The organism is Acinetobacter sp. SA01, assembly GCF_011319235.1.
Lineage (GTDB): Bacteria > Pseudomonadota > Gammaproteobacteria > Pseudomonadales > Moraxellaceae > Acinetobacter.
This window is the reverse complement of record NZ_WXXM01000012.1, coordinates 1-57671: the sequence shown is the minus strand read 5'-3', so window position 1 is coordinate 57671 and position 57671 is coordinate 1. Positions and strand designations below refer to the sequence as shown.

Here is a 57671-nt window from a genome sequence, read left to right as displayed (position 1 = left end):
GTTTCAGTTTCTGCTGCTCAGAAGTTACTGAGCTATGATTACCTTATTGATCTAAATAAATATGCAAGATTTTTTTCTATTGATGAGCTTATTTCTTATTTCAATGCTCATCAAACAAAAAAGCAAACCCAAAAAGCTTTAGTTTCAGATCAGCCTGCGCCAGCAGCGTTGTCTATTCCAGATGATGCCTGTCATTATCATCATGACGAATTGAGGACTTTAACAGTTCGTGAAATGGCACGTATTCAGTCTTTCCCAGATCATTTTGTTTTCCGTTCTAAAGTTACGACAGGGGGGCAAATGAGACAATTTGAAGTACCACAATATACACAGGTTGGAAATGCAGTTCCGCCTTTGTTGGGTCAAGCTTTAGGATACGTAATAATGGAAATGCTTGAAAAATATAGATTGTAATAAAAAAATAATGAACCGAAGGTATCTAGAAAGTATGGGCTAAGTTAGCACTTGACGAATAGTGGACTTAAATGTACGCTGCGTTTTTTATAGTTCATTAAAATCAGATGATAGGAATTGACCTGTTTGCCGGAGCCGGGGGGCTTTCTTTAGGAGCACTTAGAGCTGGAGTAGATGTTAAGTATGCAGTTGAAGTAGACCCTCATGCTTGTTTGACGTATAGAAAAAATCATCCAGATACTATTTTAATTGAAAAAGATATCTCTTTAGTTAGCGCTGATTGTTTTAAAGATATTCAAAGTAAAAAAGATGATTTAGTAATTTTTGGTGGTCCTCCTTGCCAAGGCTTTTCTACATCAAATCAACGTAATCGCTCAGCTGAAAATATAAAAAACTGGCTTTTTCTTGAATATATGAGATTGGTAGAAGAACTTGATCCTAAATACGTAGTATTTGAAAATGTTAAAGGTATTTTTGAGACAGAGCAGAAAGTATTCTTTAATCTAATTATTGAAAATTTTAAAAAGCTAGGCTTCAATGTTAATTACTTTATATTAAATGCAGCTAATTATGGCGTTCCGCAGAATCGTAATAGGTTATTTATTATTGGGGCTAAAACACAAACGGTGATGACAAAACCTCCTCAAAGTAGGGGCTTAGTTAGCGTTGGTGATGCGATAAGAGATTTGCCAATAGTTGATAATGGTAATCGTATTTGTGAGCTTCCATATGCAACTCGTGCAAATTCTAAATATGCAGAAATTATGAGAAATAATAATAATGAGCTATGTTCTAATAATTTGGTGTCTAGAAACTCAACAGAAATAATTGAAAGATATTCTTATATCCCTCAAGGTGGTAATTGGGAGAATATCCCTAAAGAATTAATGAAAAATTATAAAGATGTATCTAGATGTCATACAGCGATTTACCGACGATTAACAGAGTTAGAGCCTTCTGTTACAATAGGTAACTATAGAAAAAGTATGTTGATACACCCTTGGAAGAATCGAGGCTTATCAGTAAGGGAAGCCGCTAGACTACAATCTTTTCCTGATGAGTTTCATTTTTATGGCTCTATTGGTTTTCAACAACAACAAGTCGGTAATGCTGTACCTCCGTTCTTAGCTGAGGCGGTTTTTTTAAATTTAAGGAATTTGGTATGACAGAAAAAGGTTTGTTGCCTTTGGAAATATACTTTAAAGAACAAGCAAAAAGAGTAAGTGAATTTCCAAATAAATCTACTGACTATTTTGCCAAGTACCAAAATATTTGTGATTACTTAAGAGAGCATATTTATCCTAATATTAATGTTGGATTAACAATAAATTCAGATGATACAGTTGGCAATGAAGTTGTTAAAGGACTTTATACGTCACATGGCCAAGATCATTTTGATGAAGTTGTAAATTATGCTGGTCAATTACTCGGTTTAAATACAAGCAGCATTGATATAGGGCTAAAGCCTTTTGAGCTTTATGCACTTTTAGTTGCTATACGTATACATGATGCAGGGAACATATTAGGTAGAGAAGGGCATAATGAGCGTTGTTTTGAAATTCTTAGTGATATAAATTCAAAAGTGAATCTAAGTACTAATGAAATACAAAGAATTGCAAAAATTGCAGCGGCGCACGGTGGTAAAACTAAGAATGGTTCAAAGGATACAATCTCAACTTTAAAAATAAATCATGGAATTGCTTCAAGTCCATTAAGAGAAAGACTGATTGCTGCCGTAGTTCGATTTGCAGATGAGATTTGTGAAAATAGAAATAGAAGCAGTAACTATTTAATAGAAAAGGGTAAAATTCCAGAACATAGCTTGATTTACCATAAATATGGGGCTGCGATTAATAATAATAGTGTGAATAACGGTGTTTATACAATTGATTTTATTTTAAACGTTGATGATCTCAGAAATAAGTATATGTTTAATGAAATCGTAGAAAAAGGAGAGATATTTTTAATAGATTATATATACACACGTTTAGAAAAAATGAATTTGGAAAGGGTGTATTGTAATAAATTTATGGGAGTATTGTGCCCAATTAATTCAATTAAAGCATCTATTAGTGTTCATGATGACATTGGTGATGACCTCATTGATCCAATTGCAATAGAGTTAAATGATATAGGCTATCCAAGTATTGATGAAGCGCACCCTAATCTACAAAGATGTAAAGATGTATTAAATGGCGAAGCAGTTCTGAAGCAAATAGAAGGCGAAATTAATGGATAATAATAAACTTTTAGATAATCCTTTTGCTGTTTACACACCTGAAAATTTGACAGCAGGTCAGATAGTCAGCCTTTTCGTTGCTTATCCAGAGTTTTCTAAATTTGAAATTAATGGCCATCAATTTATTGATGGGCATAGGGGAAGTGGAAAAAGCATGATGCTCAGGATGATGTGTCCTGACTGTCAGTCTATTGAGAAAGGTAGTTTCTTAGATATTAAATATTTTGGTGTTTATATACCGATAAAAACGACAATTATTAATAATCCAGAGTTTTTGAGAATTGAAAATGAATTAGGGGGAAGTGTTTTATCTGAAAGTTTATTAACCATTACTATACTTAGTTTTTTGTTTCAGAATTTAAAAGAGCATGCATCAAATTTTATTTCTATGCATACTGAGAGTAGTAAAGTTGAAAGTTTTATCCATAATGAAATTTATTATTCATTTAAATATTCAGGTGTTAAACCCGAAAATTTAGAATTTTTAAAAAAAGAAATTAATAATATAGAAGAAGCATTCGCTGATATAATAAAAATGCTTGATGAAATATATTCTGAAACAGTAATTTATATTAGAAGAAGAGCATTAACGAAAGATAGTGTTGATTATAATGGTCCATTGTTGGGTTTTCAGGATACTGTAATGAATATTATTGATGGAATACAGAAAAATAATATTCTGCCTAATATTCCGATTTACTTTTTATTAGATGATGCAGACAATTTAAGTGAATTACAGACTAAAGTTCTTAATACATGGGTCTCTTACCGTTTTATTGATAAGGCTTCTTTGAAAATTTCTACACAGTTAAATTACAAAACTTATGAGACTATTTCTGGTGTCAGAATTCAAGCGCCTCATGATTTTTCTAGAATAGAGTTCACTACAAATAGAACGGGATCAAAAAAAGAGGGTTATTTAAGCTTTTTAAAAGAAATTGTTGAAAAAAGATTAGAGCTATATGGTATTAATAAGACAGCTGAAGAATTCTTTCCATCTGATAGAAATCAAGAGATTGAAATTAAAAAAATAGAGGAAATTATAAAAAATAAATATGAAAAAGAAGGGCGTGGGTATAGGCAGAATGATGACGTTTATAGATATGCTCGTCCTGAATATATTAGGCTTTTAACCCAGAAAAAATCTTCAAGTAATTATAGTTATTCTGGCTTTAAGCAGTTGGTGAATATTTCTACTGGAATTGTAAGGTATTTTTTGGATCCTGCTGCTTCTATGTATAGCGAACAGCAAAAAGTAAATAAAAATGTGAATGAAATTGATCCAACTATCCAAGATAGGGTTGTGAGAGAGGAAGCTGGTAAGTTATTAAATGATTTCTATAATATTTCCACTCAGAATGATAGAGCTAAGGCTGAGCAGTATGGGCTATCAAATATTGATAAGCTACAAAATCTTATTAATGGATTGGGCGAGATATTTAAAGCGCATATTCTTGATGAGCTAGAATCACAACGTCGATTGGACTCATTCACCATTAGTGGAAATCAGACTCAGGAGCTAAAAGATATTTTAAATCTTGGATTAATTCATGGGTATTTATATAAAGATATCAGAGGGTCGAGAGATGGATTAGGACGTGAAACAAGATATGTCCTTACAAGAAGATTAGCCCCAATGTTTAGCCTTGACCCCAATGGGTATTCAGGTGATAAATCATTGCCAGCAGACTTATTGCAACTTTTGATGAATAATCCGAAAGCTTATACAAGTAGCTTGAGAACTAAGGGTACAGCAGCACTTAATCAGGGTGATTTGCCTTTATTTACTGAGGTGGAAAATGATCGATAAAATGAAGATTAGTGATTTTTGTGAAAAATATTCATTAGAAGATAATATATTTATACAGGGTATAGGCTTTGATCAAAGATGCTTAAGTATTTTAAGAGCTATAGATTTCTCAAAATCTGAATTATTAATTGGTGTTGTTAATCTAAAAGGAAAGCATTATTCAAAAAAAAATTCAGATTTATTTAAAGATATTACAAAAGATAAAGGTGTTTTAGTTGGTGAGAGTAATAAGTCGATATTATCAATTTTAGATGAGACTTTTGAAATAGTAATTGATAAGTATCATAAAAATAATGAAATAAAAATTTTTATTGATATATCATCACTTTCAAGAGAGATGTTATTATCAATGTTAACCTTTTTATCAAATTTAGATTTATTAAATAATATTTATTTTTTAAATGTTATATCTAAATCTTATGGGGGGTGGTTGTCTCGTGGAGTTGTTGAAATAAGATCTATTATAGGTTTTTCTGGTTTTATTTTGCCTTCAAAAAAAATGCATCTTATAGTTTTTGCAGGTTTTGAGGCGGATAGAATTAAACATATTATAGATGCTTGTGAACCACATAAAATATCAATAGGTGTTGGGGGCAGAAACCAATCAATATCTGAGTCTTTTTCGGTTGTAAACTCTGAAAATGTAGAAAAAATTTATAGAGATTTAATTGAAATAAATACAGAAGTTGATTTTTTTGATTTCTCATGCTTTGATCCATTGGAGATGGTTAGTCAACTTGATAAAATTTATCAGAATGTTGATACCTTAAATTATAATATTGTAATGGCTCCATTAAATACGAAATTATCTACAATTGGTGTTGGACTTTTTTCTCTTAAGCATGAAAATATTCAAATATGTTATGCTGAAGCTGAGGAATATAATTATAATGCTTATAGTGATGCAACAGATGAAATGTTTGTTTTTAATGTAAAATAGATTGATTTTAATAAATTGTGAACTTTCATCAATATTTTAAATTGATGAAAGTTCACAGTATTTTTTAATGCTATTTATTTAAATTTTAATAATAATTTTTTGTTGAAAAATTTATAAAGTTTTCAAATCTGAACTGTGGCCTTTATAATATATAAATTATTTAAGTTAATTATTTTGATTTTTTATATTATTTTTATTTCAATATTCAGTTTTATTTCTCAATCCATCAATAAAATTAGCCCATTCCTGCATCATCTTTGTTCTGTATTCGAGGTGTTGTGCATGGTTATACGCCTGAGAGACGGCATTACCAACGGTGTGTGCTAACTGTATTTCAATGGCATCATGCATATAGCCTTGCTCATGTAATGTTGTAGATGCAAGTCCACGAAAACCATGCCCCGTCATTTTACCTGTATAGCCCATAGTGCGAATGGCACTTAATAGAGCGTTATTGCTTAGCGGTTTTGCAGTACTGTGATTATAGAAAACAAATTGCTTATTACCTGTGAGTGGCTGTAGAGCTTGGATGAGTTCAATAGCTTGTCTTGATAAAGGAACAATATGAGGTAAAGCCATTTTCATTTTATACGCAGGAATCCTCCATAAATGATTCTCAAAATCAATCTCATTCCACTCCATGTTAATGAGCTCAGCAGTTCTTACAAAAGTTAAAGTCATTACTTGTAAGGCAGTTTTAACTAAAATGTTACCGTGATAACGATCCATTCGCTCTAGGAAAGGAGGAAACTCAGAAATATCTAAACGGGCCATATGTTTCACTTTACGAGGCTTGAGAGCTTCTTGAAGATGAGGGGTTGGATTATTCTCAATGAGTCCTTTACGAATTGCATAACGAAAAATACGCCCAGCTAAAGGAATAGAGCGTTTAGCCATCTCTTGAGCACCGCGTGCTTCAATTTGCTTAGCACAAGCAAGGACATCTTTCCCTTTAATCTGATCAATAGGCATATTACCTAACGCAGGGAAAAGATCTTTTTCAAATACAGATAAGTCACGTAAGTAAGTCCCTTCTTTAATAACAGCCTTACGATCTTCCATCCATTCCATAGCAAGTGATTTGAAAAGAATGCTTTCATCGACTTGTTGTTTCTTTTGCTTTTTCTCTTCATTGGGATTAATCCCATCTTTAAGCTTTAATCGTGCTTCATCTCTGGCACGGCGAGCCTGTGCAAGCGTAGTTTCAGGGTATGTACCAATACTGAAGATATTCTCTTTTCCCTTCAATCGATACTTCATTCGCCAATGCATTCCTCCAGAAGGAGTGACCTCTAGATACATGCCTTTTTCATCAGAGTATTTAGTTTTCTTTTCTAAAGGTTTTATTTTTCTGACTTGAGCATCTGTAAGCATGGCAATAATTCCACAGAATTGGGGGTATAATTTTAGGGGTAAAATATTATACCCCCAGTTATACCCCCAACTACATCAAGCTTGCAATAGATCAAGTAGATTGTATGAGACGTAAAAAAAGCTTAAACCCTTTAGATTTAAGCTTTTTTAGACCTTATGAGATTCCATAAGAATTGAATTTGGCGGTGAAAGAGGGATTCGAACCCTCGATACGCTATTAACGTATACACACTTTCCAGGCGTGCTCCTTCAGCCACTCGGACACTTCACCATTGCGCCGCGATGATAGCGAAAAAAAGCCCTTCTGCCAAGTTGAAACAATTGATTTAGAGCAAAAGTTTTTGCTCAATGATATGATTGCGAAAAAATAGTGTTCAAAACGAAGACGAAATATGCAAAGTACTGCACAAAAAGCCGCATTGCCCGCGATTACTCTGGCAGCATTAGGGGTTGTGTTTGGAGATATTGGAACCAGTCCACTCTATGCGCTGAAAGAATCATTCCATACAGTACATGGCTTGGGGATTAACCCTGAAAATGTATTGGGTATTTTGTCGATTATTTTTTGGACCATGACACTGGTCATTACCATTAAATATGTCGCCATTGTTATGCGTGCAGATAACAATGGTGAAGGCGGAATTATGGCGCTGTTGGCCCTAAATTTGCGTAATACAAATTTTAGTGATCAAAAAAAGTTACTGTTAATTGCGATTGGCTTTATTGGTGCTTCCCTGTTTTTTGGGGATGGCATCATTACCCCCGCAATTTCAGTGTTATCTGCAGTTGAAGGGCTGTCTATCGCTACAAATGTTTTAGACCCTTATATTATACCAATCGCCATGACGATTGTGACCATATTGTTCATCATGCAAAAGTATGGAACAGCCTTTGTGGGGAAGTTTTTTGGTCCAATAACTTTATTATGGTTTTTAGCACTGGGATTCTTGGGAATCTCTAGCATTATTCAGACTCCTGTAGTTTTGGGGATGTTTAGTCCACATTGGGCTTTCCAGTTTATTGTCACTCATCCCTTAATGACCTTCTTTATTATGGGCGCGGTCGTACTGACCGTGACAGGCGGGGAAGCCTTGTATGCCGATATGGGCCATTTTGGTCCTGTTCCTATTCGTTTGGCCTGGTTTTTTGTGGTGTTACCTTGTTTGTTAATTAACTATGCAGGTCAGGGGGCATTATTACTTCGCGATCCAAGTGCGATTCAAAATCCATTCTATTTATTGGTGCCTGAATGGGCTCTATACCCCATGATTTTCTTGGCAACGATGGCCGCAGTCATTGCCTCTCAAGCTGTTATTTCAGGGGTGTTCTCTTTAGCACGTCAAGCCATTCAATTGGGTTATTTACCACGACTGACCATTAAACACACCTCAGACTCAGAACAGGGACAAATCTATGTGCCTTTACTGAACTGGGTTTTACTGGCCTCTATTATTGTACTGATCTTGATTTTCCAAACCAGTTCACGCTTATCTCATGCTTATGGTCTGGCTGTGACCATGACCATGTTATGTGACACCTTACTGATTGCTGTGTTTATTCGTTACACATGGAAATGGAATCTACCGAAACTGGTGCTGCTGATTACTCCATTCTTGGTATTGGACTTGGTATTGGTAAGCGCAACCTCACTCAAAGTATTCTCTGGGGGATGGGTTCCACTGTTGATTGGTGGAATTGCTTTCCTTCTATTAATGACATGGAAAGAAGGGCGTGAACTGACCTTCGCCAAGCTCCAGCAAGATACCTTACCTCTAGATATATTCGTGCAAAGTATCGATGAGCAAGCCAATTGGGTAGAAGGGGAAGCTATATTTCTCACGGGTACTCCCACAGTGGTACCGCACGCCATGTTGCATAATATGAAGCACAATAAGGTCTTGCATCAGAAAAATATTATTTTGACGGTTAAAATTCAAGATGTCCCTTACGTCGCTGATCAGGATCGCTTCCAAGTAGAAATGATGAATCGGCATTTTTATCGGGTTGAACTGTTTTACGGTTTTAAAGATGAGATGAATATTCCGCAGGCACTCGAAGCAGTCTACCAATCGATTGAACTCGAATATAATTTGATGCAAATCAGCTTCTTTGTTTCGCGTGAACGAATTATTAGTACAGTGGGTGACGGTATGGCCTCTTGGCGTGAAAAGCTGTTTATTTCGATGCAGCGCAATACCAGTCCGGTGAGTGACTTTTATCGGATTCCTCCCAATCGTGTGGTTGAATTAGGTAGTCAAATCGAAATCTAAGTTTCAGATCGTGCAGACAATAAAAAACCAAGGTGGAAAATCCTTGGTTTTTTATTTGGAGGATGAAAGCCTGAAAAAGAGCGTGATTAGTTCTCTGTTGCCTCTGTCATTGGTACTTCAGGAGAGACCTTTACCGGAGCATCGCTTACAGCAGCTTCTGGTGCTGCTTGTACTGCATCATCTGGCTGTGTTGCTTCAGGGGTGGCTGCAAAGGCTTCCTGGGTTGCAGTGGTCGCAACATGATTTGCTGGTGCGGCAGCCGCAGATTCATTGCTTAGTTCTGCTTGAGGCATATTTGCTGGATTGACTTGTGCATCAGCAGCAGATTGATTGACCGGCGCAGTTGCAATCTGTTGATCTGAACCTTGTTTCGCCTGTTGCGCAGCTAATTCGCTATTCGGTTGTATCTGATCTACATGGTCAGATACAGCCTGAGCTGTTTGCTCAATAGCAGATTCATTTGCTTGTGTGCTAGATGAATCAACTTGTGCTGCTGTATTTAGCTCTGAGCTTTGTGCCGCAGTTGCATCTGAAGCTGAGCTGGTTTGTACTGCGGTTTCAGAACCCGCTGCATTCGACTTGGTGGCAACTTGACCTGCATCCACAATGCGGATTTGACCACTAGCCACTAATTCTTCAATCGAACCTGCCTGACCATTTACTGCAGTGCTTACTTTGACTTTAGATAGACTTTCTAAGGTATCGCCCGGTTGAATGGCTGGTTCTGCGAATGCCGTTGCACTCATCATTCCTGTAACCAGACTTAAACCTAAAAGCTTAAAATGCATAAAATACTCCGTAGCAATCATTATTCAGATTTTTTGCGTATTTTTACCTTGTCATAAGCAGCATCGGTTTTTCAATCAAACATACGTAAAGCTCTTAAGACTGGTTAGAAAAGCTTTAGAAAATGAGACAGACTGTTACAACAACTGTGCTTTTGTTGAACAGTTTTAGGCTAATTGTTAAGCAAATAAAATTTGCTACATATACTTCATTTTCACTGCTTGTTAAGCTCGTGAAAAATGAGGGTTGGTCTCAAAATGGCAGTCAAGAAAGGTAAAACGGGTCAATCTGTAATGCAAATTTTAAAGCGGAATAGTTTAAAAATTATCTTGGGAGTAGTTGCAACCAGTAGTTTTGCAATTGCCTTTGGACAAGAAAGAATTCAACAGCTGATTTCATTGCCATCAGCCTCCAACTCGGCCTGTCTGGATCAGTTTTACCGCGATATTCCGCCGTATCTGGCCAAAAAAAGCCTGACTAAAAATGTCTTTCCTCTGTGCTTTAATGGCTTTAACGTGATGTATTCGGGGGTGTCGAAAACACCTTTATGGGTGGCAGAAGCCCTGACGCCACAACGCTTGAGCCATAAAATTCCACGTGAAGACAACTTCCATGAAGAAACACGTCTAAAGACAGAATATCGAGCGACCTTGGCAGACTATAAAGCTTCGGGCTATGACCGCGGACACATGGCACCCAATGCCGATATGCCGAATAAAGATGCGCAGTTTGACAGCTTCTCATTGGCCAATATGGTGCCGCAAGCTCCGAAGAATAATCAGCAGGTTTGGCGAGAGCTGGAAGAAGCGACTCGCGCGATCGTGACCAAGCAGAAGCAGGATGTCTATATTGTAACGGGACCGGTGTATTCAGCTAAAAAACTGAAGACAATTGGTAATGGGGTGATTGTTCCAACAGCGACCTATAAAGCCATCTATATCCCAAAAACAGGGGCAGCAGGGGTGTACTATGCCGACAATACCCTGAAAAATACTGCACCGAAAGTGCAGGTGATCAGTATCTGTGCTCTGGAAGATCTGACAGGAATTAATATTTTTCCCCAGTTAACCGAAGACCAGAAGCGCAATACTTACAATTTGCCACTAAAAGCAAGTGCAGTGAAAGCAACTCAGAAAATTGCCTATTCACATTGGGATGCAGAAAGCCAATGTGCCGAAGAAGTCAGTGCAGATGAGCTTAACGCTTTGCAGAAAAAGTTTAAATCTTCCTCTGCAAGTTCAGCAAATTTAACCCCTGCACAAGAGAATAACGGTAGTGCAGTAACGAACGGTCCAAATACTCAAGATGCGATTATTAAACAGTTGATAGAAGGGCTTTTGCAGTACATTTTACAGTTGTTGAAATAAGTCTTTTTTAGGTAGGATGAAAGTCGTCATCCTACTTTTTTAATAACAACAAAGATCAGTGAGAATACAATGTTCAAGCCTTTTGAAAATGGTACCGAATCGCATGCCATTCATGACCTCACCTTAGAAAATCAAGAAGACTGTGTCAGTATTTATGGCAATTTACAGCTGACCAAAGATCAGGCCGGGCTTCAGGCAGCGAAAGCCTTGCAGGCTTTTGTTAATGCTGTGGTCAGTGCTTTGGAAAATGAAGCTCATCTTCCGGAAAAAATTGACCGTCAGAATGAACAGGAAATTGAAAATCCATTTTTATAAGCAGTGCTTATGTTTCACATGGAACATAAAAAAAGCTCACCGACGTGAGCTTTTTTATTCTTCAGGATATTTGATATTAATCGGGAAATTGCTGGTTGATTAATCATAACATACTGAATAGATATGACATTCCCCTGATGATTTGAAGGTAAATTTATGCATATTGTTGTTGTCGCCATTGCTGCGGTGTCATGCCTGTCCACTTTTTAAAAGCACGCTGGAAGGCACTTTGTTCGGAATAACTCAGCAATAAGGCAATTTCTTGCAGGCTGAGATGCCGATCTTTTAAATATTGCTCCGCCAATAAATGTCGTACTTCCTGCATACGCTGCTGATAGGTGGTGCCTTGTTGTTGTAAATGGCGTTGCAATTGCCGTACCGACATACTGAGCTGCTTGGCAATCGGTTCGATTTGATACAGGTTTTTTTGCAGTCCGGTGAGAATAGCTTGTTGCAGACGTTCATCTAATTGGGTGGAATTCGGAAGTTTATCCAGGAGTGCCTGAGCTTGCTGCATCAGCAAATGTTGCAGGGTTTGGTCTCCTTGACGAAAAGGCTTGGCGAGCTCGGCAACTGGTAAAATAATTTGCGCCACAGGCTGAGAAAAACGGACTTTGCAATGGAAATACTGTTCGTATAACGCGACATTCTTGGGTGCCGGATGGGTAAAGTGAACCTCATGAATATGAATATCTTCAAATTCCATAGAATGTTTCAGGAACTGAAACATCACGGCAATTGCGATTTCATTGCTGACTTGAGTGGTCAGATGAAAAGGAACACTTCCCCAGCCAATGGCCAAATAATCCCCCAGCATGTCGGCTTGTAAGGGGCTGCCATCATAGATCAAACGATGCAGGTCATGATAACGATACAAAGCTTCACCTAAGGTATTACAGGACAGGGCAATATAGGCAATGATGCCGAGATGTTTGGGTTGTACATATTCGGCAATCTCTAAGCCGAGTGCAGGAATTTTTAAATGCTGATCTACATCGGTCAGTAATTCGCGCCAAAGACAAAAGTCAAAGCGTTCCAAGTTCTGAACTTGTTCAAGTTTTTCAGAAATGGCTAAGCCTTTGGCCTGACTATAGGCATAAAGTAAATGCCCAAGTCCGCCATATACAGAGCCTGTGTAATCTTTAAACTGATGCATATTGATCTTTTTATTGTCGTAATTTGTCAATGAAGTTTTATTTTAAGGTCAATATTTAGCACATTTCATTGCCTATATTCAATACAGAATAGGGAGAAAGCGATAATGTGGAAAGGTTTCTTGTTGGGTTTGGTGGTGGCCAATGGCTTTGAATGGATCGCACACAAATATATTTTGCATGGCACACATCGCAGTGGAAAGCCGCGTTATAGTCCGGTGCCAGACAGCATGAAATCACATTGGGAGCATCATCGTGAAGTCAGAAAAACGGCATTTCATGACCATGGCTATGTCGAAGGTCTTGCCAATTGGCGCACTAAAAATGAAATTATTTCACTGACTGTGGTTGCGGGCGTTTTTGGCACGCTATTTTATCCGGTCTCCAAAGGCATGGCACTGTCTACGGTATATAGTGCCTGTAATTATTATTATATTCACCGCCGCGCCCATTTAGAGCCAGAGTGGGCCATGAAAAAAATTCCTTGGCATTATGATCATCATATGAATTCCAATCAGGATGCCAACTGGTGCGTGACCAAACCCTGGTTTGATTACATTTTGGGAACTCGGGTGATTTCAGCCCCAGAATTGCAGGAGGAAAATCCCTTAGGAATTTTGCTGCCCGACATAGTTTCAAATCTGTTGAACGGTATAACCGAGCGTTATTTTCCGGCGAAATGGGTGGAAAAACAGGGTAATTAGTTATTTTTTTAGAATGAAGTGTAAGTTTTATCGATCAGGAAGATATTGCGCGATAAAATAGCTAGAAGTCACGACTGCCGAGATCTTGTCGTAATTTGTCAATATTTTCGGTATTAATAGTCAATGTTTTTATTATTATTTTTTATATATTTGTTTTCGCAATCAGGCTGGCCCAGTTAAGTTGACGAGTCACTGTATATGTCATTTTACTGTTTTTCTTTTCAAGAAACCGCGCTGTAGTTTTCTTGGTTTATAGGGAGTCTTCAAGACTCCCTTTTTTTATCTGCACTTTTTATGCGGGTCTGATTTCAGAGCTGGTCTATAAATAAAAAAGAGTGGAAAGGACCACTCTTTTTAGATTAACTTGTGTCACTTCTTAGAGACGCATTTCAATCCCTTGTGCAGCCAGATACTGTTTGGCTTCCTGAATGGTGTATTGACCAAAGTGGAAAATAGAAGCTGCAAGTACTGCATCTGCACCACCCTTGAGAATACCATCAGCCAAATGCTGCAAGTTACCCACGCCACCAGAAGCAATAGTTGGAATGGTGACACGGTCATTGATGTTACGCATTAAGGCCAAGTCATAACCGACTTTGGTACCATCGGCATCCATAGAGGTAATTAACAGTTCACCTGCGCCATAATCAGCCATTTTGACTGCCCATTCAATGGCATCAATGCCGGTCGGTTTACGGCCACCATGGGTGAAAATTTCCCATTTATTGTCGCCGGTTTTTTTGGCATCAATCGCCACTACAATACATTGGGCACCAAAGCGTTGCGACGCTTCCTGAACAAATTCCGGGTTAAATACCGCAGCCGAGTTAATGCTGACTTTATCGGCACCGGCATTCAGCAACAGGCGGATATCTTCCACCTTACGCACACCGCCACCTACAGTTAAGGGAACAAAGACGCTTTCTGCCATGCGTTCAACGGTACGGTAAGTGGTATCGCGACCGCTTGAGGTTGCAGTAATGTCCAGGAAGGTAATTTCATCGGCACCTTGTTCATTATAACGGCGTGCTACTTCGACCGGATCGCCTGCATCACGAATATCAAGGAACTGTACGCCTTTCACCACTCGACCATTATCTACGTCAAGGCAAGGAATAATACGTTTAGCAAGCATAATTTTTTCCAAAAATAACAGCCGATTATGAAACTTCGCCACGAAGGTGCTACACCTTGGTAGTTGTAGCAGGTATTCTATCAAAATTATGTAAGTTTTTTTGCAGGTTTTCTATGTCGGTTTATACCCCTTTGACTTTACAGGAAGTTCAGGCGTTTGCAGCACCTTATGGATTAGAGGTGCTGGAGCTGATTCCGATTCAAGGCGGGATTCAGAATACCAACTATTTTTTAGTCTGTGAAAATGCAAAGCAGTATGTGCTGACCGTATTTGAAGAGATGGATGAGCAGGGTGCAGCAGAACTGGTTCCGGTACTGGAGCATTTAGGTCAGCAAGGTTTAGCCGTGCCTGTACCGTTAAATTATGCAGGGCAGGCTATTCATCCTTTAAAAAGTAAGCCTGCGCAGATTGCACCACGCATGATGGGCAAGCATCCCATGCCAGCAACTTTGGAACAGGCACAGGCCATTGCTGTGGCTCAGGCGAAAATCCATGTGGCTCTACAGGATTTTCCGCTGGAACGAGCTGCATATCGTAACCACAATTACTGGCTGCAAGTGGCGAAAGAATTAAAACCGACTCTAAATCCTGCCGATTCTATTCTGCTCAGTGAAGTGCTGGGGCTTTATGACGCACTCACTGCCGTCTATCCAAACCGTCCCAAAGGCTTTATTCATTCCGATTTGTTCCGTGACAATACCTTGTTTGAAGGCAACGAATTGAAAGGAATCCTGGATTTTTACGAATTGAACAAAGATGAATTTCTGTTTGATATTGCCATTACCTTAAATGACTTCTGCACCGAATATCCCGAGGTGCATTTAAATGAAGCGAAAGCCCACGCTTTTTTAGAAGCTTATGAAACGGTGCGTCCTCTGACTCAGGATGAAAAATCCTGTCTGGAAATTTATCTGGCCATGGCGGCAGCACGGTTTTGGCTGATGCGTTTACAAGTCGCACAAAAAAATGCACAACAAGGACGTACAGGAGATGATATTCTTCAGAAAAATCCTTTGGAAATGCGTAATATGCTGGTAGAACGACTAAAATTTGTGACGGCTTGATATAGGATATAAAAATGCGTGATCAGGGGCGATTGGTCGAATGGTTTGATGAAAAAGGCTATGGTTTTATTCAGCCCAATGATGCCTCGAAAGATCGCGTGTTTCTACACATTAAGGATTTTGCCCGTCAAGGGCCCCGTCCGATTGTGGGTTGTGCGCTTGAATATACGGTCTTGCTGGATGGAGATGGACGTTATCGTGCCCAGCAGGTGACTTATCTTAAAGCGTCACAAACCAAAAAAAATGTGAGCAAGCCAAAGCTCTCCAAGCAACCGGCACAAAAATTAAAACCGATGCAAATTGCCTGTATCGGTTATATTTTGGCTCTGGCCGTGTTTACCATAGCGGGTTTATTAAGTGGCATGGTGCTGTTATTTATTAGCATCATTAATGCCATCACTTACTGGATGTACGCTCAAGATAAAGAAGCTGCCTTGCAAGGTAATCGCCGCGTACCCGAGCAAACCCTGCATCTGCTATCTTTTCTGGGCGGCTGGCCTACGGCATGGCTGGCTCAGGAAAAGCTGCGTCATAAAACACAAAAACAACCCTTTAGAAAGATTTATTTTTGTACTATAGCCTTAAACATACTTTTGATTTTATGGCTGATTTCTCCTTTTAATGTGCTGAAATTTTAAAAGGGGGAACGATTACTTAAAAGGTATAATAATGAATTATTCTATCGATCAAGATCCCAACCGTACCCTGACTTTAATTCTTTATATCCTGTACATTATTGCCATTTTTACGGGAGGCTTATTGGCCGTTGTTGCCCTGATCATTAACTATATAAAGCGCAATGATGTACGGGGTTCCATTTTTGAAAGCCATTTTAGCTGGCAAATCCGGACCTTCTGGTGGTATCTGTTTTGGAACCTGATTGCCTTTATTCCTTTTATTTTCCTGTTTTTTACCGGTGAAAACATGGATGTATTTACTGGGGTTGCCTTAGGCGCAAGTGTATTTTGTTTGCTGGTGATTGGCATTTCCTGGATCTGGATTGTCTATCGTGCTATTCGCGGTATTATTTGTTTGAATGACAATCAGCCTATGTATCAATAACAACAGATCTAAAAAATGAAGGTGGCAATAGCCACCTTTTTTATGCGCTATAATGAATCATCTGTTTAAACAGATGCATTAATTTAATTCTTTTGTAAAAAATCAGTTTACCTTTTTAACTTTTATAGCATACTTTTTTAGTTAATTTACTTTACTTTTTTAATATTTAAAATTTACTTTTTTATTTTAATAGTTTTACTTTTTTAATATTTATAGTTTACATTTTTAATAAAATAACTTTACATTAATGTACATTTATTTATATAAATTTAATTTCTTTTTTTATTTTAATTTAGACGGGTTTTAGGCTTAAGAATAAAATCGACCGCGACGGCGGCGTAGTCCTAAAACATGAATTGCGCGCACCAAAACCGCATACGAAACTGCGTAGCCAAAACGTTGCTCAAATAATATTACAAGGTCGCTAATATTCTTAAATTTTGTATTTTTTACAAATACTTGAAATTCATCCCAGTCTTTAATATGACTCGGTGCACCGCGGTTTTTTGCCGGTTTTGGCACTAAGTCTCCGGTTTCTTCTTCCAGCTTGATCCATGCATCCAGTGTCACACGAGAAATGTTGAATTCTTTGCATACTGCAACTTTGTAATCAGTTTTTTTATACATTTGAATGGCTGCTTTTCGAGTTTCTAAACTGTACTTTGGCATTTACTCGTACCAGGATTAAATATTTATTTTTTATTATATGGCATAGTCGTTGCAAATGAACAAATAACTCAAATAAATAATGTTCAGGTGACAGCTATGGAGAAAACACAAGTCTCTTTCAAAAAAATGTCGTTATGGCAAGTCGTCATCCTTGGTGTGGCCTATATGACCCCAATGGTGGTGTTTGATACTTTTGGTATTGTGTCCGGAATCACCGATGGCCGGGTACCCTTGGCTTATATTTTTGCTTTGGTGGCGATGCTGCTGACTGCATTTAGCTATGCACGCTTTAGCCGGAAAACTGAAAAACCCGGTTCTGCCTATACCTACACCGCAGAATCTTGTGGAGCCAAAGCTGGCTTCTTTGTGGGCTGGTGTTCCTTGCTCGACTACATCTTGCTGCCTTTAGTGAATGCCTTGTTGGCCGGGATTTATCTGGAAGCGGTTATTCCCAGCGTACCTTACTGGATGTGGGTCACGCTGTTTGCAGGCCTGGTCACACTCATTAACTGTTTCCGCATTAATTTCCTTGCCAATCTCAGTCTAGTCTTTGTGATCGCACCTTTATTACTGATGGTGCTATTCATCTATCTGGTGATTCGCGGTGTAGGTGAGGGACAAGGTTATGAGCATGTGTTGACTCTTGCGCCGTTATTTAATGGTGACAGCTCCATCCTACCCTTGATTGCAGGGGCATCCATCCTGTGCTTTTCATTTCTGGGCTTTGATGCGGTGACCACCATGTCGCATGAAACTCAAGATCCGAAACGAACCATTCCACGTGCGGTGATGCTCACTACACTGTCAGGCGGTATCATTTTCCTGACGGCATCCTGGTTTATTCAACTCTATTTTCCAAGCAATGTCCGTTTTAACAACCCGGATGAAGCCTTGCCTGAAATTGTGCTGTATGTCGGTGGAGCATTGTTCCAGTCGGTATTTTTGTGTGCACAAATTATGAATACCTTTGCTTCAGGTCTGGCAACCCATGCCAGTGCATCCCGTCTGATTCATATTATGGGTAAAGATGGTATTTTTCATAAAGAAACTTTTGGGCAAGTTCACAGCAAATTAGGTACACCGCTTTATGCAGTACTGTTGGTTGGTTTGATTTCTCTGACGGCCATCGCCCTTGACCTGGCAACTGTGGTGAGCATGATTAGTTTCGGGGCCTTGATTGCCTTTACCGCAGTCAATTTTTCAGTTTTCGTCAAATTCTATGTCCGTGAGCAGCAACGCCACGGGATGAAAAATATCTTTTTAAACCTGATTTTACCGTTTATTTCGGTCGGCGTGATCATGTGTTTATGGTTCAACCTGGAGCGTTCCGCACTGTTGTTTGGTTGTGGCTGGCTGTCTGTCGGGATTGTGATCTTCCTGTACAAAAAACTGAAAAAGCAAAACATTGTGATTGGCAATGCCTACTAAAAGATTGCCGCAAATTTTGAAATGAATTGAAGATGGGAAGAGTGAACATGAATATACAAAAGCCAGTATTTTTAAATGACGTAGAATTTAAAGCCAGCATAAACCAGCAAAGTGGCAAGGAATGGAACTGGATTAATCCAAAGCATGGTGCATTTGGGCATCCTGCGAATTACTATGAAAGTTCACTGGAACAATGGCACCAGTTTGATGCCTTGAGTGCCGATATTGAATGTGATGTGGTGGTGATTGGTGGCGGCTTGCTGGGTGCTTCGACGGCCTTACATCTGTCTGAGCAGGGGGTGGAGACGGTTCTGGTCGAGAAAAACCGGATTGGCAGTGCGGCTTCTGGAAGAAATGGCGGGCAATTGACCCCAGGCTTGGCACGTTGGGAAGCGGCAGAAATGATTGAACATTTCAGTTATGCAGATGCCAAAAAACTCTGGCACTTTACCTCAACCGAAGCGATGTCCTTAATTGATTCGATTGCAGACCAATACAATCTGGACTTGCAGCGTAAACGTGGCCATATCACCGCTGCCGTACATGAAGGGCATCTGGTTGGTTTAACTCAAGGTGCCGATGCACGCAAGTTTTTGGGTGAGGCCCATACTCAAGTAGTGGGCAAGCATGAGCTGAAAGAACACATTGCCTCTGACAATTATTGTGGTGGTTTGCTGGATGCTCTGGGTGGACATATTCATCCCCTGGCTTTAAACCGCGGTCTCATTTATGGTTTCTGTAAAAATGGCGGCAAAGTCTATGAGCAAACTGAAGTCACTGTAGTAGAAGAACGGGAAGATGGTATTTATGTGACCACCACCAGTGGCGTGATCAAAGCCCGTAAAAGTGTGGTGATGGGGGTGCATCATGCCTCCTTTAAGTTGCTGCAAAAGAATAATCAGACCACGATTCCGTTCTATACCTATGTCTGTACCACAGCTCCATTAGAATTTGATTTAAAAGAATTATTACCAACAGATGCACCTGTCTATGATACGCAATTCCAGATCGACTATTATCGTGGTGTATCGCAAAACCGCTTGCTGTTTGGTGGGGAGGGGACAGGTTCATGCTGGAATCCTGAAAAAACCCATCAGTATTTATTGGGCCGGATTCAACATGTATTTCCGCAGTTAAAAAGTGTCGAGCTGGATTTTGTCTGGAGTGGAACCACTGACCTGACCATGAATGGCGCGGCAGATAGCCGTAAGTTTGGTAACAAATTCCCCATCTATGCCGTACAGGGCTGGAGCGGTCATGGCGTGGCGCAAACGGTACGTATCGGTAAGGCGATTGCTGATGATTTCTGTGGCAAAGCGGATGACTTTAATATGCTGACCCGTATTCATCATCAGGATATTCTGTTTGGTCGTGCACTGGCACCCGTGGTCATTCCGGTAGCAAAAAGCGCCTATGGATTGGGTGCGTTGATTAATCCGGGGAAGATGGTGTCGTTTTAAATATCTCTTTCCTTCCACAAAAACCGATAATGATTCTTCCTCTCCCTGTGGGAGAGGATTGGGGAGAGGGCAATATTTTCAGTGAAAAATTCGAATTTCTCGTGCTCTTGAAATTAACCTTTCCTAACCGCTCCTGGAAGATGAGGAATTTTCTTTAGAGAAATATTCAGGAGAAAGAGATCTTTTAAGGATTCACTTCTTTATTTTTCTTCAAAAACTTCGGTTTCCATTCACTGACAATGACCCCTAAAACCACCAACACCCCACCAAGGATGGCCAGTAAGGGCAAACGCTCCCCCGCAATACGACCAATTAAAGCTGCCCAAACTGGCTCACCGGAATAGATGATGGCAGCTTGCGCAGGGTCGACTGCACGTTGTGCCCAGTTCATCACCAGTTGAATGGCGGCACTAGCAAAACCTAAGCCAGTTAAAATGATCACCAGAGGCCAGGAAAAAACTGGATTCCAGCTTTCACCAGCCAAAGGCATCATGCAAAAAGCAAAAATCGAGGCAAAGCCGAGTTGAATCACGGTGACACGGCGGACATTGACTTTACCGGCAAAAAATCCGATCAGAATAATTTCCATCGCAATAGCGACTGAACCCAAGAGGGTAATGATCTGACCAAAGCTCAGCTGGATTGCACCAAACCCATTTCCGGTTAAAAAGACCAGACCTAAAAAGGCCAGCACTGTGCCACACCAGGTCATGAATTGCGGGGTTTTACGGAACAATAGCCATAAAAGAATCGGCACCAGAGGTACATACAGCGCGGTTAAAAAAGCCGATTCACTGCTGCTGATGCTTTGTAGTCCAATGGTTTGCGTGCCATAACCCAGCGCAATCACCAGACCAATGACAGCTCCTGCGGCAATTTCTTTCAGTTGGATTGCGGTTAAATCCTTCCAGGAAAACAGGCTGACAAACAACATGGCAGCAGCAAAACGGCAACCGACGAAAAACATCGGGCTGGCAAAGTTTAAGCCATATTGCACGGTGATAAACGAGCCACCCCAAACCAGGGTAATTAAAATTAAGGCAAGTTGCGGTGCTTTGGCTTTCAGGCAAGAGGGAAAATAGGACATGCTTACACAGGAAGTGATTTTTAAAAATATCAGAAATAAAAAAGAGGTCCGAAGACCTCTTGGAGATACATCACGGAATTAAAGTGATTGTTCATCTAACAGTAATTGCGCTTCACGAAGGTTCAGTGTGCCTTCGTAAATGGCGCGACCGGTAATGGCACCTAAAATGCCCGGCTGGCCTTTCAAGTTACGGACATCATCCAGATTGGTCACACCACCAGAGGCAATCACAGGAAGACCTGAATAAGTCGCCAAGTTAACAGTTTGCTCGATGTTTACACCCTGCATCATACCGTCACGTGCAATGTCGGTATAGACAATGCTTGATACGCCAGCATCAGCAAAACGTTTTGCAAGGTCAGTCGCTTTTACATCTGTGACATTGGCCCAGCCATCGGTTGCCACCATGCCATTCATGGCATCGATACCGACAATGATGTGGCCGGCAAATTTCTTGCATGCTTCTTCCACAAACTCAGGATTTTGAACTGCTTTGGTCCCGATAATCACAAAAGACACACCGGCATCCAGATAATGTTCAATGGTTTCCAGTGAACGGATACCACCACCAATTTGAATTGGCAGCTCTGGTTGTGCTTTGGCAATGGCTTCAACCACAGGTTTATGAATCGGTGTACCTGCGAAAGCGCCGTTTAAATCCACCAAATGCAAGCGACGTGCGCCTTCATTGACCCAATGCTGTGCAGTTGCAACCGGATCGTCAGAGAATACGGTATCGTCTTCCATACGGCCTTGTTTTAAACGGACACATTTGCCATCTTTCAGGTCAATTGCAGGGATGATCAGCATGCTTTCGCTCCTTGCCCAATCTTATTGAATTCATTGTGTTCCATCTTAGCAAAGTATTGGCAAATCTCTAAGCATGAGTTGCAGCTTTTATTTTGTTGGGGCGAATGCGTAACTTTAATGTGGTATTGGGAATATGTTTGGGCAGCAAGCCTAAGCGCAGTAATTCTTCAAACACTAAAACCGGGGCATAGGCATCGGCAGCCGCATAGTCAATCTGCTGAGGAGTCAGCGTTTTACGTGCCCAGTTCGAGGTGCTGGTTTTTTTACTTTTGGGAAAGTTCACCTGAAATAGAAGTGCCATGGCATTTTTCAGTCCCATTGGATTGGTAAAGCCAAAAGCAGAAAAGCATTTCGACAGTTCAATCACACTGTTTAGTTCAATACCTTTTTTACGGAATAGATGGGCATCATTTTTTAAGCCAAAGCCAACTTTAATCTGGTCACGGCTGGCAAAAATCGGCTTTAAAAATTCCCAAATCTCATCATTCATTTGGAACAGATAGGCTTTGTCTAAGGTCGCCAATTGAATCAGATGTGGCCCCGTGGAAACTTCACCGACTCTAAATGTGGGCTTGGATTCAGAATCGAAACCAAGTACTGCGCAGTGTGTTAATTCTGCTTCCAAAGCATGACATTGTTCCAGGTTGTTAATCACCTGAATCTGTTGCATCGGAAGGTTTTTAAATGGAGGGAAGGCCTGAATCTGTTCTTTGCTGGGCAGGGTTTGAAGTAGCGGCTCTTCCATAATCATCAATAGCTAACTGGTCTGAAATCAGCTTAATGGTTTTTCCGAGTTTAGGCAAAATAAAAGCCCACCGAAGTGAGCTTTTTAAAATAAGTTGGAAGAGCCTTAGATATCCCATTCCACAAAGTTTTTCAGTAACTGCAAACCGGCAGTATGACTCTTTTCCGGATGGAACTGGGTAGCGAACAGGTTTTCTTTATGCAGCGCCGTACAGAACTCTAAACCATAGTCACAGGTGGCTGCCACAATGCTCTTGTCTTCAGGTTCAACATAGAAACTATGCACGAAATAGAAACGCGCATCCTGTTCAATGTCTTTCCACATTGGATGGCTTGGGTCTGCCTGATGCACCTGGTTCCAGCCCATGTGTGGCACTTTTAAACCGGCCATATCCGGGAAACGCTTTACTTCACCGGCAAAAATACCTAGCGCATCTGAACCGCCATTTTCTTCCGAGTGTTGCATTAAGGCTTGCATGCCGACACAGATCGCCAGCACAGGCTTATTGAATACGGCATGGCGTACCACTTCATCAATACCTGCTTCATGCATGCCTTGCATACAGTCACGCATGGCACCGACACCCGGAAAGACGATTTTATCGGCTTGGGCAATCAGTTTGGGATCATTGGTAACATCTACAGTTGCGCCGACATGTTCCAGGGCTTTGGCTGCGGAGTGTAAATTTCCCATACCATAGTCAAGAAGGGCAATACGGGTCATTACAAAGTACCTTTGGTTGAAGCAACAGTATTTTCTGCACGTGGATCGACTTCACAGGCCATACGGAGTGCGCGGGCAAATGCTTTAAATACGCTTTCGATCTGGTGATGGCTGTTTTTGCCTTTCAGGTTATCAATGTGCAGGGTCATTAAGGCGTGATTCACAAAACCTTGAAAAAATTCAGAGAATAGATCAACATCAAAGCTGCCAATACGTGCGCGAGTGAATGGAATATCCATCCACAAGCCCGGACGACCAGATAAATCAACCACAACACGGCTTAAAGATTCATCCAGTGGGGCATAGAAGTGACCATAACGACGTAGGCCTTTTTTATCACCCAGGGCTTGGGCAAATGCCTGACCTAGAGTGATACCACAGTCTTCTACGGTGTGATGGTCATCAATTTCCAGGTCACCATCACAATGAATATCAATGTCAAATAAGCCGTGTCGCTTGATTTGATCAATCATATGATCTAAAAATGGAACACCTGTATTGAGAGTGCCTTGACCTGTACCATCAAGATTCACACGAACTCGGATTTTGGTTTCGTTAGTGTTTCTTACCACTTCACTGATACGTTGCGTCATAGACACGTTCCTCAAAAACGATGATGTAAAATGTTTTTTTCGCGATGACGAAATTATCGCATATTAGATTGCTCAGGAGGGTTAATCAATGCCTATTACCGTACATGCTTATACTTCACTAGAAAATGACGAAGTGCGCAGCCAGCTTGAGCGACTGTATGACACCAGCCCGGAATTTGGGGATGGGCAGGATGCCATTGAACAACTAGAGCAAAACTTGGCTCAGTATACCTTAGTTTACACAGCAGAATTTAATACTAAACTGATTGGGGCAATTTGGTGTACCGGGCAGGGGGAAAGCCGGACGCTGGAAAATATTGTGGTCCATCCAGCTAACCGTGGACGTGGAGTCGCAGAACGACTGGTCAGTGAAGTGTGCCGAATGGAAGAAGAAAAAGGCGTGAAGAGGTTTGAACCGGGCTGTGGAGCCATTCATCGCTGTCTGGCACATCTGGAAAAAATTTAAGCCTGATAAAAATAAAAAAGCAGCCATGGTGCTGTTTTTTTATGCCTGAAAATAATGCTGGCTTAGATGATCCATTGAATTTTAAATAAAAAATAAGCAAATAAACATCAATTTGCCTTAAAAGTAAGCACTTGCTTGAAAAAGCTAAAAACCTGCTTGACTGAAAAACACTTAAACTGTTTAATACGCGACATTGGCGTGATAGCTCAGTAGGTAGAGCAACGGATTGAAAATCCGTGTGTCCCCAGTTCGATCCTGGGTCTCGCCACCATATTTAAAATCTATTTCAAGATTTCAATCCCTGATCCCATCAGGGATTTTTTTTGGGTAAAAAATATTCGATTAAATAAAAATGTCATGAATTATATTGACTATTGAGAACAGATACGGCTTAATACACCGCATCGGCGTGATAGCTCAGTAGGTAGAGCAACGGATTGAAAATCCGTGTGTCCCCAGTTCGATCCTGGGTCTCGCCACCATATTCAAAAAAACCTCAAACACTGTTTGAGGTTTTTTTTTCGCCTCTAGGTTGGTCATAGAGAATTATAATTACATGCAAAGCGCATTAAAATTCCAAGAAAAATTGCATACCCATAATAGATTTAAGAAAGTGAAAAAGACCGTTTATCCGAGTCAAGGTGAGCCAAAATTGATTTTCAGGTAGGCTATAAAACGTATACGGTTGCAGTGAAAAATTTTTTTCTTGCATGGTGTAAAACTGCATTGTCCTGAAATTACGTTGCGAGGCAAGTTTATGAAATTTATAAAAATATATCCTTTGCTGCTGATATTGGGCTGTCCATGGAGCATGATGGTCCACGCGGATGACGCGGTGACCTTACCCACCCTGCACGTACTGGCCGAGCCAGAGTTACGTACAGAAACCGGGATTGTGCCGTATCAGAATGATGAAAAAAATCTCCGTGCTTTACAGCATCAAGTTATTCGTAATTCACGTGAAGCACAAAACTTTATGATCGACAGCCATGTGGTTGCCAATCTGGAAATTCAGCCCTTACAAGCACAACCCGACCTAAATTCGTTATCGCCCTTTCTACAACAGTATGTATTGAGTATTGCTCAGGGTTTACAGTCGAGTGATCCTACACAAGGCTTGTATATTATGTTGCAACCCTTTGGTATAAACCGTAGCAACAGTATGCAGCATATTGATCGTAGCAATAGCAACAGTATGCAGCCCATCGATCGTGATATGCATATACAGCTCGACCTGAAAAATGTCAGCATTGGTACGATTGAACATTCTATAAATAATTTTTCTGTACCTGAGCTACCGACACCGAAAAAGTAATCATTTTTCTTTTGAAAAAATCCTTAGCTTTGCCAGCGAAGCCTATATTTGCCGCCGCGAGAAAGTGGCAAATGCCTGCGCAGTTGAAAATTGGGGCTGTTTTCAGCCTGTGAGCTAGTCATGTTCTTCAGAGATCATTACTCCGTTACATGCTCAGCCAGTCGGGAATCGCCGTGTCAGTTTTAATCCTGCCCAGAGCTGGAAATTGGTTCCATACGATGTTAAATATTATCAATTGAATAATCAGCGGGTGCTCATTGCCCAGACCAGTTTTAGGATTGATCAGGTCATTGATTAAATTTATAAATATTATGAGCATCGTTAAATGAAAGATCTGTTTTCTGATGACAGCTTGCGCTATAAACAGGCCCGTCCGGCTTATTCTGCAGAAATTGTCCAGGAAATTTTAAAGCATGTACCTGAACGAACTTTTGCCTGGGATTGTGGTGCCGGTTCGGGGCAGTTTACCCAGCTTCTGGCACCGTATTTCGAGCATGTGGTGGCGACTGATATTAGCGCAGCGCAATTACAGCAGGCCCCTTATTTTGAAAATGTCAGCTATCAGCTACAGGTGGCAGAGCAGACCACGATTCCGGAGCACTCCGTCGATTTGGTGACGGTGGCACAAGCGATTCACTGGTTTGATTTCGATGCATTCTATAAAGAAGTCAAACGGGTGCTTAAACCTCAAGGGGTGCTGGCGGTTATTGGCTATGGTCTCATTCAGGTTCAGGATGCGGCAATCAATGCCTTGGTTCAGCAGCTGTATGCTGAAACCTTAAAAGAGTATTGGGATCGTGAACGCCGTTATATTGATGAGCTGTATCAAACCATTCCGTTTCCTTTTTATGAGCAGGCAGTTCCAGAGCTGCGCCTGGAATATCGATGGACTCCGCAGCAGCTGATCAGTTATTTAAACACCTGGTCGGCGCTCAAGCATTATCACGACCACAACACGGATGACCCGCTGCAGCCGATTTCAGAGGTTTTGCAAGCAGGACCAGAATACTTAGATGTAACATTTCCTGTACTTTTGCGCGTCGGAATGCGAGAAAAATAAAGATTATGACGGAATTTTTATGTCAGCAGGGCAGCCTAAGCAGGAGAAGATAAAAATCTGATTTATAGAAACATGGTTCAGCACAGCACTTTTTTATAGACGCAGATTTGATGTTTTTTCAGTAGGTGAAATGAACCGGTTTTTTAACGAAAGTTAGAATGTCTTGCAAGACCACTGGTCCGGGGCAAGTGGCTGAAAGGCGCATAAACTATACAATTATAGCTGTCGACGGTTGTTTATTTACTTCAATTCATTGTTGAGTAGAACTGCCATGAAGCTGCTAAAAAATTTATCCTGCGCAATTGTCATGATTACCGCAAGCTTTTCTATTTCCTCTGCTTTTGCCGATATAACGGATACTACCGGATTAATCCCCTTAACAGACTCCAAGTTAAGCGCTGAAACCACGCGAGTTATTGAATATCGTGAAGATCCTCAAAGAGAGCGAGTTTTGCAACATAGAATTATGCAGATCCAGCTAGATACACAAAATTTTGTGGTTGACCCCACTATGTTGATGACCATCGATCTAGTTCCTGAAGCACCTATGCCAGACATCAACAGCTTGCCATGGGTATTGCAGCAATATGTTCTGGCGATTGCCCGCGGTTTGCAGTCACCTGATCCACGAGAAGGTCTGTATATTATTCTTGCACCTTTTGGGATAGACCGTAGAGCAGTCAATGTACAAATCGCTAGAGAGCAACTTTCCTTGGGTATTCTGGAAAATACCTCACAAAATGACATCATCAGACAGTTGCAACAACAGCGAACCAATACACCGAATAATGCTATTCGCTAGTTGGGCAGTATGTGGATCACCATCTTTTTCACGCTAACTAAAAAAGGATGCTCATGAATGGCATCCTTTTTACGGTTAAAATGCGCGATGCAGATTAAGCCGCAGATTTTTTAAACCAAGAGAAGAAGCCTTTTTTCTCAGCTTTGACTTCAGTTTTAGCAGCATCTGCTTTTTCAGCAACGCTTTCTTTTACTTCAGCTGTTTTGGCTACAGTTGCATCTTTTGCAGCGACAGTTTTAGCAGCAGTGGCATCTGTTACTTGAACAGTTTTAGCAACAGTTGCGTCTTTCGCTTCCACCGCTTTTGCTACAGCTGCGTCTTTAGTTGCTACAGTTTTAGCTACAGCGGCATCTTTAGCGGCTTCTGTTTTGTGAGCGGCAGTTTGAGTGGCAACGACAGCTTTTTCTTTTGCTACTACGGTTTTAGCAACAGTGGCATCTTTTAGCTTAGCTGTTTTGGCTACAGTTGCATTTTTGGCAGCGACAGTTTTATGTGCAGCAGTTTTGCTTTTAAGCTCAACATTTTCTTTTGTTGTAGCAGCTGCTGCTTTAACAGTGCTTGCGGTTTGAATGGTGTCTGCTTTTACTTGTGCTTTTAATGCGGCAACCTTGGCAGCTGGCGTGGTTTCTACAGCAGTAGCAGCCATAGCAGAGGTTGTACCTGCAACTACAGCGATAGTGATAGCAGTTTTAATCATATTCATGGGAATTACTCAATCGTGAGAATTAAGAGGTTTTTTGTACTGGTTATATTAACGCTAGGGCGATTCATTTTTTAAAAGGGAACACGTTAGTTGGGCCTAATTGTGTGAATATTCAACTAAAATTACAGATGGATAACATGATGTTGCAGGTGAGTTACATTGCTTTTAAGTTTTTAGTTGGGTCCGGGTTAAATTAAAGAGAAATGGATATTTTTGATGAGCACATGATTTGTTTTTCTTGCGTTTTTCCCGGCAAAGCGATCATGCCGTTGAATATCTGCGTTTCATCTTTTTAAACATGACAGTTTTGCAATAAGACTGTCATTTGTTATTCAAATTCGGTTGCTAGATTAAAACCGTTGCAAAGGTCACATTATAAAATCTAGGCAGGTGAGTCATGAAAACCCTACACGTTTTTGATGATATTCAGCATGTATACAGTGAATTTGTTGAAAATAAAAAATACCCAAAACTGGAAAGCCTGAACAATTGGGGTAAAAACCGTTTTTTCTTTAATCAATACTTTAAAATGATTGAAGATTGGCATCATACCGAGCAGATTGTGATTCAGTTCAATCAGCAGTATTACAGTCTGGATACCGGTAGCGCCCCTGACTTTATGGACCAAGAAAAATATATGGAATGGTTGCGCGAACAACTGCTGCATTAAAAAATATTTATCTCGCTTTTAAAGTTTCCCCAAAAACTGTCCGTATCGGGCAGTTTTTGTTTTTCTATAGGGTTTTTAGTTTGCCTGAATGGCATCTCATTGGCTTATTTCATTCTGCTGTGGAACGGGCTATGCTAAAACATAGATCATCAACTGATTGAGTCAGCCCGACCACCGACCGATGCTTTGGAGTACAGCCTTTTATGCAACAGCTTATTTGTTATAAAGAACTCCCTGTCTGGACACAGCAGAGTATCCCGCAAGGGTTTAAAAACCAGCACAATACCAAAGCCGGTACCTGGGCAAAATTAACCGTATTCAAGGGTGAGCTGCATTTTGCCATGCTGGAGGAATCGGGAGCCGTAAAGTCTGAGCATGTTTTTAGCCTAGAGCAGCAACCTCCGTTTATTGAACCGCAAGCATGGCATAAAATTGTTTCTGCCAGTGATGACATTGAATGTCAGCTACAGTTTTACTGTCTGCCACAGGATTATTTTTATAAAAAATATCAGCTTTCACCCACGCACTCTGAAATTCTGGCTGCTACGCCATATTTGCAAGGTGGCCGTGCCCTCGATGTTGGCTGCGGGCAGGGGCGTAATACGCTGTATTTAAGTCAGCATGGTTTTGAGGTGGATGCCTGGGATGTCAATGAAAACAGCCTGCAAAAGTTGAGGCAGATTATTCAGAGTGAGCAGATTGATAATATTCAGGTGCAACAGCGTGATTTAAATGCAGACCCAAGTATTACCGGCCGTTATGATTTTATTTGCTGTACTGTGGTGATGATGTTCTTGCAAGCCCAAACGGTGAAACCTCTGATTAAGCAGATGCAACAAGCGACTGTTCCGGGAGGCTATAACCTGATTGTCTGTGCGATGAATACGGACGACCTTCCGGCACAGCCTGACTTTCCTTTTGCCTTTAAAGCAGGGGAGTTAAGTGCGCTTTATGAGGGCTGGAACATTGTGAAATATAATGAAAATGTCGGTGAGTTGCATCGGGTAGATGCACAGGGAAATAGGATTAAACAGCATTTTGCGACATTGTTGGCGCAGAAAGTTGCTGAGGATATTTAAGAGGCTTTAAGGTTCTTGAATTTAGAGCAGTAAGGAAAATAGTACCTAATTTTTTAAACACTCCAAAATCAAAAAAAGATGTCACCAGGACATCTTTTTTAGCTTATGTCAAATATCGTTAAAAGGTAATTTTTCTTAAAAATTTAAGTATTCAAAAGTTTTACTTCTTAAATCAGCTGTATATTTTTGTCTCTTTATTTCATCAGAAGTTGGAATAGGTAATGATTCAATAATAGCTAAGCATTCATTTAGCGCATTTTCAAACTTTTCTTTATCAGTTAAGGTTTCAATAATTTTTTTCACATTTTGATTTGATTTTTTACTATTACGTGTCCAATTTTTATTAGATTTTGTGGCCACATATTTCATAATGAATAAGACATGCCATTTTAAATTTGAGTATTTAAGTTTTTTACTGTTAATAGCTACATGAATTTTATACAGAGCTAATGAACAGATATAGTATAAGCTTTCTTCATCATCATCTTTAAATAACTCATTAGATTCAAATATTTTTTTCACGTAACGAGATGAGTTAAATGGTTCTTCAAGTATCATTGCATTATATGCCTGTACTACAGTTCTTAGATCAAATATACGTGATTTTTGATAATCTGATTGAGAGTATTCATTCTGCCTTCTTTCAAAATATACTCTGTTTTCATCACCTACCGTATTGTTCATGGTTTCAAAATATCTTTGAACCATACGAGTTTTTTCTTTTAGACCAAGAAATGCATTGTTGTCGATATTAGACTGATTATTAGTAGATGATATAATTTTTGTAATAGTTTCTTCATGAGTAGTCGAGATAAACTTAACGATAATTTTTGTATCATCATTAATAATGTCCCGATTTTCAAATAATACATTACTAGTTTGACATCCATTGATAATTTGTTAGGTCAATAGTTTTATCACTTGGGGAAAATGCTAAATCAGGCGAAATAATGGTAATTCCATTATTTAATACAGAAAATATTTTTTGTGACTTTTCTTCTTCAAGTGATTTTTTTATATTTGAGTTTACATAAACTTCTTCACCTAAATAAGCACGTATATTTTCTTCAAAAATATTATTTTTTATATTTTTGTCTTCATCGAATAATATTGAATCAATGAAATCTTTAGCATTAACTAAAGCTAAATATGACTGAGGAATATTTGGCATTGATGGGATAGCAAAAAACTCTTGAAATTTTAATTTAGCTTGAATATCTTTGTTCGTATCATCATATAAACTAATTAATTTAGCTCTATCTAGTGGTTCAGCTTTCACCTGATGGAAAAAAGTTTTTTGTTCAATTTCATATTTTATTTGTTTGAAAATTGCTTCATGTTCATCTGATTTTTGATAAATGCCACTTGTTGCAAAGTAAACAGCTATATCGGGTAAGCCATTACGTATATTTTTTACGTTTTTTAAAATTTGAAAAAGAATTTCATGCCTAATTTGGTTAAATGTACCTTGTGGGTAAAAGTTATCTTGAGTAAGAAAATTCAATATACCGGATAGAAAATTAGCAATATCATCCTTTTCAAAGCTTTCACCACTTTTTACTTGCGTTAAAATAATTTTTGCATCTACTTTTCTTTTTTTATCAGACAGTATTTCTTCTGCCATTTCTAATGAAGTGATTAGATTACCATCTAGAAATATAGCGATCCCATCAAGCGATGCATCATCTTCAGATGTTGTTAATTCATTGGGCTGTACTATGTGGCCTAATTCTTTATGAGCTAACAGGTAATTAACAAAATATTCAAAATTCTTACTAATATCACTTGAATCCAAATCGAAGCTTTTTGCATAGTCTTCAACTATTCCTTTCAACACAATATGCACTTTATTACCCTGTTAATCAGTTATTACTGTTATTTATTAATTTCAAGTGATTGAATTATATTTAAATATTCAAAAAAAAACCCCGCAATAAGCGGGGTTTTTTATATCTCAGTATTTAATTAAGCATTAAACACGTTCGATAATAGTCGCGATACCTTGACCAAGGCCAATACACATGGTCGCAAGACCGATTTGTGTATCTTGCTGTTCCATCACGTTCAGCAACGTGGTTGTGATACGCGCACCAGAACAACCCAATGGGTGACCCAGTGCAATCGCACCACCGTTCAAGTTCACACGGTCTTGCTGGTCATAAATGCCTAAGCCTTTAAGAACTGACAAACCTTGAGCAGCAAACGCTTCGTTTAATTCAATAGTTTGAATGTCAGCAATCGACAAGCCCGCACGTTTTAGCGCTTTCTGAGTTGCTGGAACTGGACCATAACCCATGATCGCAGCGTCACAACCTGCAACCGCCATAGAGCGAATCACAGCACGTGGCTTAAGACCAAGCGCTTGCGCACGTTCAGCAGACATCAACAACATTGCAGATGCACCGTCAGACAATGCTGAAGATGTTGCAGCAGTCACTGTACCGCCTTTCGGGTCAAATGCTGGACGTAAAGCCTGGAATGCTTCAAGGTTGGCATCTGGACGAATCACTTCGTCGATGTCGCACAGGATTTTGAAACCGTTCTGGTCGTGACCTTCAACACCAATAATTTCGTTTTTGAAACGACCTTCTTGCGTTGCAGCCCAAGCGCGGCGGTGAGATTCAACACCAAACGCATCTTGTTCTTCACGAGTAATGCCGTTCATGCGACCTAACATTTCAGCGGTTAAGCCCATCATGTTAGACGCTTTTGCATAATGTTTAGATGCTTCTGGGTTGATGTCGATGCCGTGCATCATGCCAACGTGGCCCATGTGCTCAACACCACCGATGATGAAGATATCACCCTGGTTGGTTGCAATTTGTGCCGCCGCAGCATGGATTGCCTGCATTGAAGAACCACAAAGACGGTTAATCGTTTGACCTGCAACAGTTTTAGGCAAGTCAGCCAATAAACCAATGTTACGGGCAATGTTCATGCCTTGTTCAAGTGTCTGGTTGACACAGCCCCAAATCAGGTCTTCAACTTCGTTGACATCAAACTGGTTACGGGCAACCAAAGCACGAACCAATTCAGCAGACAAGCTGTCAGCACGTACATTGCGGAACATACCGTTTTTGGATTTACCCATTGCTGAACGTACACCATCAACGATGACAACGTCACGCGGATTTAAAGTAGCCATTCACGTTGCTCCTTAACCGTAGAATTTTTTGTTGTTAGCAGCCATGTCACGCAACATTTGTGGCGCTTCATAAGCCTTACCTAAGTGAGCGTATTTGTCGCAAAGTGCAACGTATTCAGCAACACCTGTTTGGTCGATGTAACGGCATGGACCACCGCGGAATGGTGGGAAACCGACACCCATGATCATCGCCATATCTGCTTCAGAAGCAGTTGCTACAATGTTGTCTTCCAGGCAACGAACCGTTTCGTTACAGAAAGTCAGCATCATGCGGTCAATGATTTCCTGAGCATCGAATTCGCGTTTTTCCGCAGTTGCCACAGAAGCAACCAGCTCATAAGCAGTTGGATCAACCACTTTGGCTTTTTTGCCTTTACGGTCTAATTCATATTTGTAGAAACCAACGTCGTTCTTTTGACCCAAACGTTTTGCTTCGTACATGGTTTGAATCGAACCTTTGAAGTCCGGTTTCATGCGGTCAGGGAAGCCTTCGGCCATCACTTCTGCACCGTGAACGCCTGTGTCGATACCCACAACGTCCATCAGGTAAGCAGGGCCCATTGGCCAGCCGAATTTTTCCATTACTTTATCGATTTGCTGGAAGTCAGCACCATCTTTAAGAAGAAGGTCGAACGCACCGAAGTAAGGGAACAATACACGGTTCACCAGGAAGCCCGGGCAGTCATTCACCACGATTGGGGTTTTACCCATTTTCTGAGCAAGAACCACAGTGGTTGCAATCGCTTCAGCAGAAGTTTTTTCACCACGAATGACTTCAACCAGTGGCATCATGTGTACCGGGTTAAAGAAGTGCATACCGACGAAGTTTTCAGGACGTTGCAGGTTTTCAGCCAGACGGGTGATTGAAATCGTAGAGGTATTTGATGCAATGATCGTGTTTTCACGAACATTTTTCTCAGTTTCAGCCAATACAATGCCTTTCACTTTAGGGTTTTCAGTTACCGCTTCAATCACGATATCCACTTCTTTAAACTCTTCGTAGCTTAAAGTCGGGCGGATGCGAGCAAGGGTTTCACCCATTTGCGCAGGTTTCATTTTCTTGCGTTCAACTTGTTTTGTTAACAAGCCATTCGCTTCTTTCATACCCAGTGCAAGTTGCGGGTTACCAATGTCTTTCATGATGATTGGTGTGCCTTTGCTTGCCGCTTGGTAAGCAATACCACCACCCATGATACCCGCGCCAAGTACAGCGGCCTGGTTTACAGGATGAGCACCTTTTTCATATTTCTTAGAAGTTTTCTTCACCACTTGGTCGTTGATGAATAGACCGATCAACGCGCCAGCTTGTGGAGTTACCGCAGCTTTAGCAAAACCTTCAGCTTCTACTTTTAATGCTTCGTTACGTGGAAGGCTTGCACCTGCCTGTAATGAATCAAGCAGAAGTTTAGGCGCAGGGTATTGAGCAGGGTTTGCTTTCGCAAGTACCGCACCTTTCGCCGTATTGAACGCCATCATTTGTTCAAGCGGGTTCAATTTAATAGGGTCTAATTTTTCTTGGCGTTTTGCTTTCCAGTCTACACGGCCAGCAAGTGCTTGTTTAACCAGGTCAATCGCAGCGTCAGTAAGTTTGTCAGCAGCCACAACCGCATCAACAGCACCGTCTTTAAGTGCAGCAGCAGGTTTTTTAGGCACAGCCATTGCCATCCATTCAACCGCATTGTCGATACCAATAACACGGCTTAAACGAACAGTACCACCGAAACCAGGGTAGATGCCCAGTTTGATTTCTGGAAGGCCGACTTGAGCAGCTTCTGACATCACACGGTAGTCACAGACCAAGCACATTTCAAAGCCGCCGCCCAATGCCATACCATTGATTGCAGCAACTTTAGGAATCTCTAGATCTTCAAATGCATTGAAGATGTCGTGAACAGGCAAAGCCCAATCCACAATCGCTTGTTCGCCTTGAGCGAAGTTTTCACCAAATTCAGTGATGTCTGCGCCAACGATAAATGTTGATTTACCTGAAGTAACAACTAAACCTTTAATCGTGCTATCTGCTTTTACAGCTTCAATGGCAGCTTTAAAATCTTCAATTGTTGCACGGTTAAATTTGTTGACCGACTCACCTTGTAAGTCAAAGCGGAATTCTGCAATTCCGTCCGAAAGCATTTGGACGGTAATGGCATTGCCAGCGTGGATCATGCCTGATCTCCTTTATTTTGGAGGACTTCTAAGTTGATGTTGTGAAGCATGTACGCCTTTTTTCCTGCGTACATTTATGCTTCGCCAATCTTACGATAACTATATCCAAAAAGAACATAACAAGTTGTATCAAGCCGTGACGCTAGGGTCATCAATTTTTTTCAACAAATCCTGAGGCTTGGCAACCCTATTTTTACTGTAGCTGTTAAAAATGTAATGAACTTTTTGTTTAGATTAAGGTTTTCTAATAATGTCGTGCTTATTTATAGCGGGTACAAGTGTGCTATTTCAAGTTTTTTATGGCCTTGTTTTGGTCAAAATAGTCAATCGATCCCAATTTTCAGCGCAGCGGAGGGAGGTTGAAACTGAAGTAAAAGTGACATATTTGCAGTCAAATACCTGTTTGAGCATTTGACTGCAAGTAGGAGGATAACAAAGATTATTCGGGCTGAATGATTAATTGCCCATTTGCATAGCTTAAAGTGAGCTGTGCTTTTTCCGGATAATTTAAAAAATATACTGCCAGAATTGGTTCCAGTTCAGTGCGCATTTTGCGGGCCAAATGGCGTGCACCAAAACGGATGTCATGATCTTTATAAAAGTGTGCTTTGGCCGCATCGGTCAAAACCACCTGACGTTTTTGATGCTGCAGGCGCTGATTCAGTTTTTGCAGTTCAATTTCCACCAGTTTCGGCAGGGCATCTGCCTGTACCGCTTGGTAATGTAAAGTACGATCAATGCGGTTGATAAATTCCGGATCGAATTTTTTAAACATGACTTTTTCAATAATGGTCTTGGTCGGCATTTTTTTCAGACACAGACCCTGCATTTTCTTGGGCAAGAAATTCAGTTTATCCAGATATTGCTGCGCCGCCTGTGCCCCGACATTACTGGTCATAAAAATCATACAGTTACGAAAGTCGATGGTTTTGGTGCCGGAAGTGAGGTTCAGCTTGCCAGTATCCAGCACATTCATTAAACCGCGAATGACTTCTGTGGAGGCTTTCTCCAGCTCATCAAACAGCACAATCCCCGGGCGGGTATGACTGCCTGCAATGGCGGTTTCATCAAACAGGCTATGACCTTCTTTGGAGCCGACATAGCCCGGAGGTGCACCAGTAATGGCTGCCGCATAGTGTTCTTGTGCCAGAGTGTTCATATCGATGCGACAGAAGGCATCCGGGCGACCATAAATCGCCTCGGCAATTAAACGCACGGTTTCAGTTTTACCCACACCGGTCGGGCCGAGCATTAAGGTGACGGAAAGAGGGCGTTCAGGACTGGAAAAATCGGCTTTGACCACGTGCAGCATTTTTTCGATTTCTTGCAGTGCAGCATCCTGACTAATAATGCGCTGTTTCAACAGCTGCATGACTTCAAGCGGTTCAAAATGAAAACGCGGCTTGCCAATCAGTTTATCTTTCTCAGATGTGCTATGCGGTGCAGTGTCTAGTTTGACGATATGCATGGCGTGATTGGGAGTCGTCATTCAGTTTGATCCAAATTGTTCAGATGGCTTGAGCATAGCAAAATAAGTACGATTTACTTATAGCTTTTAGCAATCAGGTGATTGCTGGAACTTTGTATGATCGCGATAAAAACAGGCGATTCGCTTGAAAATGGCATGAAAACCATCACATCATGTAGCAAAGTTTATGCAATTTAAATCAGGCTGAATGTGAACGAAAACGCACGAGAACATATTGAAAAGATTCTAGCCCATATGACTACTTTACCGGGCGTGTACCGTATGTTGGATCAGGATGGCGAATTGCTGTATGTCGGCAAGGCCAAAAATCTGAAAAACCGTGTGTCCAGCTACTTTGTCAAAACCATCGAACATCCGAAAACCCAGGCGCTGGTGGCGCGGATTTATGATATTGAAACGTTGGTCGTGCGCTCGGAAACCGAAGCCTTATTGCTGGAACAGAACCTGATCAAGCTGCATCGTCCGCCTTACAACATCATGCTGCGTGACGACAAATCCTATGTCTATATTTTTGTTTCCAGTGACAAGCCATACCCGCGTATTGCGGCCGGTCGTGGCAAGGGCAAACATCAGGTCGGCAAGTTTTTTGGACCGTATCCGAGTGCCTATAATGCCCGGGATACCCTCGTGGTGCTGCAAAAACTGTTTAATGTACGGCAGTGTGAAAACAGCTATTTTGCCCAGCGTAAACGTCCGTGTTTGCAGTACCAGATTAAACGCTGTAGCGCGCCCTGCGTCGGTTTAATTAGCCCTGAAGAATATAAGAATGATGTAGACAACTCGATTCGCTTTTTACAGGGTGATACCAAAGAATTGAATCAAGAATTGATTCAGAAAATGGAAGAAGCCGCTGAAAAGCTCGAATTTGAAAAAGCTGTATTTTATCGTGATCGTATGGCACTGCTGCGCGATGTGCAATCGCAACAGGCGATTTATAAACTCAAAGGTGAAGCCGATATTCTGGCGATTGCCTATCATGCCGGGGTGACCTGCGTGCAGATCATGCATGTACGTAATGGCAAAATGCTGGGGGGTAAAAGCTATTTCCCGGATATGCTTGGTGATGATCTGGGCCAAATGCTCTCGGACTTCATGGCGAACTTCTATTTTCAGGTGGCCGATGAAGTTCCTGCCGAGCTGATTGTCAATGTCGAGCTTCCGGACCGCAAAGAGCTGGAACAGGCCTTGCAACAGGAATTCGGCAAGAAGGTGCAGATCAAGCACAATGTTCGGGAAACCCGGGCCGAATGGCTGGAATTGGCCAATATGAATGTGCAGCACGCTATTAAAGGCCAGCTGGCCAATCATTTTGAACTGAATGAACGTTTCCATCAGCTGGAACAGGTGGTGGGACGTCCGATTGACCGGATTGAATGTTTTGATATCTCGCACACCATGGGTGAAGCCACAATTGCTTCCTGTGTGGTGTTTGATTCGGGCGGTGCACGAAAACGCGATTACCGTCAGTTTGCCATTGATGATATTACCGGCGGTGATGACTATGCGGCCATGCGTCAGGCACTGACCCGCCGTTATAAAAAAGCCATGTTGCCGGATTTACTGCTGATTGATGGCGGTAAAGGCCAGTTGCATATGGCGATGGAAGTGATGCAGGAGTTGGGACTGGATGCTTTTATGGTCGGAGTTTCCAAGGGCGAGGGGCGTAAACCTGGTCTGGAAACCTTGCATTTTACTGATGGTACAAAAATCCAGTTGCCAGAAGACCATAAAGCCCTGCACCTGATTCAGCAAGTACGCGATGAAGCACACCGTTTTGCCATTACCAAACATCGGGCCAAACGCGACAAGAAACGTGGCTCGTCGGTACTGGAAGTGATTCCCGGACTGGGGCCGAAACGCCGCCGTGACTTGCTGACCCATTTTGGCGGTATACAGGGGGTACTGAAAGCATCGGAAAATGACTTGAAGCTGGTGCCCGGGCTGGGCGATGTGATGGCTCGTACCATTTATAAGGTATTGCATGAATAAATTCGGACAGATTGGCCAAAGTGCTCACTGACGCAGCAGTCATTGATCATTCACAACAGTCCAAAATAAGTGAAAGATAGAGCCAATAAAAAAATCCAAGGGACGAAGGATGTCACTGCGCCAATTATTCACTGCGATCGAACAGGACGAATGGGTCGATATTCCGCAAGGCTGGTTACAGGGGCGCACCATTTATGGTGGACTGGTGGCCGGGATGATGATGCACAAAGCCTTGCTGGCGGTTGCAGATGCAGAAAAACAGTTGTTAAGTACCAGTGTGACCTTTGTTGGTCCAGTGCAAATGGCAGCGGTCCAGTTGAGTGCTGAAATTTTACGTCAAGGTAAGTCCGTGACCACGGTTGAAGTACGGCTCTGGCAGGACGATGCTGTGCAAAGTATTTTGATTGCCAGTTTTGGCATGCATCGCCAGTCGACTATTTCCGTACAACAGGAACGACTTGCACCTGAATTTCCTATGCCTGAGCAATTAAACATTGCGGAGCATCATCCTTTAGCCCCGGAATGTTTTGGACAGATGGATCTGGTCTGGGTAGATGGACAGTATCCATGCACTGGCAGTGTGAAACCTGATTTTAGTGGCTGGATGCGTTTTAATCCGGATCGGCATGACAATCGGGAAATGAGCATCGCCGACTTGATGGTGGCCTTCGATATGTGGCCTCCTGGCGTTTTGCCGATGTTTAAAACATTCGCACCGGCCAGTTCGCTGACCTGGCATGTGACCTATGTGCACCCTTTAAACAGTCATCTGCATGATTGGTTTAAATATAAAGTATTTACCGATTATGCAGCTGAAGGTTATTCGACCGAGTATGCTCATCTTTGGGATGCAGCAAACAGATTGATTGCGATTTCAAGACAGACAGTTACCGTGTTTGCCTAGTGACACTTTATAGCAATTCGTATAAAGTGACTCTCACTAACGATGAATCAATCCTCAAAATATGTGTGGTTTTTCATTGTACATAAAGGGGAAAAATTGGCGGTGTCTATGACTACAGGTCGCATCCTGAATATTCCAAATATCTTGACTTTGGCGCGTATCGCTTTAATACCTGTTTTCTTGCTGGTGGCCTATTGGCCCCCTGCAGTTGGTGTTTCAGGTCATGATGCAAATATGACTCGTCACGTTATTTTAACAGCCATTTTTGTCATTGCTGCTGTAACCGACTGGTTTGATGGCTATTTGGCCCGCTCACTCAATCAAACCTCCGCATTTGGCCGTTTTTTAGATCCTGTCGCAGATAAGCTGATGGTTGCAGCTGCATTAATTGTTCTGGTGCAATGGCAACCGAGCATTTCTATGGCCTTTGCAGCAATCGTGATTATTTCGCGTGAAATTACGGTTTCTGCCTTACGCGAGTGGATGGCAGAGCTAGGGGCACGTACCAGCGTGGCTGTCTCGACTGTAGGTAAATATAAAACCGCTTTCCAGATGATTGCGATTTCAGTATTTTTACTGAATTGGCAACCATTTGAAATGCTGGCTTATGCATTGCTTTACACTGCTGTAGTGCTGACGTTATGGTCGATGTTTATTTATTTAAAGGCTGCATGGCCCTATTTAAAACAGCCCTAGGTTCAGCTTTAAAAATAAAAAACGTCCTAAAGGGGGCGTTTTTTTATTTCTATAAGCCTTTCGGGGAAAGATAAGGATTAAAAATAGCAAATAAAAAAAATCCTAGATTTTGGGGGAAACCTAGGATTGAAATCGGGGATATTTATAGTTGTTATAAGATGTTTAACCATCTACTTGAAACCAAGTATAGGGGAGGACAACTGCCAAATCATGTAGGTTATTGTATTGTAATGTATCGTTTTATTGAGAAATGTAGTTTTGAATTACAGTTATTTCTAAATGTTTAAAAGGTTTATGGAATAAGTAGAATTTTTAAAATTACCAAATAAATAGAAAATGAATGCCTAATTTGGATTTTTCAGAAAAAATAAAAAGGCCCTATAAGAAATGTTTTTGACAATTACATTACCCGGAAACGAATATCGTTAGCATGGATTTAAGTGAATAGCTTCCTCAGCTAAAAAGGGAATCTTTTCAGATTCCCTTTTGATAATCAAAACTATGCGTTTCTCTTGTCTTGCGTAAAATTCAGATCAGCTTAAAAAAAGAAATCCCCAATAAAAGGGGATTTCTTTTTAGATTAAAGCCTGCGCGAGCAAAGCTCTTGCCTTGCGGCGTGGCGGAGCAGTGCTCCGCTTAATCACGCCTCAGGCTTTAGGCCCTCAGCTTTTTCCAGTGACTCATCATTGTTAAAGAATTTCTCACGCTGTTCTTCAAGAAATTTTTTCGCGTCCGGTTCAAACACGTTTAAACGCTTCTCGTTAATGAGCGTGGTTTGGTGTTTGAGCCATTCTTGCCATGCTTGTTTAGACACGGTGTCAAACAGTTCCTGACCCTTTGCACCCGGGAAGGGGGCAAAGTCTAAACCTTCCATTTCTGTTTGATATTTACGGCAAAATACTTGTCGAGACATATCCGTTTTCCTTAAGCGTAAAGTTTTTCTAAACGAGCGTAAGCACGAGCAATCGCTGCTTCAACCTGTGCAGGTGCCGTACCACCAATGTGGTTACGCGCATTCACAGAAGCTTCAAGAGTCAAGGCTTTTTCAAACACGTCAGCTTGAATCAGGCCAGAGAACTGTTGCAGCTGTTCAAGTGTCAATTCAGACAGATCTTTACCTTCTTGCACACCTAGCGCAACTGCTTTACCGACAATTTCATGTGCATCACGGAATGCCACGCCATTTTTCACCAGATAGTCTGCAAGGTCAGTTGCAGTTGAGAAACCACGTAACGCAGCTTCACGCATGATTTCAACATTTGGAACCAAGGCAGGAATCATGTCAGCAAATGCCATCAATGAACCACGAACAGTATCGATCGCATCGAATAATGGTTCTTTGTCTTCCTGGTTGTCTTTGTTATACGCCAATGGTTGACCTTTCATCAAGGTCAATAGACTCATCAAGTCACCGTATACGCGACCAGTCTTACCACGGATCAATTCAGGCACATCCGGGTTTTTCTTTTGCGGCATGATTGAAGAGCCGGTACAGAAACGGTCTGGAATGTTCACAAATTTGAACTGTGCAGAGGTCCACAGGATCATTTCTTCCGACATACGCGACAGGTGCATCATAATTAAAGATGCAGCAGCATTGAATTCAATACCGAAATCACGGTCAGACACGGCATCCAGCGAGTTTTCACACACGGCTTCAAAGCCTAAAAGCTGTGCGGTGTATTCACGCTCGATCGGATAGGTGGTACCTGCAAGTGCAGCAGAACCAAGCGGCAAGCGATTCACACGTTTACGGCAGTCAATCAAACGCTCAGAATCACGTACCAGCATTTCAAACCACGCCATCAAATGGTGACCAAAAGTCACTGGCTGAGCAGTTTGCAGATGGGTAAAGCCCGGCATAATGGTATTGGTATTTTTTGCTGCCAAACCCAAAATGCCTTTTTGTAATTTTTGCAATAACTCTAAAATTGCATCAATTTCATCACGTACATATAAACGGATGTCTGTCGCCACCTGGTCGTTACGGCTACGACCGGTATGCAGTTTTTTACCGGTGATGCCAATACGACTGGTCAAGCGTGACTCGATATTCATGTGCACATCTTCTAGGTCAATGCGCCATTCGAATTCACCTGCTTCAATTTCAGCTTTAATGGTGTTTAGGCCGTTAATGATGTCATCGCGTTCCTGTTCGGTTAAAACGCCTACTTTGGCAAGCATGGTTGCATGCGCAATAGAACCTGCAATATCTTGTTTATAAAAGCGTTGGTCAAATTGAACAGATGCTGTAAATTCAGCAACAAATGCGTCAGTAGCTTCAGAGAAACGACCGCCCCACATACCCGAAGTTTGGGCTTGTGACGGATTTGAGGAATTAGAAGATGTGGTCATGTCGGCTCAATAAAATAAAAAGCAGTAATTTGAACAAGAGTATAGCAAATTCAGAATCACTTGCTGAAAAACAAAGCGATCCAGCTTCGACCTATACAGATGATCGGAAAAACAATGACGCCTATTTTTTTACGAAAATAGGGCATTGGCAACATCTAATTGAATTATTTATTGCCAGCAATATTCTGGCGGTTATCTTGGCGTTGGCAGAAGTACAATCCTGGACGGCTTTAAGTGTGGGTCGTCTGCTGGAATATATATTGTTCATTGATTGGGTTTTACTGGCATTTGTGGCGTTGATTGAGCGCCTGCAGAGCAAAATTCAGCACTTCAGTTTTGGGCAGACCCTAGTTGCGGGCTTTGTTTTGCTGCAGATTATTGTGTTATTGACCACGGTGGTGCTGAACGGTGTTATTTTCTTTGGGCAAAATTTCCAATTCCAACATTTGACGTTACAGGTTTTATTCGATGGCGCTGGATTACATCTCAGTTATGGGGTGCTGATTGGAAGTTTTTGTTTTCGCTATCTTTATATGCGTGAGCAATGGTCGCGTCAGCAAAACAGTGAATTAAACGCACGTATTCAGGCCATGCAGGCGCGGATTCATCCGCATTTTTTATTTAATAGCTTAAATACAGTCATCAGTTTGATTACCATTGATCCGGATAAAGCGGAACAAATGTTACTGAATTTATCACAGCTATTTCGGGCCAGTTTTAAAGAACTTAAACTGGTGCGCTTAAAAGATGAAATTGAACTGTGCCAGCGTTATCTGGCCATTGAACAGATTCGCTTGGGGGATCGCTTACAGGTAGAGTGGAAATATGACGATGAAGTTTTATTTTCTCAGATACAAATTCCTTTATTAACTTTACAACCTTTAGTGGAAAATAGTATTTTTCATGGAGTTGAAAAAATTCTAACAAAGAGTACGATAAGCATATTGATTGAAATATTGCAAAAACAAGTCAATATAGTCATTACTAACCCTTATGCACAGGATAAAATAAATTTACGACAGGGGCATGGTATTGCAGTTGAAAATGTGAAGCAGCGGCTTAAAGCTTATTATGGTCGCTCTGCAACTTTTCAGACATACGAGGGAAAGGGAATATTTACCACAGTTGTGCAATATCGATATAAATAAAAAAGTCATGGTTAACCTATAAAAAAAATGATGTTGACTGTGAAGGAGGAGAAATGGACATCCTGATTTGCGATGATGAACCTCTCGCTGTGGAGCGTTTGTCACGTCTAGTTACGCAATTGGGACATCAGGTGGTTGCCACTGCAAGTTATGGGCAGCAAGCAATTGAAATGACTCAATTCTATGAGCCAGATGTAGTACTGTTAGATATTCAAATGCCTGAAATGGACGGCTTGAGCTGTGCTGAATATTTGCGCCAGCTTGATCCTATGCCCGCCATTGTTTTTTGTACGGCTTATGATGAACATGCTTTGGAGGCATTTAAGTCGCATGCGGAAGGCTATTTGCTAAAACCGGTGATGCAGCAGGAATTGCAACAGGTATTAGATCATTTAACAAAACTGACTCAAGCACAAATGAGCAACTTAAAACAAAAAGAAGATATGGACGAACTCAATATAAAACGCCATCAGATTGTGGCGAAAACCTATCGTGGTGTGGAATTGATTCCTGTAGAAAATATTTATTATTTTTTGGCAGATCAAAAATATGTCACGGTACGGCATAAAAATGGCAGTGTACTGATCGATGAAACCTTAAAAGATTTGGAAAACGAATTTGGCGACCAGTTTATTCGAATTCATCGCAATGCTTTGGTTTCAGTACATTTCCTGGATGGTCTTGAAGTGATCAGTTCGGGGCAGTATCAGGTGCGTTGTCGTGAACTTGAAGAACGCCTGGCGGTCAGCCGACGTCATCTGCCCAATTTAAGAGAACGCATCCAAAAGATCTAAATCTGTTTTCATAAATTTAGGTGACAAGGAGAATGCAAATTTACTTGCATTTTCCAGTCAGCGCGTTAAGTTTACACTAACGCACTTATTGACTGTTTCTCGGATTTATGAAGATTTTGAAGATTGCAACTCGACAAAGCCCGCTTGCTTTATGGCAGGCGGAACATATTCGTGCCCGTTTGGAAGCATTACATGCGGATCTTAAAGTTGAGTTAGTGACCTTCGTCACCCAAGGTGACAAAATTCTGGATACGCCTTTAGCCAAGATTGGCGGAAAAGGACTTTTTGTTAAAGAATTGGAAGCAGCCCTGCTGGATGGTCGTGCAGACTTGGCGGTGCATTCAATGAAAGATGTGCCGATGGCTTTGCCTGAAGGACTGAGCCTTGCGGTGATCTGTGAGCGTGAAGATCCGCTGGATGCCTTTGTATCTAATACTTACGCAAGTTTTGATGATTTGCCACAAGGCGCCAAAGTGGGTACATCGAGCCTGCGTCGTAAAAGCCAGATTTTAAAAGCCCGTCCCGATTTGGAAATTATCGATTTACGGGGCAACGTGGGGACGCGTTTATCCAAACTGGATGCAGGTCTTTATGATGCCATTATTCTGGCAAGTGCGGGTTTAAAGCGTTTGGGGTTGGCTGAACGTATTCGTCATACACTGCCAGCGGAAGTGAGCTTGCCGGCAGTTGGACAGGGGGCGCTTGGTTTGGAATGTCGTGCGGCAGATCAGGCTGTGCTGGAGCTTATTTTACCGCTGTTACATCGCGAAACTGATGTGTGTGTACGTGCAGAACGCGCATTTAATGCCTATTTGGAAGGGGGCTGTCAGGTCCCGATTGCAGGGCATGCAACTTTAATTGAAGGTCAATTACACATTGAAGGTCGTGTTGGTAGTATAGATGGTGCGACTTTATTAAAAGCTGAACTGAGCGGAACACCTGAACAGGCTGTAGAGCTGGGTGAAATGCTAGCGCAAAAATTAGTTGAACAAGGCGCTGGCGATTTATTGAAAGCCCTGTATTAATATGCTGTTTATCAATACACGTCCGCAAGACCGTGCAGAAAATTTGAGTCATGCCTTAGGTATGGCTCAAATTGAGGTGTTGGATTTACCTTTATTGCAATTGCTGCCTCGACCCTGGTCAGCTGACTTGTCTGAACTTTATCAGCAATTGCCTGCTGCTCAGGTGATTGTGGTGGTGAGTCCCACGGCCGTGCAAATCGGCATGGATTATTTAAAACAATCATGCATAACGCTGGATCAGCTTAAACATATTCAGTGGATTGCGGTCGGGGATCGCACTGCTCAGGCTCTGGCGCAATATGGTATTTCTGCCGAAGTCCCCAAAGTTGAAACATCGGAAGGAATGTTACAGCTTCCTGTTTTACAAACCCTCAATTCAGGTCAGTGTCTGGCTTTTTGGCGTGGTGAAGGGGGGCGGATGTTTATGATGGATCAGTTAAAACTGCAAGGCATGCGAATTCTAAATTTTGTTTTATATGCGCGCCGTTGTCCTGTATTTACTCAGCAAGATTTAGCTAATGTATTATCTTTATTAGAAAAACAAAAACAGTATGCTATGGTGGTCAGTAGCGAAGCGGGTTGGTTAAACTGGATTCAGCTCATGCAACATCAGAAGCACCTTATTGCAAGAGGGCATTATCTGGTTTTAGGGGAGCGCCTGTATCAAGTTGTTTCGAATTATAAAAAAAATCAGGCAACATGTTTTAATATCACGCGACTACCTGATTTAAAAACAGATTCAATTCTGCAGAAGCTTGTTGTTGTGCAAGGGAACACATGAAGAAAATACTCATTTTATTATTTATTTTAAGTCTACTCTGGATTGCTAAATTAAGTTATGACTTATTTAATCTTACTGCACAACAAACAGAATTAAATACCAGTCTGCATCGAATTGAACAGAATAATGCAAATTTAAATGATCAATTTGTCGCTTTACAGCGCAAAGTCATGCTGACAGGAGAGTCTGCACCGGCAAGTTCACAGGCTGCAGAGAATTTAAAAACCATTCAGGCGGCAAGTATTGATCCTGTTGTGGTGATTAAACAGCAACTAGAATTAATTGAATTTATGCTGCAACAACAACAGTTTACTGCAGCTCTGGATAAATTAACCCGTTTGGATCAAAATCTTGAGCAATATGCCCTCGCGGCACCATTGAAGCAAAGCTTGCATCAGGTTATTGCCAAAGACCATCAGCTTATTCAGCATTTTGTCAGTGAGCGGATAGCTCAGCAAATCAAAGTGGATGCGCTTATTCAGCAACTTGATGCTGCGCTGGCCCAAGAGTTACATGCACCCCAATTAAACGCGAGTCAGGCATCGGGTAAATCTTTCTGGCAACGTTGGCTAGTGATTGAACCTGCGAAACAACCTGCTACGGCGCTTATGCAGCGTCCGTTAATTTTAAAAGAAGCGCAGCTCCGACTGCTCATTGCGCAACAAGCCTTAAAACAGGGGCAATATTTAGAGTATCAAAAATCCCTGACTGAAATTATTCAGCTATTAAATCAAATCCCCGATGAGAAGTCGCGACAGCTGATTCAGAATATCCAGAAGATCAAAGGATTTACGGCTTTGCCTACGCCTAGTTTAAATACACGTGCATTATTGGGATGATAAATTCATGAAGCAGATTTTACTGGCCTATGCTTTTATCAGCCTACTTATTATCGCAGGTTTAAGTGTTTTAAGTTATGGGTATGGCGCAGGTTATGTTTATTTATACTGGCGTGAATGGCAAATTCAAACCAATATCTGGATTATGTTTATTATTCTGGCCAGTTTAAGCCTGTTGATCCAATTATTGTGGTTGCTCATTAAACGTTATTTAACCCGGGAACAACGAAAGCTGGAAACGGTTTTTAATTTTAAAAACTTGCACCCTTATGAACAGTTGGCAGTAATTTGGTTATTAGAGGCGGCACAAGATCAACATCAATTTATTCAAAACGTCTTTTCTCAATCGGGTTTATTAAAGGGGATTATTGGTTCACGTTTGTATTGGATGCAGCAGCAATATCCCCAAGCGCTTGCCATCTTAAACCAAAGTAATGCCATGGCATTTGAATTGGCCGAAATACAGCGCATAGAAATTTACCTGTCGCAAAATGATGGTGAGCAAGCATTAACCCATCTTGAATTCTTAAATCAACATGAGCTTTCACCCTGGTTAAAAGATGTAAAAAGTGCATATGATTTAAGATTAACCAGTTTATGGGAAAAGTTTGCCATTCAGTTTCCCTGGATGTATTTACGCTCGACTAAATATGGACATCTGGGCACAGAAAAAAAACGGGAATGGTTACAGCAATTATTGGTTAATTTTGATCAGGCTAATATCGAAAGTTTGCAAAATTTGCAACAGCGCTATTTAGACTTGCAGGACCAGATTTATAGCCGTGATTATGAGATTAAAGTGTTATGGTTAAAGCTGTTATCACGTATGCCGGAAATGAGCCAGCAGCATGAAGCCTTGGTCTTACATTTACTGGATCAACAGTTTAATCAAGACGTTTTTTATTTATGGTTCCAGCAGCAATTATTAAAGCAAAGTCCGGATTATTTAATGGTTGAGCAACGAATTGACTATTGGGAAAGTAAATATCCTTCTTTACCTGTATTTGCCTTTGTGAAGTGGCATGTATATACCGCTACTGCAAGAGCGGCTGAAGCTGACCAATTGCTGGAGTTATACCCAGATAATGTGATGATGAATTATTTAAGAATTAAATCTACTTTAAAAGGTCAGGATGATTTGATTAAGCAGTTAAATTTAATTTTTGAAAATAATGCAAATTTTGTTGAAATAAAAATATAAAGGTAAGAAATATGCTCACTCTGTCCGATTATCCGGTGATTTATGATCAGTCTGTTGCTTGGGGCGATATGGATGCATTTGGGCATGTAAATAACGTGATGTATTATCGTTATATCGAAAGTGCCCGCATTTTTTATATGGATGTCTTGAATATTTTTGCACAGGATGTTTATACAGTGGTTGCTTCTAACCAATGCAAATATATTAGTCCGCTATTTTATCCAGACCAGCTTAAAATTGGTGTGCGTGTTGAGGAAATTCGTAATAGTGCCTTTCGTATGAGCTATTTATTATGGAGCGAGTCGCAACAAAAAACTGTTGCCGTGGCAGAAGCAGTGATTGTTTGTGTAAATAAGCACAACATGCTTAAAACGGAAATACCAGAAATTATTCGCCATAAAATTACAGAAATTGAGTTAAGCGTAAAACATTTAATTTTAAATTAAGGTTTTTCCAATATAGTGGGCTGTAAAATCTATTTAGCTAATTTTTATTTATTTAAAAAATTCTATTGAATGTTTTAAATAATAAAAATATTATGAGCTAGTTTTAATTAAAAAAATATAAAGCCTTTTTTGGAGTTAATATGATGCCCGACATTAGTAATTTATCTGTTGAAGAGTTAAAGCGTTTACAAGTTGAAGCTGAAGCATTAATTGCTTCTAAAAATGATCAGGCAGTTGAAGATGCCTATCAGCAAATTTTGGACATTGCTGATAACGTTGGTTTAAGCATTGAACAAATTTTAGAGTTTGGTGCAACCAAGCGTAAGAAAAGTACACGCAAATCTGTAGAACCACGTTATCGCAGCAAAAAGAATTCAGCAGATACTTGGACTGGTCGTGGTAAACAACCGCGCTGGTTGGTTGCAGAACTTGAAAGTGGTGCAAAATTAGAAGATTTTCTCATTTGATGGAAATATTCATCAGATAGTCATCTAATCGAATTAAATTAAAAAAACCAGGCTTTTAAGCGTGGTTTTTTTATATCTATTTTTTATCACTTGGAATTGGCGTTGAGAAAAAAGTGTGCATAATGGGGTAGAAATATAATATTCGTGTTAAGGGAAGAATAATTGACATGTGGGTCGTGGTGGGATGATTAAAAAACCCAAATATATCACTTGGTGGATTTTCTCCGTCAGTGTCTTTTTAATGTTCATATTACTCCAAATTCCAGCGGCTTGGCTGATTTCAAAATTTTATAAAAACAACCAGATTTTACAAAATGTCAGCGGTAATATTTGGCAGGGGCAAGCAGATTGGCAGAAGGGCAATTTAACCGGGTCGTTGAGTTGGAAAACACGTCCTCTGGATATTTTTTTGCTGCGTTTGGGGGCAAACATAGAGTTACATAGTGGGAATACCCAGCTCGATGCCGTTGTTGGCTATGGTTTTGGCAAAAAAATAATGGTCCATGACTTGAATGGCCAGGTTGCGCCGGAAACGCTGAAACATCTGGTGGAATGGCAGTGGCCGGTCAATGCCATCCAATTGCAAGATATCAATTTTAATTTTAAAAAAGAACAGGGTTTTACCGGGGCTGAAGGTCAGTTGCAATGGGCGGGCGGCGAGCTGGTTTATAATTATGCCCAGCGTCAGGATCAAATGAATATTCCTTCCTTGAAAGGAAAATTGTCAGATGAAAATAATAAGCTGTTTTTTGATATCCGGGATCAGCGTGATCAAAAGCTGATGGTATTGGAACTGGATCAAAACGTGATGCTCGATCTGCGGTTGACTCAACGTCTGCTGCTGAATATCTCTTCCTATAATGGTAAAGCTGGTTTGGATACCTCTGTGGTGAGTTCGCGCCAACCTTTGTTTAAAGGTGGCCTCTAATGAATCAGTGGTTAGAAAAAATTCAACAATTCAACTGGAAGCAGACAGACCGCATTGCTCCCTTATTTTTGGTCCTGCTGATTTTATATTTATGCTGGAAGTTGGCAAACATTTTTTGGTTGCTGGTGGCGCCGCCTCAGGTCATGCAGCTGGACCGTGTTGAGCTGGGTTCACACCAGCCACAGGTACCCAATATTTCTTCATTTGCCCTGTTTCAGGAAGCAGGTAGAACAGCTGCGGCAGAAGACACGGCCAATTTGATTTTGCAAGGTGTGGTGGTTGGTCATCCCAATCAGTTTTCCTCCGCAGTCATTAAAGTCAATGATCAGGCCGATCGCTATCAGGTGGGTGAAAATATTGCCTCGACCTCTTATCAATTGGCTGAAGTGTACTGGGATCGGGTAGTGTTGCGTCAAAGTAATGGGACTACGCGAGAACTACAATTCAAAGGTATGGAAAATGGTCTGGATCAGAGCATTATTCTGCCTGTAGCAACAAACAGCTTACCGATGAATAATCAGACCACACCGCCTATGCCCAGTCAGGAACAAAATGCTTTAGGGCAGGCGGTGCAGAAGATACAGGAAGACCGTGATCAGTATTTAAAAGATATGGGGGTCAATGCAGCGAGTGGGGGCTATGAAGTTACGGCAAGAACGCCAGCGGCATTGCGCAGTAAGCTGGGACTGCAACCAGGTGACCGGATCATGTCTTTAAATGGACAGGCTGTGGGGCAGGGGCAAAGTGATGCCCAGCTGCTGGAACAGGCTCGACGTGAAGGTCAGGTCAAAATAGAAATAAAGCGTGGTGATCAAGTGATGACCATACAACAAAATTTTTAAGTGATGCATCGTCACCTTACAGGATTAGGAAGCACGAAACTTTATGGCTTTATTTAATCATCATCGTCCAGTGTGGGCTTTATTCGCGGCTGCACCCCTGATTGCTATGGTGAGTACCTCTACTCAAGCGCAAACATGGAAAATCAACTTACGAGATGCTGATTTAACTGCATTTATTAATGAAGTAGCTGATATTACCGGGAAGAATTTTGCTGTTGATCCGCGTGTGCGCGGCAATGTCACGGTCATTTCCAATAAGCCTTTAAATAAAGCCGAAGTCTACGATCTGTTTCTGGGCGTGTTGAACGTGAATGGTGTGGTCGCCATTCCTTCAGGCAATACCATCAAACTGGTTCCAGATAGCAATGTCAAAAGTTCCGGTGTGCCTTTTGACAGCAAGCACCGTGCGACTGGTGACCAGATTGTCACACGGGTGATCTGGCTGGAAAATACCAACCCGAATGACCTGATTCCTGCCATCCGTCCATTGATGCCGCAATTTGCCCATTTATCGGCAGTGGCTGGAACCAATGCGCTGATTGTGTCAGACCGTGCCAGCAATATTTATCAGCTGGAAACCATTATCCGTAATCTGGATGGTACCGGACAAAACGACATTGAAGCAGTGAGCCTGCAATCCAGTCAGGCTGAAGAAATGATTGGTTTGTTGGAATCTATGAGCTCTACCGGCGCAGCCAGAGATTTAAAAGGTTCCCGTATCCGTATCATTGCAGATACCCGCACCAACCGCATTGTATTGAAAGGTGACACGGCAACACGCAAACGCATCCGCCAGATGATTGAAATGCTGGATGTACCGGCAGCAGATCGTCTGGGTGGTTTAAAAGTGTTTCGCTTAAAATATGCCAGTGCCAAAAACCTGGCGGAAATCTTACAGGGGCTGGTATCTGGTCAGTCGCTATCCAGTTCATCCAATTCAAATAGTTCATCAAACAATAATTTGGTGAACAATTCAAACAATAACAATTCGGGCAGTAGTTCATCTGGTAGCAGTTCTTCCAGTATTTCGACCCCAAGTATTAATCTGGGTGCAGGATCAAACAGTAGCAATCAGAATAGCATCACCAGTTTTAATGCTAATGGCGTCAGTATTATTGCTGATGACAGCCAAAATTCATTGGTAGTGAAAGCTGATCCACAACTGATGCGTGAAATTGAATCCGCCATTCAGCAGCTGGATATCCGTCGTCAACAGGTCCTGATTGAAGCCGCCATTATTGAAGTGGAAGGCAATGATGCCGATCAGCTGGGTGTGCAGTGGGCTTTGGGTGATCTGACCAACGGCGTCGGCTTAATCAACTTTAGCAATGTCGGTGCAAGTATTGCCGAGCTTGCCGCCGGATATGTAGCCGGTGGTGCGGCAGGTGCTGCGGCCAATTTGGGAACCGGTACCTCGCTATTACTTGGCGATTACAGGGAAAGCGATAACGGTTCACGCAAACTGTATGGTGCCTTAATTCAGGCCTTAAAAAGCAAAACCAAATCCAATCTGCTCTCGACACCTTCCATTGTCACCATGGATAATGAAGAGGCCTATATTGTAGTGGGACAGAACGTGCCGTTTGTGACCGGTTCTGCAACCACGACTTCAGCAGGGTTGAATCCTTATACCACGGTAGAACGTAAGGATGTCGGTGTTACGTTAAAGGTGGTGCCGCATATTGGGGAAGGTGGTTCGGTGCGTCTTGAAGTCGAGCAGGAAGTTTCTGCGGTACAGGACAAAGGCCAAGCATCGGACTTGGTCACCAGTAAGCGTGCCATTAAAACCTCGATTCTAGCAGAACATGGACAGACTATTGTTTTGGGTGGCTTGATTTCCGACAACTCGATTCATAGCCGTCAGTCGGTACCGGGTTTGGGTGCAATACCAGGTTTGGGGCGTCTCTTCCGTGCCGATGCCAAATCCAATGAGAAGCGCAATTTGCTGGTCTTTATCCATCCCACGATTGTTGGAGATAGTAATGATGTGCGCCGTTTGTCGCAGCAGCGTTACAGCCAGTTGTACAGCTTGCAGTTGGCCATGGATCAGGATGGTACTTTTGCCAAATTACCTGAAAATGTAGAAGACATTTATCAGCAGCGCATTCCGGTTACCTCATCGGCACCGAAAGCCTCTCCTTATCAAATATTGCCATCAGCAACCCAAAATCAGACCAATACAGCCACGTTTAGTACACCGGTTGCGATAGAACCGGTAGTGCAGAAACAAAGTGTTGCTATGCCGGTGACCGAGGTTAAAAAAACCAAAAATACCGTGACCACAACCACGATTCGTTCTGGTTCTTGACAGCGTGGCTAAAGAATTGAATATTTGCCGTGATATGATGATTCAAAATCACAAAGAGAAGTGCATTTCATGACTTGGAAAATACAAGCAATTACCGGTGAATTAACGGGACAGGAAATCAGCATCGACCGTGATATGTTGGTCGGGCGCCATCAGAGTGCAGATATCGTATTGCAGGCCGGGGAAATTTCCCGTAAACATGCGGCTTTCTTGCTCAAAGACCAAGCCTTATGGCTGCAAGATTTAAACTCATCCAATGGCACCTTTGTCAATGATGTACGTATTGAACATGAAGCCTTGTTAAAAGAAGGGGATATCGTTCAGTTCGCAAGCCTGAAATTTTCAGTTCTAGAACCTGCTCAAGCAATAGATGTGCCGCTTGAGATTGAACAGACCGTCGCTGCATTAAATCAGGAAGGGCCAGCAGTTAAACAACCTGCAGAAACGGAAATGCCAAAGACTGCAGCACAGCAAATGAATGATCAGGGCATGCCTGAACTGACCGAGCGCGATGCCAGCGTTCAGCTGAGTCGTGATGGTATGCCACAAGGGGTTGCCATCCCGAAACCTGCACCTATTCCTGAAGGTGTGGACTTGAGTGCAATTCCCGAGAAGCAAACACCCATCGCGGTTGAAACACCGGTATCACGCGTAGAGCAAGTCAAGGAAGAGCAGAAAAATGCATCGGTGGGCCTAATCTCCATTGTTGTATTGATTATCCTTGCAATCATTGCCTGGTTATTCTTTAAATAAGCCTGCACGCGACATACAATAAAGGCATGCAATCGCATGCCTTTATTGTATCTGTATGGTCGAAATCAATCATAAGAGAGAAATGATGTCTGTAGCAAAACTTGCAAGCCGTAAACTGATTTTATTTGACTTGGATGGTACCCTGGTTGACTCGGCATCAGATTTATACCGGGCCATGAACATGAGTCTCAATGTCTTGCAATTGCCGACCGTGACTGAGCAACAGGTGCGTACCTGGATCGGTAAGGGCACCTCTGTTTTTTGCCATAGCACTTTGCAATATCTCACCGGAAATGTCGATCCTGCACAGCATCAGCAATTGTTGGCGACTTTTTTAAGTATTTATAATGCAGATCCCTGTGTGGATACCCAGCCTTTTAAAGGGGTAGTCGAATTTCTTGACTGGGGTTTAAGCTGCAATAAGCAAATGATTTGTGTCACCAATAAACCCGAACAGCCGGCACGTGCGATTGTTGAAGCCTTGGGGCTGAATCATTATTTTGTCGATGTGATTGGCGGGGACCGTTTTGAAGAGCGTAAACCTCATCCACGGCAGTTGCTGTTTTGTGTTGATGAATATAATGTCACTGCGGCAGAAACCTTAATGATTGGTGACTCTAGTAATGATGTCGAAGCAGCAAGACGTGCAGGAGTTGATTGTATTGTGGTGAGCTATGGCTATAATCATGGTGAAGATATTCATGATTGCCAGCCGCAACAAGTGGTTGATGATTTAATAGAATTACTTGCGCAATAAGTGAAAATTAAGGATAGCGGAATGAGAAATTGTATGGTTTTTCGATGGCGAAACTAAGTCAGATTACAGGAAAACAAACTTAAACCAGCCATATCGAAAACATATAGAGAATACTCATGACAACTCAAGCTCAATTCGAACAGTTAAAATCTGAGGGTTATAACCTGATTCCGGTTTATCGTCAGCGTTTGGCCGATACCGAAACTCCATTATCCGTATTTGCACGTCTGAAAGACCACAGTCAGGCCTATCTGTTTGAATCGGTCGAGGGAGGAGAGAACTGGGCACGTTATTCCATTATCGGTTTGGGTGAGTCCACTGTTTTTTCATGCAACCGCGGTGTATTAACCGTTCAGCAGGTGGATGGTTCTGTTGATACTCAGTCATGTAGCGACCCATTTCAGTATATCCGTGATTTTCAGGCGCAGTTCCATGTGCCGACGCAAAAAGATTTGCCTGATTTACCGAGTTTCACCGGTGGGCTGGTGGGCTATTTTGGCTATGATTCGGTACGCTATATTGAACCGCGCCTAAAAAATGTGCCTGAAGCCGATCCGGTCGGTTTGCCGGATATCTGGATGATGCTGTCTAAAACCGTCATTGTATTTGATAACTTAAAAGACACCTTGTTCCTGATTGTACATGCAGATGCAAATGATCCCGAGGCCTATGCCAAAGCCCTGGCTCAATTGGATGAACTGGAAAATACGCTGGCAACCCCGATCAGCCTGCAAGCCAAAAAACATACCGCTCCCCATTTTGAGTCTTTAACCGGGCATGACAAGTTTATCGAGTCGATTGCCAAGGTGAAGGAATATATTAAAGCGGGCGATGTCATGCAGGTAGTGCCGGGGCATCGTATGGTCTCGGACTTCGATGGCGAGCCTTTACAGGTCTATCGTGCCTTGCGTCATCTGAATCCATCACCGTATCTGTTTCTGGTTCAAGGGCGGACTTTAGATAATCAAAAGCCATTTCATATCGTAGGATCTTCACCTGAGATTTTATCGCGTCTGGAAAATGGCATTGCGACTGTGCGTCCTTTGGCCGGGACGCGTCCACGTGGTAAAACCAAAGAAGAAGATTTGGCGCTTGAGCAAGATCTGCTTTCTGATGAAAAAGAGATTGCTGAACATTTGATGCTGATTGACCTGGGGCGTAACGATGTTGGGCGTGTGTCAAAAATCGGTAAAGTGCAGGTCACGGATAAAATGGTGATCGAACGTTATTCGCATGTCATGCATATTGTCTCGAATGTGCAGGGTGAAGTTCGCGATGATGTCGATGCGCTGGATGTGTTTAAAGCCACTTTCCCGGCAGGTACGCTTTCGGGTGCACCAAAAATCCGTGCCATGGAAATTATTGACGAAGTCGAGCCGGTCAAACGCGGAATTTTTGGAGGGGCTGTGGGTTATTTAGGCTGGCATGGTGAAATGGACATGTCGATTGCCATTCGAACCTGTGTGATTCGTGAAAATAAGGTCTATGTTCAGGCTGGCGCAGGTCTGGTTTATGACTCAAATCCTGAATCTGAGTGGAATGAAACCCAAATAAAAGCTCGCGCAGTGATCAAAGCGGTTGAATTATCATCAAACGGATTGATTTTATGAGTTTTTGACGGTTTTTTTGAAAAAAACACTTGCACGGATTCTAAGTTTTGCTAAACTGCACACCGTTCCGATACGAAACGTACGAAACACTAAGAAACGCCGGCATAGCTCAGTTGGTAGAGCAACTGACTTGTAATCAGTAGGTCCACAGTTCGAATCCGTGTGCCGGCACCATCTTAGAAGTTTGAGTAGTGGGGTAAAAGAACAACACTGAAGTAAGTGTAAAATGGTGAGATTCCCGAGCGGTCAAAGGGAACAGACTGTAACTCTGTCGCGTAAGCTTCGAAGGTTCGAATCCTTCTCTCACCACCAATTTTAAGACTTCGATAAGTGGTTTATACCAACATCGTGCGGGAGTAGCTCAGTTGGTAGAGCGGTAGCCTTCCAAGCTACATGTCGCGAGTTCGACCCTCGTCTCCCGCTCCATTGAAGTTTTTATTTGCTCTTATAGCTCAGTGGTAGAGCACTCCCTTGGTAAGGGAGAGGTCTCGAGTTCAAATCTCGATAAGAGCTCCAGATACAGTTTGGCAACTTTGTTGCAAAGATTTTAAAAAGCAGGCTTATTAGTCTGCTTTTCAAGTATTGGGTGTTTGATTTTTTAAACGACATGTCGGAGCTGGGTTTTACTCAGGATTGTGTTCGACGTAAACGAGGAAGATGAACATGGCTAAGGCTAAGTTTGAACGTAACAAGCCACACGTAAACGTGGGCACAATTGGTCACGTCGACCATGGTAAAACTACTTTAACTGCTGCGATTGCAACTATTTGTGCAAAAACTTACG

At 41.5% G+C, this 57671-nt stretch carries 54 protein-coding genes, 7 tRNA genes and 1 pseudogene (1 of these 62 running past the window's edge); 44 read left to right on the top strand and 18 right to left on the bottom strand.

Features of this window, described 5'->3' with window-relative positions:
- The 5 genes from GTU69_RS11840 to GTU69_RS11820 all read left to right on the top strand — a co-directional run.
- On the top strand, positions 1–414 hold the end of the coding sequence (locus GTU69_RS11840; RefSeq protein WP_166170724.1) for a DNA cytosine methyltransferase. 1155 nt of this gene lie to the left of the window's left edge; only the last 414 of its 1569 coding nucleotides appear in the window; its start codon lies beyond the left edge, outside the window; it ends in the stop codon at positions 412–414.
- A 107-nt stretch (positions 415–521) separates the two neighbouring features.
- The gene (locus GTU69_RS11835; protein WP_166170723.1) at positions 522–1580 is read left to right on the top strand and encodes a DNA cytosine methyltransferase; all 1059 of its coding nucleotides are present in this window, start codon (positions 522–524) and stop codon (positions 1578–1580) included.
- Positions 1577–2653 carry a hypothetical protein gene (locus GTU69_RS11830; protein WP_166170721.1) on the top strand — a complete coding sequence of 359 codons (1077 nt, stop codon included), beginning with the start codon at positions 1577–1579 and terminating at the stop codon, positions 2651–2653. Before GTU69_RS11835 ends, GTU69_RS11830 begins: the two co-directional genes overlap by 4 nt.
- Positions 2646–4463, top strand: coding sequence for a hypothetical protein (locus tag GTU69_RS11825; protein ID WP_166170720.1), 1818 nt, complete (start codon positions 2646–2648; stop codon positions 4461–4463). Before GTU69_RS11830 ends, GTU69_RS11825 begins: the two co-directional genes overlap by 8 nt.
- Positions 4453–5403, top strand: a complete 951-nt coding sequence (locus GTU69_RS11820; protein ID WP_166170718.1) for a hypothetical protein — start codon at positions 4453–4455, stop codon at positions 5401–5403. Before GTU69_RS11825 ends, GTU69_RS11820 begins: the two co-directional genes overlap by 11 nt.
- A gap of 198 nt (positions 5404–5601) precedes the next feature.
- Here GTU69_RS11820 and GTU69_RS11815 read toward each other — a convergent pair whose 3' ends face one another.
- Entirely contained in the window at positions 5602–6777 is a 1176-nt protein-coding gene (locus GTU69_RS11815; protein ID WP_166170790.1) for an integrase arm-type DNA-binding domain-containing protein, read from the bottom strand.
- A 180-nt stretch (positions 6778–6957) separates the two neighbouring features.
- Positions 6958–7048 (bottom strand) — tRNA-Ser (locus GTU69_RS11810).
- Positions 7049–7169: 121 nt separating this feature from the next.
- Here GTU69_RS11810 and GTU69_RS11805 point away from each other — a divergent pair.
- Positions 7170–9047: a potassium transporter Kup gene (locus tag GTU69_RS11805; RefSeq protein ID WP_166170716.1), complete on the top strand. Its 1878-nt coding sequence runs from the start codon at positions 7170–7172 to the stop codon at positions 9045–9047.
- Between the two features lie 86 nt (positions 9048–9133).
- Here GTU69_RS11805 and GTU69_RS11800 read toward each other — a convergent pair whose 3' ends face one another.
- Positions 9134–9835 (bottom strand): hypothetical protein, encoded by a 702-nt coding sequence (locus GTU69_RS11800; protein WP_166170714.1) that lies wholly within the window; start codon positions 9833–9835, stop codon positions 9134–9136.
- A gap of 255 nt (positions 9836–10090) precedes the next feature.
- Here GTU69_RS11800 and GTU69_RS11795 point away from each other — a divergent pair, with 255 nt between their 5' ends.
- Together GTU69_RS11795 and GTU69_RS11790 are read left to right on the top strand one after the other, a co-directional pair.
- Positions 10091–11200: a DNA/RNA non-specific endonuclease gene (locus tag GTU69_RS11795; protein WP_166170712.1), complete on the top strand. Its 1110-nt coding sequence runs from the start codon at positions 10091–10093 to the stop codon at positions 11198–11200.
- 69 nt (positions 11201–11269) lie between these two features.
- Positions 11270–11515 (top strand): hypothetical protein, encoded by a 246-nt coding sequence (locus GTU69_RS11790; RefSeq protein WP_166170710.1) that lies wholly within the window; start codon positions 11270–11272, stop codon positions 11513–11515.
- Positions 11516–11669: 154 nt separating this feature from the next.
- On the opposite strand, the gene GTU69_RS11785 is transcribed toward GTU69_RS11790, so the two are convergent.
- Complete coding sequence (locus tag GTU69_RS11785) at positions 11670–12671, bottom strand: AraC family transcriptional regulator (protein ID WP_166170708.1); 1002 nt, start codon at positions 12669–12671, stop codon at positions 11670–11672.
- Positions 12672–12776: 105 nt separating this feature from the next.
- Between GTU69_RS11785 and GTU69_RS11780 the strand changes: the two genes are divergently transcribed.
- Positions 12777–13373, top strand: coding sequence for a sterol desaturase family protein (locus GTU69_RS11780; protein WP_166170706.1), 597 nt, complete (start codon positions 12777–12779; stop codon positions 13371–13373).
- Positions 13374–13749: 376 nt separating this feature from the next.
- Here GTU69_RS11780 and hisF read toward each other — a convergent pair whose 3' ends face one another.
- Positions 13750–14511 (bottom strand): imidazole glycerol phosphate synthase subunit HisF, encoded by a 762-nt coding sequence (gene hisF, locus GTU69_RS11775; protein ID WP_346764484.1) that lies wholly within the window; start codon positions 14509–14511, stop codon positions 13750–13752.
- Between the two features lie 110 nt (positions 14512–14621).
- On the opposite strand from hisF, the gene GTU69_RS11770 reads away from it, so the two are divergent.
- Genes GTU69_RS11770 through GTU69_RS11760 form a run of 3 tightly spaced genes read left to right on the top strand, consistent with a single transcriptional unit; the run spans position 14622 to position 16634 of the window.
- A complete protein-coding gene (locus tag GTU69_RS11770; RefSeq protein ID WP_166170702.1) occupies positions 14622–15572 on the top strand; it encodes a homoserine kinase in 951 nt (316 codons plus the stop codon).
- 14 nt (positions 15573–15586) lie between these two features.
- Positions 15587–16210: a DUF1294 domain-containing protein gene (locus GTU69_RS11765; RefSeq protein ID WP_086197727.1), complete on the top strand. Its 624-nt coding sequence runs from the start codon at positions 15587–15589 to the stop codon at positions 16208–16210.
- Between the two features lie 31 nt (positions 16211–16241).
- Positions 16242–16634, top strand: a complete 393-nt coding sequence (locus GTU69_RS11760) for a hypothetical protein (protein WP_166170700.1) — start codon at positions 16242–16244, stop codon at positions 16632–16634.
- 309 nt (positions 16635–16943) lie between these two features.
- Here the strand turns inward: GTU69_RS11760 and GTU69_RS11755 are convergent, their stop codons facing one another.
- The gene (locus GTU69_RS11755; RefSeq protein ID WP_166170698.1) at positions 16944–17303 is read right to left on the bottom strand and encodes a helix-turn-helix domain-containing protein; all 360 of its coding nucleotides are present in this window, start codon (positions 17301–17303) and stop codon (positions 16944–16946) included.
- Positions 17304–17399: 96 nt separating this feature from the next.
- Between GTU69_RS11755 and GTU69_RS11750 the strand changes: the two genes are divergently transcribed.
- Complete coding sequence (locus GTU69_RS11750; protein ID WP_166170696.1) at positions 17400–18731, top strand: APC family permease; 1332 nt, start codon at positions 17400–17402, stop codon at positions 18729–18731.
- 47 nt (positions 18732–18778) lie between these two features.
- Positions 18779–20191 (top strand): FAD-dependent oxidoreductase, encoded by a 1413-nt coding sequence (locus GTU69_RS11745; RefSeq protein ID WP_166170694.1) that lies wholly within the window; start codon positions 18779–18781, stop codon positions 20189–20191.
- A gap of 184 nt (positions 20192–20375) precedes the next feature.
- Here the strand turns inward: GTU69_RS11745 and GTU69_RS11740 are convergent, their stop codons facing one another.
- The 5 genes from GTU69_RS11740 to hisB all read right to left on the bottom strand — a co-directional run bounded on the left by GTU69_RS11740 (position 20376) and on the right by hisB (position 24149).
- Positions 20376–21296: a DMT family transporter gene (locus GTU69_RS11740; RefSeq protein ID WP_171522028.1), complete on the bottom strand. Its 921-nt coding sequence runs from the start codon at positions 21294–21296 to the stop codon at positions 20376–20378.
- Between the two features lie 60 nt (positions 21297–21356).
- On the bottom strand, positions 21357–22088 hold the full coding sequence (gene hisA, locus GTU69_RS11735) for a 1-(5-phosphoribosyl)-5-[(5-phosphoribosylamino)methylideneamino]imidazole-4-carboxamide isomerase (protein ID WP_086197722.1): 732 nt from the start codon (positions 22086–22088) through the stop codon (positions 21357–21359).
- 67 nt (positions 22089–22155) lie between these two features.
- A complete protein-coding gene (locus GTU69_RS11730; protein ID WP_166170691.1) occupies positions 22156–22833 on the bottom strand; it encodes a 3'-5' exonuclease in 678 nt (225 codons plus the stop codon).
- Positions 22834–22938: 105 nt separating this feature from the next.
- Positions 22939–23556: an imidazole glycerol phosphate synthase subunit HisH gene (gene hisH, locus GTU69_RS11725; RefSeq protein ID WP_166170690.1), complete on the bottom strand. Its 618-nt coding sequence runs from the start codon at positions 23554–23556 to the stop codon at positions 22939–22941.
- On the bottom strand, positions 23556–24149 hold the full coding sequence (gene hisB, locus GTU69_RS11720; RefSeq protein ID WP_086197720.1) for an imidazoleglycerol-phosphate dehydratase HisB: 594 nt from the start codon (positions 24147–24149) through the stop codon (positions 23556–23558). Before hisB ends, hisH begins: the two co-directional genes overlap by 1 nt.
- A gap of 88 nt (positions 24150–24237) precedes the next feature.
- Here hisB and GTU69_RS11715 point away from each other — a divergent pair, with 88 nt between their 5' ends.
- From GTU69_RS11715 to GTU69_RS11690, 6 genes are all read left to right on the top strand, one after another.
- Positions 24238–24615 carry a GNAT family N-acetyltransferase gene (locus GTU69_RS11715; RefSeq protein ID WP_166170689.1) on the top strand — a complete coding sequence of 126 codons (378 nt, stop codon included), beginning with the start codon at positions 24238–24240 and terminating at the stop codon, positions 24613–24615.
- Positions 24616–24810: 195 nt separating this feature from the next.
- Positions 24811–24886 (top strand) — tRNA-Phe (locus tag GTU69_RS11710).
- 135 nt (positions 24887–25021) lie between these two features.
- A tRNA-Phe gene (locus tag GTU69_RS11705) sits at positions 25022–25097 on the top strand.
- 332 nt (positions 25098–25429) lie between these two features.
- A complete protein-coding gene (locus GTU69_RS11700; protein ID WP_225530211.1) occupies positions 25430–25930 on the top strand; it encodes a hypothetical protein in 501 nt (166 codons plus the stop codon).
- A 325-nt stretch (positions 25931–26255) separates the two neighbouring features.
- Positions 26256–26990, top strand: coding sequence for a class I SAM-dependent methyltransferase (locus GTU69_RS11695; protein ID WP_166170688.1), 735 nt, complete (start codon positions 26256–26258; stop codon positions 26988–26990).
- A gap of 271 nt (positions 26991–27261) precedes the next feature.
- Entirely contained in the window at positions 27262–27792 is a 531-nt protein-coding gene (locus GTU69_RS11690) for a hypothetical protein (protein ID WP_180041987.1), read from the top strand.
- A gap of 94 nt (positions 27793–27886) precedes the next feature.
- On the opposite strand, the gene GTU69_RS11685 is transcribed toward GTU69_RS11690, so the two are convergent.
- Positions 27887–28495, bottom strand: a complete 609-nt coding sequence (locus tag GTU69_RS11685) for a hypothetical protein (protein WP_166170687.1) — start codon at positions 28493–28495, stop codon at positions 27887–27889.
- 397 nt (positions 28496–28892) lie between these two features.
- On the opposite strand from GTU69_RS11685, the gene GTU69_RS11680 reads away from it, so the two are divergent.
- Positions 28893–29165: a hypothetical protein gene (locus tag GTU69_RS11680; protein WP_086197715.1), complete on the top strand. Its 273-nt coding sequence runs from the start codon at positions 28893–28895 to the stop codon at positions 29163–29165.
- Between the two features lie 203 nt (positions 29166–29368).
- The gene (gene tehB / locus GTU69_RS11675; RefSeq protein ID WP_166170686.1) at positions 29369–30244 is read left to right on the top strand and encodes an SAM-dependent methyltransferase TehB; all 876 of its coding nucleotides are present in this window, start codon (positions 29369–29371) and stop codon (positions 30242–30244) included.
- A gap of 135 nt (positions 30245–30379) precedes the next feature.
- Here tehB and GTU69_RS11670 read toward each other — a convergent pair.
- From GTU69_RS11670 to GTU69_RS11650, 4 genes and pseudogenes are all read right to left on the bottom strand, one after another.
- Positions 30380–31415 (bottom strand): annotated as a pseudogene (locus GTU69_RS11670) (AIPR family protein).
- 801 nt (positions 31416–32216) lie between these two features.
- Complete coding sequence (gene fadA, locus GTU69_RS11660; RefSeq protein ID WP_166170684.1) at positions 32217–33389, bottom strand: acetyl-CoA C-acyltransferase FadA; 1173 nt, start codon at positions 33387–33389, stop codon at positions 32217–32219.
- Positions 33390–33401: 12 nt separating this feature from the next.
- Complete coding sequence (fadB, locus tag GTU69_RS11655) at positions 33402–35555, bottom strand: fatty acid oxidation complex subunit alpha FadB (RefSeq protein WP_166170683.1); 2154 nt, start codon at positions 35553–35555, stop codon at positions 33402–33404.
- A gap of 439 nt (positions 35556–35994) precedes the next feature.
- Positions 35995–37044, bottom strand: coding sequence for an AAA family ATPase (locus GTU69_RS11650; RefSeq protein ID WP_166170682.1), 1050 nt, complete (start codon positions 37042–37044; stop codon positions 35995–35997).
- 189 nt (positions 37045–37233) lie between these two features.
- Here GTU69_RS11650 and uvrC point away from each other — a divergent pair, with 189 nt between their 5' ends.
- From uvrC to pgsA, 3 genes are all read left to right on the top strand, one after another.
- Positions 37234–39033, top strand: a complete 1800-nt coding sequence (uvrC, locus tag GTU69_RS11645; RefSeq protein WP_166170681.1) for an excinuclease ABC subunit UvrC — start codon at positions 37234–37236, stop codon at positions 39031–39033.
- A gap of 109 nt (positions 39034–39142) precedes the next feature.
- Positions 39143–39937 (top strand): thioesterase family protein, encoded by a 795-nt coding sequence (locus GTU69_RS11640; protein ID WP_166170680.1) that lies wholly within the window; start codon positions 39143–39145, stop codon positions 39935–39937.
- A gap of 108 nt (positions 39938–40045) precedes the next feature.
- A complete protein-coding gene (gene pgsA / locus GTU69_RS11635; RefSeq protein ID WP_166170679.1) occupies positions 40046–40633 on the top strand; it encodes a CDP-diacylglycerol--glycerol-3-phosphate 3-phosphatidyltransferase in 588 nt (195 codons plus the stop codon).
- A gap of 640 nt (positions 40634–41273) precedes the next feature.
- Here the strand turns inward: pgsA and GTU69_RS11630 are convergent.
- On the bottom strand, positions 41274–41546 hold the full coding sequence (locus GTU69_RS11630) for an oxidative damage protection protein (protein WP_086196454.1): 273 nt from the start codon (positions 41544–41546) through the stop codon (positions 41274–41276).
- Between the two features lie 11 nt (positions 41547–41557).
- Positions 41558–42988 (bottom strand): argininosuccinate lyase, encoded by a 1431-nt coding sequence (gene argH, locus GTU69_RS11625; RefSeq protein ID WP_171522027.1) that lies wholly within the window; start codon positions 42986–42988, stop codon positions 41558–41560.
- Here argH and GTU69_RS11620 point away from each other — a divergent pair.
- From GTU69_RS11620 to GTU69_RS11530, 19 genes are all read left to right on the top strand, one after another.
- A complete protein-coding gene (locus tag GTU69_RS11620) occupies positions 42979–44136 on the top strand; it encodes a histidine kinase (protein WP_166170678.1) in 1158 nt (385 codons plus the stop codon). The two genes, argH and GTU69_RS11620, sit on opposite strands and share 10 nt — an antisense overlap.
- A gap of 53 nt (positions 44137–44189) precedes the next feature.
- On the top strand, positions 44190–44930 hold the full coding sequence (locus GTU69_RS11615; RefSeq protein ID WP_166170677.1) for a LytTR family DNA-binding domain-containing protein: 741 nt from the start codon (positions 44190–44192) through the stop codon (positions 44928–44930).
- A gap of 107 nt (positions 44931–45037) precedes the next feature.
- On the top strand, positions 45038–45955 hold the full coding sequence (gene hemC, locus GTU69_RS11610) for a hydroxymethylbilane synthase (RefSeq protein ID WP_166170676.1): 918 nt from the start codon (positions 45038–45040) through the stop codon (positions 45953–45955).
- A 1-nt stretch (position 45956) separates the two neighbouring features.
- Positions 45957–46736, top strand: a complete 780-nt coding sequence (locus GTU69_RS11605) for a uroporphyrinogen-III synthase (protein WP_166170675.1) — start codon at positions 45957–45959, stop codon at positions 46734–46736.
- The gene (locus tag GTU69_RS11600) at positions 46733–47575 is read left to right on the top strand and encodes a hypothetical protein (RefSeq protein WP_166170674.1); all 843 of its coding nucleotides are present in this window, start codon (positions 46733–46735) and stop codon (positions 47573–47575) included. Before GTU69_RS11605 ends, GTU69_RS11600 begins: the two co-directional genes overlap by 4 nt.
- 7 nt (positions 47576–47582) lie before the next feature.
- Entirely contained in the window at positions 47583–48776 is a 1194-nt protein-coding gene (locus tag GTU69_RS11595) for a heme biosynthesis protein HemY (protein ID WP_166170672.1), read from the top strand.
- An 11-nt stretch (positions 48777–48787) separates the two neighbouring features.
- Positions 48788–49222 carry a thioesterase family protein gene (locus tag GTU69_RS11590; RefSeq protein ID WP_086196447.1) on the top strand — a complete coding sequence of 145 codons (435 nt, stop codon included), beginning with the start codon at positions 48788–48790 and terminating at the stop codon, positions 49220–49222.
- 140 nt (positions 49223–49362) lie between these two features.
- Positions 49363–49689, top strand: coding sequence for an H-NS histone family protein (locus GTU69_RS11585; RefSeq protein ID WP_086196446.1), 327 nt, complete (start codon positions 49363–49365; stop codon positions 49687–49689).
- A 184-nt stretch (positions 49690–49873) separates the two neighbouring features.
- The gene (gspN, locus tag GTU69_RS11580) at positions 49874–50617 is read left to right on the top strand and encodes a type II secretion system protein N (RefSeq protein ID WP_166170670.1); all 744 of its coding nucleotides are present in this window, start codon (positions 49874–49876) and stop codon (positions 50615–50617) included.
- Positions 50617–51459: a type II secretion system protein N gene (locus tag GTU69_RS11575; protein WP_166170668.1), complete on the top strand. Its 843-nt coding sequence runs from the start codon at positions 50617–50619 to the stop codon at positions 51457–51459. Before gspN ends, GTU69_RS11575 begins: the two co-directional genes overlap by 1 nt.
- 43 nt (positions 51460–51502) lie before the next feature.
- Positions 51503–53767 carry a type II secretion system secretin GspD gene (gspD, locus tag GTU69_RS11570; RefSeq protein WP_166170666.1) on the top strand — a complete coding sequence of 755 codons (2265 nt, stop codon included), beginning with the start codon at positions 51503–51505 and terminating at the stop codon, positions 53765–53767.
- 69 nt (positions 53768–53836) lie between these two features.
- A complete protein-coding gene (locus tag GTU69_RS11565) occupies positions 53837–54520 on the top strand; it encodes an FHA domain-containing protein (protein ID WP_166170664.1) in 684 nt (227 codons plus the stop codon).
- An 85-nt stretch (positions 54521–54605) separates the two neighbouring features.
- On the top strand, positions 54606–55277 hold the full coding sequence (locus tag GTU69_RS11560; protein ID WP_166170663.1) for a phosphoglycolate phosphatase: 672 nt from the start codon (positions 54606–54608) through the stop codon (positions 55275–55277).
- Between the two features lie 116 nt (positions 55278–55393).
- Positions 55394–56887 (top strand): anthranilate synthase component I, encoded by a 1494-nt coding sequence (gene trpE, locus GTU69_RS11555; protein ID WP_166170661.1) that lies wholly within the window; start codon positions 55394–55396, stop codon positions 56885–56887.
- 98 nt (positions 56888–56985) lie between these two features.
- A tRNA-Thr gene (locus GTU69_RS11550) sits at positions 56986–57061 on the top strand.
- 54 nt (positions 57062–57115) lie between these two features.
- Positions 57116–57199: transfer RNA gene (locus GTU69_RS11545), tRNA-Tyr, on the top strand.
- 38 nt (positions 57200–57237) lie between these two features.
- Positions 57238–57313: transfer RNA gene (locus GTU69_RS11540), tRNA-Gly, on the top strand.
- A gap of 15 nt (positions 57314–57328) precedes the next feature.
- Positions 57329–57403 (top strand) — tRNA-Thr (locus GTU69_RS11535).
- 147 nt (positions 57404–57550) lie between these two features.
- Positions 57551–57671, top strand: a 121-nt coding sequence (locus tag GTU69_RS11530) for a GTP-binding protein (RefSeq protein ID WP_228183273.1), incomplete at its 3' end; no start/stop codon positions are given.

Coding starts and splice junctions, on each gene's coding strand:
- GTU69_RS11835 (WP_166170723.1), top strand. CDS start 522: ATGATAGGAATTGACCTGTTTGCCGGAGCCGGGGGGCTTTCTTTAGGA.
- GTU69_RS11830 (WP_166170721.1), top strand. CDS start 1,577: ATGACAGAAAAAGGTTTGTTGCCTTTGGAAATATACTTTAAAGAACAA.
- GTU69_RS11825 (WP_166170720.1), top strand. CDS start 2,646: ATGGATAATAATAAACTTTTAGATAATCCTTTTGCTGTTTACACACCT.
- GTU69_RS11820 (WP_166170718.1), top strand. CDS start 4,453: ATGATCGATAAAATGAAGATTAGTGATTTTTGTGAAAAATATTCATTA.
- GTU69_RS11815 (WP_166170790.1), bottom strand. CDS start 6,777: ATGCTTACAGATGCTCAAGTCAGAAAAATAAAACCTTTAGAAAAGAAA.
- GTU69_RS11805 (WP_166170716.1), top strand. CDS start 7,170: ATGCAAAGTACTGCACAAAAAGCCGCATTGCCCGCGATTACTCTGGCA.
- GTU69_RS11800 (WP_166170714.1), bottom strand. CDS start 9,835: ATGCATTTTAAGCTTTTAGGTTTAAGTCTGGTTACAGGAATGATGAGT.
- GTU69_RS11795 (WP_166170712.1), top strand. CDS start 10,091: ATGGCAGTCAAGAAAGGTAAAACGGGTCAATCTGTAATGCAAATTTTA.
- GTU69_RS11790 (WP_166170710.1), top strand. CDS start 11,270: ATGTTCAAGCCTTTTGAAAATGGTACCGAATCGCATGCCATTCATGAC.
- GTU69_RS11785 (WP_166170708.1), bottom strand. CDS start 12,671: ATGCATCAGTTTAAAGATTACACAGGCTCTGTATATGGCGGACTTGGG.
- GTU69_RS11780 (WP_166170706.1), top strand. CDS start 12,777: ATGTGGAAAGGTTTCTTGTTGGGTTTGGTGGTGGCCAATGGCTTTGAA.
- GTU69_RS11770 (WP_166170702.1), top strand. CDS start 14,622: ATGTCGGTTTATACCCCTTTGACTTTACAGGAAGTTCAGGCGTTTGCA.
- GTU69_RS11765 (WP_086197727.1), top strand. CDS start 15,587: ATGCGTGATCAGGGGCGATTGGTCGAATGGTTTGATGAAAAAGGCTAT.
- GTU69_RS11760 (WP_166170700.1), top strand. CDS start 16,242: ATGAATTATTCTATCGATCAAGATCCCAACCGTACCCTGACTTTAATT.
- GTU69_RS11755 (WP_166170698.1), bottom strand. CDS start 17,303: ATGCCAAAGTACAGTTTAGAAACTCGAAAAGCAGCCATTCAAATGTAT.
- GTU69_RS11750 (WP_166170696.1), top strand. CDS start 17,400: ATGGAGAAAACACAAGTCTCTTTCAAAAAAATGTCGTTATGGCAAGTC.
- GTU69_RS11745 (WP_166170694.1), top strand. CDS start 18,779: ATGAATATACAAAAGCCAGTATTTTTAAATGACGTAGAATTTAAAGCC.
- hisA (WP_086197722.1), bottom strand. CDS start 22,088: ATGCTGATCATCCCTGCAATTGACCTGAAAGATGGCAAATGTGTCCGT.
- GTU69_RS11730 (WP_166170691.1), bottom strand. CDS start 22,833: ATGGAAGAGCCGCTACTTCAAACCCTGCCCAGCAAAGAACAGATTCAG.
- hisH (WP_166170690.1), bottom strand. CDS start 23,556: ATGACCCGTATTGCCCTTCTTGACTATGGTATGGGAAATTTACACTCC.
- hisB (WP_086197720.1), bottom strand. CDS start 24,149: ATGACGCAACGTATCAGTGAAGTGGTAAGAAACACTAACGAAACCAAA.
- GTU69_RS11715 (WP_166170689.1), top strand. CDS start 24,238: ATGCCTATTACCGTACATGCTTATACTTCACTAGAAAATGACGAAGTG.
- GTU69_RS11700 (WP_225530211.1), top strand. CDS start 25,430: ATGGTCCACGCGGATGACGCGGTGACCTTACCCACCCTGCACGTACTG.
- GTU69_RS11695 (WP_166170688.1), top strand. CDS start 26,256: ATGAAAGATCTGTTTTCTGATGACAGCTTGCGCTATAAACAGGCCCGT.
- GTU69_RS11690 (WP_180041987.1), top strand. CDS start 27,262: ATGAAGCTGCTAAAAAATTTATCCTGCGCAATTGTCATGATTACCGCA.
- GTU69_RS11685 (WP_166170687.1), bottom strand. CDS start 28,495: ATGAATATGATTAAAACTGCTATCACTATCGCTGTAGTTGCAGGTACA.
- GTU69_RS11680 (WP_086197715.1), top strand. CDS start 28,893: ATGAAAACCCTACACGTTTTTGATGATATTCAGCATGTATACAGTGAA.
- tehB (WP_166170686.1), top strand. CDS start 29,369: ATGCAACAGCTTATTTGTTATAAAGAACTCCCTGTCTGGACACAGCAG.
- fadA (WP_166170684.1), bottom strand. CDS start 33,389: ATGGCTACTTTAAATCCGCGTGACGTTGTCATCGTTGATGGTGTACGT.
- fadB (WP_166170683.1), bottom strand. CDS start 35,555: ATGATCCACGCTGGCAATGCCATTACCGTCCAAATGCTTTCGGACGGA.
- GTU69_RS11650 (WP_166170682.1), bottom strand. CDS start 37,044: ATGACGACTCCCAATCACGCCATGCATATCGTCAAACTAGACACTGCA.
- GTU69_RS11640 (WP_166170680.1), top strand. CDS start 39,143: ATGTCACTGCGCCAATTATTCACTGCGATCGAACAGGACGAATGGGTC.
- pgsA (WP_166170679.1), top strand. CDS start 40,046: ATGACTACAGGTCGCATCCTGAATATTCCAAATATCTTGACTTTGGCG.
- GTU69_RS11630 (WP_086196454.1), bottom strand. CDS start 41,546: ATGTCTCGACAAGTATTTTGCCGTAAATATCAAACAGAAATGGAAGGT.
- GTU69_RS11620 (WP_166170678.1), top strand. CDS start 42,979: ATGTGGTCATGTCGGCTCAATAAAATAAAAAGCAGTAATTTGAACAAG.
- argH (WP_171522027.1), bottom strand. CDS start 42,988: ATGACCACATCTTCTAATTCCTCAAATCCGTCACAAGCCCAAACTTCG.
- GTU69_RS11615 (WP_166170677.1), top strand. CDS start 44,190: ATGGACATCCTGATTTGCGATGATGAACCTCTCGCTGTGGAGCGTTTG.
- hemC (WP_166170676.1), top strand. CDS start 45,038: ATGAAGATTTTGAAGATTGCAACTCGACAAAGCCCGCTTGCTTTATGG.
- GTU69_RS11605 (WP_166170675.1), top strand. CDS start 45,957: ATGCTGTTTATCAATACACGTCCGCAAGACCGTGCAGAAAATTTGAGT.
- GTU69_RS11600 (WP_166170674.1), top strand. CDS start 46,733: ATGAAGAAAATACTCATTTTATTATTTATTTTAAGTCTACTCTGGATT.
- GTU69_RS11595 (WP_166170672.1), top strand. CDS start 47,583: ATGAAGCAGATTTTACTGGCCTATGCTTTTATCAGCCTACTTATTATC.
- GTU69_RS11590 (WP_086196447.1), top strand. CDS start 48,788: ATGCTCACTCTGTCCGATTATCCGGTGATTTATGATCAGTCTGTTGCT.
- GTU69_RS11585 (WP_086196446.1), top strand. CDS start 49,363: ATGATGCCCGACATTAGTAATTTATCTGTTGAAGAGTTAAAGCGTTTA.
- gspN (WP_166170670.1), top strand. CDS start 49,874: ATGATTAAAAAACCCAAATATATCACTTGGTGGATTTTCTCCGTCAGT.
- GTU69_RS11575 (WP_166170668.1), top strand. CDS start 50,617: ATGAATCAGTGGTTAGAAAAAATTCAACAATTCAACTGGAAGCAGACA.
- gspD (WP_166170666.1), top strand. CDS start 51,503: ATGGCTTTATTTAATCATCATCGTCCAGTGTGGGCTTTATTCGCGGCT.
- GTU69_RS11565 (WP_166170664.1), top strand. CDS start 53,837: ATGACTTGGAAAATACAAGCAATTACCGGTGAATTAACGGGACAGGAA.
- GTU69_RS11560 (WP_166170663.1), top strand. CDS start 54,606: ATGTCTGTAGCAAAACTTGCAAGCCGTAAACTGATTTTATTTGACTTG.
- trpE (WP_166170661.1), top strand. CDS start 55,394: ATGACAACTCAAGCTCAATTCGAACAGTTAAAATCTGAGGGTTATAAC.